The 55897-nt window shown below is 51.6% G+C and carries 61 protein-coding genes (1 of these 61 cut by a window edge); 23 read left to right on the forward strand and 38 right to left on the reverse strand.

The features are described 5' to 3' along the window. Positions 1–113: 113 nt before the first annotated feature. The 5 genes from purB to rluE form a co-directional block, all read right to left on the reverse strand. On the reverse strand, positions 114–1484 hold the full coding sequence (gene purB, locus HGO41_RS20610; protein WP_013576215.1) for an adenylosuccinate lyase: 1371 nt from the start codon (positions 1482–1484) through the stop codon (positions 114–116). A gap of 23 nt (positions 1485–1507) precedes the next feature. Beyond that, positions 1508–2134 (reverse strand): high frequency lysogenization protein HflD, encoded by a 627-nt coding sequence (gene hflD / locus HGO41_RS20615; RefSeq protein WP_013576214.1) that lies wholly within the window; start codon positions 2132–2134, stop codon positions 1508–1510. Between the two features lie 190 nt (positions 2135–2324). Continuing rightward, entirely contained in the window at positions 2325–3434 is a 1110-nt protein-coding gene (gene mnmA / locus HGO41_RS20620) for a tRNA 2-thiouridine(34) synthase MnmA (RefSeq protein WP_013576213.1), read from the reverse strand. 236 nt (positions 3435–3670) lie between these two features. After that, positions 3671–4117 carry an NUDIX hydrolase gene (locus HGO41_RS20625; protein WP_013576212.1) on the reverse strand — a complete coding sequence of 149 codons (447 nt, stop codon included), beginning with the start codon at positions 4115–4117 and terminating at the stop codon, positions 3671–3673. Then, positions 4110–4736 (reverse strand): 23S rRNA pseudouridine(2457) synthase RluE, encoded by a 627-nt coding sequence (rluE, locus tag HGO41_RS20630; RefSeq protein WP_037037377.1) that lies wholly within the window; start codon positions 4734–4736, stop codon positions 4110–4112. The genes HGO41_RS20625 and rluE overlap by 8 nt, the downstream gene beginning before the upstream one ends. A gap of 132 nt (positions 4737–4868) precedes the next feature. On the opposite strand from rluE, the gene icd reads away from it, so the two are divergent. Continuing rightward, positions 4869–6122, forward strand: coding sequence for an NADP-dependent isocitrate dehydrogenase (icd, locus tag HGO41_RS20635; RefSeq protein ID WP_013576210.1), 1254 nt, complete (start codon positions 4869–4871; stop codon positions 6120–6122). Between the two features lie 341 nt (positions 6123–6463). Continuing rightward, on the forward strand, positions 6464–6973 hold the full coding sequence (locus HGO41_RS20640) for an anti-virulence regulator CigR family protein (RefSeq protein ID WP_250981347.1): 510 nt from the start codon (positions 6464–6466) through the stop codon (positions 6971–6973). A 152-nt stretch (positions 6974–7125) separates the two neighbouring features. Here the strand turns inward: HGO41_RS20640 and HGO41_RS20645 are convergent, their stop codons facing one another. Beyond that, positions 7126–7323 carry a hypothetical protein gene (locus tag HGO41_RS20645; protein ID WP_250981364.1) on the reverse strand — a complete coding sequence of 66 codons (198 nt, stop codon included), beginning with the start codon at positions 7321–7323 and terminating at the stop codon, positions 7126–7128. 333 nt (positions 7324–7656) lie between these two features. Between HGO41_RS20645 and HGO41_RS20650 the strand changes: the two genes are divergently transcribed. Further along, entirely contained in the window at positions 7657–7944 is a 288-nt protein-coding gene (locus HGO41_RS20650) for a hypothetical protein (RefSeq protein ID WP_013576208.1), read from the forward strand. Positions 7945–8012: 68 nt separating this feature from the next. On the opposite strand, the gene HGO41_RS20655 is transcribed toward HGO41_RS20650, so the two are convergent. The 3 genes from HGO41_RS20655 to HGO41_RS20665 all read right to left on the reverse strand — a co-directional run bounded on the left by HGO41_RS20655 (position 8013) and on the right by HGO41_RS20665 (position 10327). Next, positions 8013–8228 (reverse strand): hypothetical protein, encoded by a 216-nt coding sequence (locus tag HGO41_RS20655; RefSeq protein ID WP_013576207.1) that lies wholly within the window; start codon positions 8226–8228, stop codon positions 8013–8015. Between the two features lie 139 nt (positions 8229–8367). Continuing rightward, complete coding sequence (locus HGO41_RS20660) at positions 8368–10008, reverse strand: ABC transporter substrate-binding protein (RefSeq protein ID WP_447868835.1); 1641 nt, start codon at positions 10006–10008, stop codon at positions 8368–8370. A gap of 127 nt (positions 10009–10135) precedes the next feature. Further along, the gene (locus HGO41_RS20665; protein WP_013576205.1) at positions 10136–10327 is read right to left on the reverse strand and encodes a YdfD/YebW family protein; all 192 of its coding nucleotides are present in this window, start codon (positions 10325–10327) and stop codon (positions 10136–10138) included. 201 nt (positions 10328–10528) lie between these two features. On the opposite strand from HGO41_RS20665, the gene HGO41_RS20670 reads away from it, so the two are divergent. Continuing rightward, the gene (locus HGO41_RS20670) at positions 10529–10774 is read left to right on the forward strand and encodes a DUF2766 family protein (protein WP_013576204.1); all 246 of its coding nucleotides are present in this window, start codon (positions 10529–10531) and stop codon (positions 10772–10774) included. 63 nt (positions 10775–10837) lie between these two features. On the opposite strand, the gene HGO41_RS20675 is transcribed toward HGO41_RS20670, so the two are convergent. Continuing rightward, entirely contained in the window at positions 10838–11074 is a 237-nt protein-coding gene (locus HGO41_RS20675) for a YobH family protein (RefSeq protein WP_013576203.1), read from the reverse strand. A gap of 183 nt (positions 11075–11257) precedes the next feature. Next, positions 11258–13951 (reverse strand): autotransporter YaiT-related protein, encoded by a 2694-nt coding sequence (locus HGO41_RS20680; RefSeq protein ID WP_013576202.1) that lies wholly within the window; start codon positions 13949–13951, stop codon positions 11258–11260. 788 nt (positions 13952–14739) lie between these two features. On the opposite strand from HGO41_RS20680, the gene mgrB reads away from it, so the two are divergent. The 4 genes from mgrB to HGO41_RS20700 all read left to right on the forward strand — a co-directional run bounded on the left by mgrB (position 14740) and on the right by HGO41_RS20700 (position 16106). After that, positions 14740–14865, forward strand: coding sequence for a PhoP/PhoQ regulatory lipoprotein MgrB (mgrB, locus tag HGO41_RS25955; RefSeq protein ID WP_462139293.1), 126 nt, complete (start codon positions 14740–14742; stop codon positions 14863–14865). Positions 14866–15009: 144 nt separating this feature from the next. After that, a complete protein-coding gene (locus HGO41_RS20690; RefSeq protein WP_013576201.1) occupies positions 15010–15282 on the forward strand; it encodes a YebO family protein in 273 nt (90 codons plus the stop codon). Positions 15283–15431: 149 nt separating this feature from the next. Next, positions 15432–15734: a phage protein NinX family protein gene (locus HGO41_RS20695; protein ID WP_013576200.1), complete on the forward strand. Its 303-nt coding sequence runs from the start codon at positions 15432–15434 to the stop codon at positions 15732–15734. A gap of 135 nt (positions 15735–15869) precedes the next feature. Next, on the forward strand, positions 15870–16106 hold the full coding sequence (locus tag HGO41_RS20700; protein WP_013576199.1) for a DUF4060 family protein: 237 nt from the start codon (positions 15870–15872) through the stop codon (positions 16104–16106). Positions 16107–16166: 60 nt separating this feature from the next. Here HGO41_RS20700 and HGO41_RS20705 read toward each other — a convergent pair whose 3' ends face one another. Then, positions 16167–16457, reverse strand: a complete 291-nt coding sequence (locus HGO41_RS20705) for a hypothetical protein (RefSeq protein ID WP_250981349.1) — start codon at positions 16455–16457, stop codon at positions 16167–16169. A gap of 187 nt (positions 16458–16644) precedes the next feature. Here HGO41_RS20705 and HGO41_RS20710 point away from each other — a divergent pair, with 187 nt between their 5' ends. From HGO41_RS20710 to cspE, 3 genes are all read left to right on the forward strand, one after another. Beyond that, positions 16645–17634 carry an MBL fold metallo-hydrolase gene (locus HGO41_RS20710; protein WP_013576197.1) on the forward strand — a complete coding sequence of 330 codons (990 nt, stop codon included), beginning with the start codon at positions 16645–16647 and terminating at the stop codon, positions 17632–17634. 1123 nt (positions 17635–18757) lie between these two features. Next, positions 18758–18874: a DUF2627 domain-containing protein gene (locus HGO41_RS20715; RefSeq protein WP_071823629.1), complete on the forward strand. Its 117-nt coding sequence runs from the start codon at positions 18758–18760 to the stop codon at positions 18872–18874. Positions 18875–18915: 41 nt separating this feature from the next. Continuing rightward, on the forward strand, positions 18916–19125 hold the full coding sequence (gene cspE / locus HGO41_RS20720; protein ID WP_002221949.1) for a transcription antiterminator/RNA stability regulator CspE: 210 nt from the start codon (positions 18916–18918) through the stop codon (positions 19123–19125). Positions 19126–19184: 59 nt separating this feature from the next. Here cspE and pgeF read toward each other — a convergent pair whose 3' ends face one another. Continuing rightward, a complete protein-coding gene (pgeF, locus tag HGO41_RS20725; protein WP_013576196.1) occupies positions 19185–19886 on the reverse strand; it encodes a peptidoglycan editing factor PgeF in 702 nt (233 codons plus the stop codon). A gap of 146 nt (positions 19887–20032) precedes the next feature. Here pgeF and rlmA point away from each other — a divergent pair, with 146 nt between their 5' ends. After that, positions 20033–20854: a 23S rRNA (guanine(745)-N(1))-methyltransferase gene (gene rlmA, locus HGO41_RS20730; protein ID WP_112152148.1), complete on the forward strand. Its 822-nt coding sequence runs from the start codon at positions 20033–20035 to the stop codon at positions 20852–20854. On the opposite strand, the gene mntP is transcribed toward rlmA, so the two are convergent. The 5 genes from mntP to manX form a co-directional block, all read right to left on the reverse strand. Beyond that, on the reverse strand, positions 20846–21418 hold the full coding sequence (mntP, locus tag HGO41_RS20735; RefSeq protein ID WP_250981350.1) for a manganese efflux pump MntP: 573 nt from the start codon (positions 21416–21418) through the stop codon (positions 20846–20848). The genes rlmA and mntP overlap by 9 nt on opposite strands. Positions 21419–21628: 210 nt before the next feature. Beyond that, complete coding sequence (locus tag HGO41_RS20740) at positions 21629–22087, reverse strand: DUF986 family protein (protein ID WP_013576193.1); 459 nt, start codon at positions 22085–22087, stop codon at positions 21629–21631. Positions 22088–22193: 106 nt separating this feature from the next. Then, the gene (locus tag HGO41_RS20745) at positions 22194–23036 is read right to left on the reverse strand and encodes a PTS mannose transporter subunit IID (protein ID WP_013576192.1); all 843 of its coding nucleotides are present in this window, start codon (positions 23034–23036) and stop codon (positions 22194–22196) included. Positions 23037–23047: 11 nt separating this feature from the next. Further along, positions 23048–23845: a PTS mannose/fructose/sorbose transporter subunit IIC gene (locus HGO41_RS20750; protein ID WP_013576191.1), complete on the reverse strand. Its 798-nt coding sequence runs from the start codon at positions 23843–23845 to the stop codon at positions 23048–23050. Between the two features lie 90 nt (positions 23846–23935). Beyond that, positions 23936–24898, reverse strand: coding sequence for a PTS mannose transporter subunit IIAB (gene manX / locus HGO41_RS20755; protein ID WP_112152149.1), 963 nt, complete (start codon positions 24896–24898; stop codon positions 23936–23938). A gap of 591 nt (positions 24899–25489) precedes the next feature. On the opposite strand from manX, the gene HGO41_RS20760 reads away from it, so the two are divergent. Further along, the gene (locus tag HGO41_RS20760) at positions 25490–27049 is read left to right on the forward strand and encodes a TerC family protein (protein WP_013576189.1); all 1560 of its coding nucleotides are present in this window, start codon (positions 25490–25492) and stop codon (positions 27047–27049) included. A gap of 76 nt (positions 27050–27125) precedes the next feature. Here the strand turns inward: HGO41_RS20760 and HGO41_RS20765 are convergent, their stop codons facing one another. The 4 genes from HGO41_RS20765 to pabB form a co-directional block, all read right to left on the reverse strand. Beyond that, the gene (locus HGO41_RS20765) at positions 27126–28718 is read right to left on the reverse strand and encodes an EAL domain-containing protein (RefSeq protein WP_013576188.1); all 1593 of its coding nucleotides are present in this window, start codon (positions 28716–28718) and stop codon (positions 27126–27128) included. A 456-nt stretch (positions 28719–29174) separates the two neighbouring features. Then, positions 29175–30539 carry an L-serine ammonia-lyase gene (locus HGO41_RS20770; RefSeq protein ID WP_013576187.1) on the reverse strand — a complete coding sequence of 455 codons (1365 nt, stop codon included), beginning with the start codon at positions 30537–30539 and terminating at the stop codon, positions 29175–29177. Between the two features lie 207 nt (positions 30540–30746). Beyond that, positions 30747–31349: a CoA pyrophosphatase gene (locus HGO41_RS20775; protein WP_013576186.1), complete on the reverse strand. Its 603-nt coding sequence runs from the start codon at positions 31347–31349 to the stop codon at positions 30747–30749. Beyond that, positions 31346–32722 (reverse strand): aminodeoxychorismate synthase component 1, encoded by a 1377-nt coding sequence (gene pabB / locus HGO41_RS20780; protein WP_131638022.1) that lies wholly within the window; start codon positions 32720–32722, stop codon positions 31346–31348. Before pabB ends, HGO41_RS20775 begins: the two co-directional genes overlap by 4 nt. Positions 32723–32883: 161 nt before the next feature. Here pabB and HGO41_RS20785 point away from each other — a divergent pair, with 161 nt between their 5' ends. Beyond that, on the forward strand, positions 32884–33066 hold the full coding sequence (locus HGO41_RS20785) for a YoaH family protein (RefSeq protein ID WP_013576184.1): 183 nt from the start codon (positions 32884–32886) through the stop codon (positions 33064–33066). 90 nt (positions 33067–33156) lie between these two features. Here HGO41_RS20785 and purT read toward each other — a convergent pair whose 3' ends face one another. Next, positions 33157–34335: a formate-dependent phosphoribosylglycinamide formyltransferase gene (gene purT, locus HGO41_RS20790; protein WP_250981351.1), complete on the reverse strand. Its 1179-nt coding sequence runs from the start codon at positions 34333–34335 to the stop codon at positions 33157–33159. A gap of 250 nt (positions 34336–34585) precedes the next feature. Between purT and dbpA the strand changes: the two genes are divergently transcribed. The 4 genes from dbpA to pip all read left to right on the forward strand — a co-directional run bounded on the left by dbpA (position 34586) and on the right by pip (position 40119). Next, positions 34586–35968 (forward strand): ATP-dependent RNA helicase DbpA, encoded by a 1383-nt coding sequence (gene dbpA, locus HGO41_RS20795; protein ID WP_013576182.1) that lies wholly within the window; start codon positions 34586–34588, stop codon positions 35966–35968. A gap of 161 nt (positions 35969–36129) precedes the next feature. Then, on the forward strand, positions 36130–36495 hold the full coding sequence (yebF, locus tag HGO41_RS20800) for a protein YebF (protein WP_013576181.1): 366 nt from the start codon (positions 36130–36132) through the stop codon (positions 36493–36495). A gap of 131 nt (positions 36496–36626) precedes the next feature. After that, on the forward strand, positions 36627–38666 hold the full coding sequence (locus HGO41_RS20805; RefSeq protein ID WP_250981352.1) for a S9 family peptidase: 2040 nt from the start codon (positions 36627–36629) through the stop codon (positions 38664–38666). Between the two features lie 496 nt (positions 38667–39162). Further along, positions 39163–40119: a prolyl aminopeptidase gene (gene pip / locus HGO41_RS20810; protein WP_013576178.1), complete on the forward strand. Its 957-nt coding sequence runs from the start codon at positions 39163–39165 to the stop codon at positions 40117–40119. A gap of 19 nt (positions 40120–40138) precedes the next feature. Here pip and HGO41_RS20815 read toward each other — a convergent pair whose 3' ends face one another. Then, complete coding sequence (locus HGO41_RS20815; RefSeq protein WP_112152155.1) at positions 40139–40369, reverse strand: DNA polymerase III subunit theta; 231 nt, start codon at positions 40367–40369, stop codon at positions 40139–40141. 406 nt (positions 40370–40775) lie between these two features. Between HGO41_RS20815 and ftnA the strand changes: the two genes are divergently transcribed. The 4 genes from ftnA (at position 40776) to HGO41_RS20835 (ending at position 43081) form a co-directional block, all read left to right on the forward strand. Then, on the forward strand, positions 40776–41282 hold the full coding sequence (gene ftnA, locus HGO41_RS20820; protein WP_013576176.1) for a non-heme ferritin: 507 nt from the start codon (positions 40776–40778) through the stop codon (positions 41280–41282). Positions 41283–41420: 138 nt separating this feature from the next. Then, positions 41421–41807, forward strand: coding sequence for a copper homeostasis periplasmic binding protein CopC (gene copC / locus HGO41_RS20825; RefSeq protein WP_502947395.1), 387 nt, complete (start codon positions 41421–41423; stop codon positions 41805–41807). A gap of 3 nt (positions 41808–41810) precedes the next feature. Continuing rightward, positions 41811–42695 carry a copper homeostasis membrane protein CopD gene (gene copD, locus HGO41_RS20830; protein ID WP_153376238.1) on the forward strand — a complete coding sequence of 295 codons (885 nt, stop codon included), beginning with the start codon at positions 41811–41813 and terminating at the stop codon, positions 42693–42695. A gap of 50 nt (positions 42696–42745) precedes the next feature. Next, on the forward strand, positions 42746–43081 hold the full coding sequence (locus HGO41_RS20835) for a YebY family protein (RefSeq protein WP_013576173.1): 336 nt from the start codon (positions 42746–42748) through the stop codon (positions 43079–43081). A 314-nt stretch (positions 43082–43395) separates the two neighbouring features. Here HGO41_RS20835 and HGO41_RS20840 read toward each other — a convergent pair whose 3' ends face one another. Further along, positions 43396–44451 carry a phage integrase gene (locus tag HGO41_RS20840; protein ID WP_250981353.1) on the reverse strand — a complete coding sequence of 352 codons (1056 nt, stop codon included), beginning with the start codon at positions 44449–44451 and terminating at the stop codon, positions 43396–43398. Between the two features lie 206 nt (positions 44452–44657). On the opposite strand from HGO41_RS20840, the gene HGO41_RS20845 reads away from it, so the two are divergent. Continuing rightward, complete coding sequence (locus tag HGO41_RS20845) at positions 44658–45026, forward strand: hypothetical protein (RefSeq protein ID WP_223510347.1); 369 nt, start codon at positions 44658–44660, stop codon at positions 45024–45026. A 40-nt stretch (positions 45027–45066) separates the two neighbouring features. Here HGO41_RS20845 and HGO41_RS20850 read toward each other — a convergent pair whose 3' ends face one another. From HGO41_RS20850 to HGO41_RS20910, 13 genes are all read right to left on the reverse strand, one after another. Then, complete coding sequence (locus tag HGO41_RS20850; RefSeq protein WP_013573939.1) at positions 45067–45288, reverse strand: DNA-binding transcriptional regulator; 222 nt, start codon at positions 45286–45288, stop codon at positions 45067–45069. Between the two features lie 318 nt (positions 45289–45606). Continuing rightward, a complete protein-coding gene (locus HGO41_RS20855; protein WP_250981354.1) occupies positions 45607–46767 on the reverse strand; it encodes a phage late control D family protein in 1161 nt (386 codons plus the stop codon). Continuing rightward, the gene (locus HGO41_RS20860; RefSeq protein WP_112150976.1) at positions 46764–47234 is read right to left on the reverse strand and encodes a phage tail protein; all 471 of its coding nucleotides are present in this window, start codon (positions 47232–47234) and stop codon (positions 46764–46766) included. The genes HGO41_RS20855 and HGO41_RS20860 overlap by 4 nt, the downstream gene beginning before the upstream one ends. Positions 47235–47246: 12 nt before the next feature. Continuing rightward, a complete protein-coding gene (locus tag HGO41_RS20865) occupies positions 47247–49721 on the reverse strand; it encodes a phage tail tape measure protein (protein ID WP_250981355.1) in 2475 nt (824 codons plus the stop codon). Continuing rightward, positions 49714–49836 (reverse strand): GpE family phage tail protein, encoded by a 123-nt coding sequence (locus HGO41_RS20870; protein WP_112150974.1) that lies wholly within the window; start codon positions 49834–49836, stop codon positions 49714–49716. Before HGO41_RS20870 ends, HGO41_RS20865 begins: the two co-directional genes overlap by 8 nt. 32 nt (positions 49837–49868) lie before the next feature. Further along, the gene (locus tag HGO41_RS20875; protein WP_131694612.1) at positions 49869–50150 is read right to left on the reverse strand and encodes a phage tail assembly protein; all 282 of its coding nucleotides are present in this window, start codon (positions 50148–50150) and stop codon (positions 49869–49871) included. 58 nt (positions 50151–50208) lie between these two features. After that, positions 50209–50718 (reverse strand): phage major tail tube protein, encoded by a 510-nt coding sequence (locus tag HGO41_RS20880; RefSeq protein WP_217192229.1) that lies wholly within the window; start codon positions 50716–50718, stop codon positions 50209–50211. Between the two features lie 13 nt (positions 50719–50731). Next, positions 50732–51901 (reverse strand): phage tail sheath protein, encoded by a 1170-nt coding sequence (locus HGO41_RS20885; RefSeq protein ID WP_250981356.1) that lies wholly within the window; start codon positions 51899–51901, stop codon positions 50732–50734. Positions 51902–52059: 158 nt separating this feature from the next. Then, positions 52060–52200, reverse strand: a complete 141-nt coding sequence (locus HGO41_RS20890; protein ID WP_250981357.1) for a hypothetical protein — start codon at positions 52198–52200, stop codon at positions 52060–52062. Positions 52201–52305: 105 nt separating this feature from the next. After that, entirely contained in the window at positions 52306–52824 is a 519-nt protein-coding gene (locus tag HGO41_RS20895) for a tail fiber assembly protein (protein WP_250981358.1), read from the reverse strand. A 1-nt stretch (position 52825) separates the two neighbouring features. Beyond that, positions 52826–55138: a phage tail-collar fiber domain-containing protein gene (locus HGO41_RS20900; RefSeq protein WP_250981359.1), complete on the reverse strand. Its 2313-nt coding sequence runs from the start codon at positions 55136–55138 to the stop codon at positions 52826–52828. 9 nt (positions 55139–55147) lie between these two features. Then, entirely contained in the window at positions 55148–55675 is a 528-nt protein-coding gene (locus HGO41_RS20905) for a phage tail protein I (protein WP_217156722.1), read from the reverse strand. After that, positions 55668–55897: the 3' portion of a baseplate assembly protein gene (locus HGO41_RS20910; RefSeq protein WP_250981360.1), read on the reverse strand. It continues 679 nt past the right edge of the window; only the last 230 of its 909 coding nucleotides appear in the window; the start codon falls outside the window, past its right edge — the gene reads right to left on this strand; the stop codon is at positions 55668–55670. The genes HGO41_RS20905 and HGO41_RS20910 overlap by 8 nt, the downstream gene beginning before the upstream one ends.

Genomic DNA, 55897 nt, shown 5'->3' on the forward strand with positions numbered 1-55897 from the left:
ATGCGAGGGAAGTGAGAGAAAAAAGGTCGAAATATCCCTTAAAAAACAATGCCGGTCACCTTAAGTGACCGGCATTAACCCGAAGGTCGCCTTTTGACGTGCAGAGCAAAAACTTACTTCAGTTCGTCAACCATGGTGGTGGCGCGGCCGATGTAGTTGCCCGGTGTCATGGCTTTCAGACGCACTTTCTCGTCTTCGGGTAATTCAAGCGAATCGATAAATGCCTGCATACCGGCAGCATCAACACGCTTGCCGCGTGTCAGCTCTTTCAGCTTCTCGTAAGGCTTTTCAATACCGTAACGACGCATCACGGTCTGGATAGGTTCAGCCAGTACTTCCCAGTTGTGATCCAGTTCGTTCGCCAGATTCGCTTCGTTCACTTCCAGCTTGCTGACGCCTTTCATGGTTGCCTGATAAGCAATCAGTGCGTAGCCCAGACCCACGCCGAGGTTGCGCAGTACAGTAGAATCCGTCAGGTCGCGCTGCCAGCGTGAAACCGGCAATTTGCTGGCCAGATGCTGCAATACCGCATTTGACAGACCGAGGTTGCCTTCGGAGTTTTCGAAGTCGATCGGGTTCACTTTGTGCGGCATGGTAGAAGAACCGATTTCGCCTGCAATAGTGCGCTGCTTGAAGTGGTTCAGGGCAATGTAACCCCAGATGTCGCGGTCGAAGTCGATCAGGATGGTATTGAAACGCGCCACGCAGTCAAACAGTTCGGCGATGTAGTCATGTGGCTCGATCTGGGTAGTGTACGGATTCCAGGTAATGCCCAGAGAGGTAACGAACTCTTCACTGAACTGGTGCCAGTTCACTTCCGGATACGCCACGATGTGAGCATTGTAGTTGCCGACAGCACCGTTGATTTTACCCAGGATTTCGACGTTTTGCAGTTGCTTAAACTGACGATCCATACGGTAAGCGACGTTAGCCAGTTCTTTACCGATGGTGGATGGCGTAGCAGGCTGGCCGTGGGTACGGGACAGCAGCGGAATGTCGCGGTATTTGTGTGCCAGGTCTTTCACGGCATCAATAATCTGTTTCCAGTACGGCAGCACGACATCCTGACGTGCAGTTTGCAGCATCAGTGCGTGAGACAGGTTATTGATGTCTTCAGAAGTACAGGCGAAGTGAATGAATTCAGACACCGCATGCAGGGCAGGGAGCGTAGCCACTTTTTCTTTCAGGAAATACTCAACGGCTTTGACATCATGATTGGTGGTTTTTTCGATATCTTTAATGCGCTGTGCGTCATTAACATCAAAATTTGCCACAATCTGGTCGAGGAAAGCGTTTGCGTCGGCATCAAAAGCAGGAACTTCCTTGATTTCTGCACAGGCTGCCAGTTTTTGCAGCCAACGTACTTCAACCTGCACACGGAATTTCAGCAGGCCAAATTCGCTGAAAATAGTACGCAGCGCGCTGACTTTATCACCGTAGCGTCCATCAACGGGGGAAACGGCGGTCAGTGAGGATAATTCCATCGGTAGCAACTCCTGGGATCTTATTAACAATGAGCGAGAATATTCTTCGCCTGTTCAAACAAGCGATTACGGGAAAACATCAGTTGCAGGCGGCCACCGCCGACCTGGTGCCACAGCACCGCGGAGCGGATCCCGGCCAGTAAAATGGCGCGGACCTTTGCCTGCACTTGCGAATTTTGCAAAATTGCCGGTGAACCGGTCACCTGAATACGCGGACCGGCCGGGCTGACTACGTCGACATAAATCGAGGCCAGAGAGCTGATCATCGTTTCAGATTCCAGTTCGAAATGCGCGAGTTGACGGTCGAGCTGGTCGATACGTTCACCGAGCTGATTCATGGCGGCTTTGTTGGCGTACAGCTTGCGCTCCAGCACCATCAGGCTTAACGCATAACGCGTTAACTCAGCGCCCGGTCCCTGGCGGTTCGCGTTCAGCACGCCCAGCAGCGTCTCAAGCCCCATCTTCAAATTGGCTTCATTATTACCGTAAACTGCCAGCGTCGAGGCCGGATTCATCTCCAGCAGGCTGCGCAGTGACACTGACATTTCTTGCTGTGAGCATTGGCCTTCATGTGCCAGTTGCTGAACCAGGCGTGCTGCCTGACAGATCCCCGCCAAAGCCAGCGTAATGTCGTAATAATTTTTAGCCACGTTTACTCCTGTAAGCGTTTTGAAACGATGAGACGCAGTGACAATGAAATAGCCCAAATTCATGGCGACAGATCATGCCATAAAACTGCCCCTAAACACAGTTCGGAATCAGTGCAGGGCGTCACAGTCGGGCAGAAATAAAGCGGGACGCCCGAAAGCGTCCCTTATTCAATCACATATTGACCCGATATCAGGCCTGAAGCGGCAGACGCTGTTCAATTACGCCCCCGCCGAGGCACACTTCCCCGAGATAAAACACCGCTGACTGACCCGGCGTGACGGCGGCAACGGGTGCATCGAAACGCACCTCGATGCGGTCGTCACCGAGCGGTGTCACTACGCACGGGATATCTTCCTGGCGGTAACGGGTTTTCACGGTACAGGTGAGCGGGCCGGTCAGCGTTTTGCGATCCACCCAGTGCAACTGTTGAGCAATCAGACCGACATTCATCAGGCGCGGATGCTCGTGGCCCTGTGCGACGTAAAGAATGTTGTTTTCCACATCCTTCTCGACGGTGTACCACGGTTCTTCGCTGCCGTCTTTCTGCCCGCCGATGCCCAGACCTTTACGCTGACCGAGTGTGTGATACATCAGACCCTGATGTTGTCCCATCACCTGACCGTCAACGCTTTTGATCACGCCCGGTTGCGCCGGTAAATAGCGGCCCAGGAAATCACGGAATTTACGCTCACCAATAAAGCAGATGCCGGTAGAGTCTTTTTTCTTCGCGGTGATCAAATCCAGTTCTTCGGCGATGCGGCGAACTTCCGGTTTTTCCAGCTCACCGACCGGGAACAGGCTTTGTGCGACCTGTTCGTGACCGAGCGTGTAGAGGAAATAGCTCTGGTCTTTATTGCCATCAATGCCCCGCAGCAAATGGCTGACGCCATTGATATCCTGGCGGCGAACGTAGTGACCGGTCGCGATATAATCCGCGCCCAGGTCTTCAGCCGCAAATTCCAGGAAGGCTTTGAATTTGATCTCTTTGTTGCACAGGATATCCGGGTTTGGCGTGCGTCCGGCTTTGTATTCCTCAAGGAATAATTCGAACACGTTGTCCCAATATTCCGCCGCGAAATTCACGGTGTGCAGTTCGATACCCAGCTTGTCACACACGGCTTGCGCATCCGCAAGGTCGGTGGCTGCTGTGCAATATTCTTCGTCATCATCCTCTTCCCAATTTTTCATGAAGAGGCCCTCGACCTGGTAACCCTGCTGTTGCAAAAGGTACGCAGAGACAGAGGAATCGACACCGCCGGACATCCCGACGATCACTTTTTTCTGGCTGTTGTCAGACATAATAGTCCCGAAACGCATGAATTAATTGCCCGGTACTGACGGTGTTTTTCTGAAGCTTGTCCCACGAGGATGAAGGCCGCGCGCAACTCATAGTTCACAGAAAACCCGAACACCACAGAAACCCGAACAGAGAGGTACTGCTTTACACGAGGTAAATCGTGAAGCGCAAAATTTTATCACGTCGGGCCGGTTGCTGCATCGCTGATTCACCGCGTGGCAACAACCGGGGGAGGGTGTTATTCCGGCAGGTTGAAATTATGCAGGATTTCCAGAGGATAGCGCGGCGATTGCTGATAACAGCGAATGCTTTCGGCCACCAGCGGCGAGCGCAATTGCGCAGAGCCGATAATTTCTTCGGCGCTGACCCAACGGCACTGGTCGATATCATCGTCCTGCGGCGCAGTTTCCAGCATTTCAGGCAAATCAATCACGAAAGCGAAACGCAGGAACGGCGTATCGTCCGGCGCCTGCCACTGATGTAAACCCAGGAAAAACTGCGGCTCGGCGTGGATGCCGGTTTCCTCATACAGCTCGCGTTTTGCGGCGCTGACTAAGGTCTCATTGGCTTCAAGATGTCCGGCAGGTTGATTCCAGGTGACTTTGCCGTGAATGGTTTCTTCGACAACCAGAAACTTTCCCTGTGCCTGAACGATGCAGGCGACAGTAACGTGCGGTTTAAACATGTGGAATTTCCTTCCATTGGCCGGGTTGTAAATCGCCGAGAGTAAACTCGCCCATGCTGTAACGGATCAGACGCAATGTCGGGAAACCGACATGAGCCGTCATGCGGCGCACCTGACGGTTTCTTCCCTCGTATAACGTGATTTTTAACCACGCTGTCGGGATAGATTTACGTTCGCGGATCGGCGGATTGCGCGCCCACAGCCATTCCGGCTCTGGCACAATCTCTGCACCTGCGGGCAGCGTCGGGCCGTCTTTCAACGTGATGCCTTCACGCAATGATTTCACTGCGGCGTCATCCGGTTCGCCCTCGACCTGGACATAGTAAATCTTACCGGTGCGCTTGCCGGGTTGGGTCAGCGCAGCCTGCAGTTTGCCATCGTTGGTCAACACCAGTAAACCTTCACTGTCCCGATCCAGACGGCCAGCGGCATAAATATCTGTTAATGGAATGTAATCTTTAAGTGTCGCGCGACCCGCCTCATCAGTGAATTGTGGCAGCACATCAAACGGTTTATTGAAAAGAATCACCTTTACTGGCCCTTTTGGGGCAGATTGTGCTTTAGACGGCCTTTTGCTGAAACGTTTAACGTTGTGATTTTTAAAAGATAGCGGGTTCATAGGCATTGAAGTTAGAGAGAATTAGCGCATTATACTTGAAAAATGTTTCGGATTGGCTAGCGAGAAATATTCGAGTAATATCGACCGGCATCTTACAAATTTTTAACAAAAATGCGCTCGAAGGAGAGGTTAATGGAAAGCAAAGTAGTTGTTCCGGCTGAAGGTAAAAAGATTACAGTAGACGCTCAGGGTAAACTGGTCATTCCTAATAATCCTGTTATCCCATTTATCGAAGGTGATGGCATCGGTGTTGATGTGACGCCTGCCATGATCAAAGTCGTTGATGCGGCTGTTCAGAAAGCCTACAAAGGTGAGCGTAAAATCTCCTGGATGGAAATCTACACCGGCGAAAAATCCGTAGAACTGTACGGCAAAGATGTCTGGTTGCCAGAAGAAACCCTCGATCTGATCCGTGATTACCGTGTTGCTATCAAAGGCCCACTGACAACTCCAGTTGGCGGCGGCATTCGCTCCCTGAACGTGGCACTTCGCCAGCAACTCGACCTGTACATCTGTCTGCGTCCGGTACGTTATTACACCGGCACACCAAGCCCGGTGAAACGTCCTGAAGATACCGACATGGTGATCTTCCGCGAGAACTCTGAAGATATCTACGCAGGTATCGAGTGGAAAGCCGGTTCTGCTGAAGCTGATAAAGTGATCAAGTTCCTGCAAGAAGAAATGGGCGTGAAGAAAATCCGTTTCCCACAAGAATGCGGTATTGGTATCAAACCTTGCTCCGAAGAAGGCACCAAACGTCTGGTTCGTGCGGCGATTGAATACACCATCACCAATGACCGTGATTCACTGACGCTGGTTCATAAAGGCAACATCATGAAGTTCACCGAAGGTGCCTTCAAGGATTGGGGCTACCAACTGGCGCGCGAAGAGTTCGGCGGTGAGCTGATCGACGGCGGCCCGTGGGTGAAAATCAAGAACCCGAATAACGGCAAAGACATCATCATTAAAGACGTGATTGCGGATGCATTCCTGCAACAAATCCTGCTGCGTCCTGCTGAATACGACGTTATCGCCTGTATGAACCTCAACGGTGACTACATTTCTGACGCTCTGGCGGCGCAGGTTGGCGGCATTGGTATCGCACCGGGCGCAAACATCGGTTCTGATTGTGCACTGTTCGAGGCCACTCACGGCACTGCACCGAAATATGCCGGTCAGGACAAAGTGAACCCGGGTTCAATCATTCTGTCCGCAGAAATGATGCTGCGTCATATGGAATGGTTCGAAGCCGCAGACCTGATCGTCAAAGGCATGGAAGGCGCAATCGCTGCCAAAACTGTGACTTACGATTTCGAACGTCTGATGGAAGGCGCTAAGCTGCGCAAATGTAGCGAGTTTGCCGACGACATGATCGCAAATATGTAATTGCGAAATTGTTGAAATCGACATCGGGGGCATCGCGCCCCCTTTGTTTTTCATCCCTTCAAAAATTCTTCTGCAAAACCCCTGTAAAATCTTCTGCAAACCCAGACTGAAAACACCTGATTTAAATAGTCAGAACCACAAACCTTTCCTGCAGTCTTTGTCCGTGAAAACATGAGAGCTATTTGATTAATAATTTGGGCGATGATCCTGATAAATAATGAGAACAGCGTTATTAAGCTTTACATCGTCTTAAAAATATAAAATAGGAATACATGAGATTGTGAAAGAGCGTTTTCTCACATAGATTTAAAAAGTGTCATTCACCTCAAGGAACAACCATCATGTTTAAGCGTCGCACACTCCAGATTGCTCTGGCGGCGGTTATTTCTCTGACAGTGCTGTCAGCGCCCGTTTTTGCTAATCCCGGGAATGGGAATGGGAATAGTAATGGTAACGGCAATAGCAACGGTAATAGCAATGGCAATGGCAACGGCAATGGCCACGCCAATAAAGGTCAGGGAAATGGTAAATCATCTGAGCACTCCGGGAATCGCAAAAATTATGGTAAGCCAGACCATGTCTCGTCAGATATAAGCTTCTCACGTGCCCGTTCACTCGCAGTTAACTATGGATTAACCGGATATCAGGCTCTACCACCAGGAATCGCAAAAAATTTAATGCGTGGCAAACCATTGCCTCCGGGCATTGCCAGGAAAGCTGTTCCGGCCTCAATGCTGAACGAGTTGCCGTATTATCCTGGTTATGAATGGCGAGCTGTGGGGGATGATTTAGTTCTCATTGCCCTGAGTACTGCAATTGTCACTACGATTATCAATGGCGTATTTGATTAAAAATGACATAGCATTCTTTTAAGCCTCGCATTAGCGAGGCTTTTTATTTGAACTAATATGAAGATGACGATTAATGGTATCCCGAAAAAGGTCGCTGCTCAGGAATAACCAGAAACTTATTTCATCAGGGGATTCTGCGGCCCTGATGCTGTTTATTTAGCGGTCGCGACCTGCTGTTTTATAGCTTGTGCTGCGAGATGATGCCCAATAGCGCATCCTGCCACCGCGCCGAGAACAGCGTGATGTTTCAGATGACCGACTACACCCCCCGCCACAGCCCCTTTGAGACATCCTTCTGCCTGAGCAAATGAACTCACTAACATCATGCTGAAAATGGCTGCACTCAACATCGTTTTTTTCAACTGAATTCTCCCAAATGAACACATAGTGCTGTGGCAGAAAATGTCATAACAGCCCCGGTTTGTCATTTTGCTATCTGTAAGCAGGTACTGCTGCTGTTACTTCTCAGATAAGAGAAACTGGTTGCCGACGGCCATGAGTGGCTTATCCCGGTTACATCTGCCGAGGCAGTTAACGGCTCATTGACCAAAGGTTTACTTTATATATAGAAGGCGAGGGACTGCACTTTTTTTAAGTCTGCTAAACTTATATTCAGTAACCGGCGGAGGTCTGCTTTCTCCGCTGTCTCCGGTTATTTTCCACCCGTGAAGAAGGATGCTGCTATGACGCATCAAGAGCAATTGCAGGCCCTGATGGTTCGCATTGACGCGCTGGAACAACGTGAAAGACAACTGACTTATGCTTCAAATGCTTATCAGGCGATTTTAACAACATTACTGGGAATACTGGATAAACCAACCCGTGACCGGGTGATCAGCATGGTCGATCAGGCTCATGATGTGGCATATGCCAGAGCTAATCTGGAGCAGAAAGGGAATATTCTGGGCGCTGATGATATCACCCAGCGCATTTTCTTATTTGCGCAGGGACGTGCGGCACAATCTAAGTAGCGACTGACGGATCATTGATAAGTAACTCGTTGCCTGAAAAGGCTGCGAGGTTTTGTTGTGTCGAACAATCAGCAACGCCGGTCGGCTTTGAGCATATTAATCGCTGCACCCAGCATAATACGGCGCTGGACCCCCGTCGCGCAGGCCAGTTGCTCGTCGAGATAATTAATCAGCGCATCGGCACTCAGAGGTTCTCCTCTGTGGCGCATCTTAATGACACCATCACCGATAATACGCGCGACTTCATCCCAGAGCGGTTGGATCTCACTTTCCGAGAATTTCATAACGGCTCCCGTTTGTGTGATTTACGTACAATCTATCATCTGGGCGGCGCGTGGCAAGTGGGTTAGAGGAAGAAGGGCGGTGCGTAGCATTTGAAAAGCCTCTCCTCAGGCAGTCACGCCGCAAGGAGAGGAAGGCAGCTTAATGCTTAATTACATACAAATCTTTGGTATAAATGTAATTGAGCAGGCTGTCGTTGAAACCACCCACATACGGTTTGACCAGACGGGCGCTGACGTAGTGATACAAAGGAATGACCGGCGACTGCTCGGTTAACACCTGTTCTGCCTGCTGATAGGCTTTGCCCACATCCGCTTTGTCCGTGGCTTTTAACGCATCATCCAGTGCCTTATCGTAGGCGGTATTGCTGAATTTTGGCGTGTTCTCGCTGTTACCCGTGCGCAGGGTATTCAGAAAAGTGGACGGCTCGTTATAGTCTGCAATCCACGCATAACGCACCACTTCATATGTGCCCTGATGCATGGTGTCCAGCATGGTTTTCCATTCCTGATTCTGTAAAACAGCATCGACGCCCAGATTCTTTTTCCACATTGATGCGGCGGCAATCGCAATGCGCTGATGCGCTTCAGAAGTGTTATACAGCAGGTTGAATTTCAGCGGATGGTTCGGACCGAAACCTGCTTCTGTCAGCAACTTTTTAGCTTCTTCGTTACGCTGTTCCTGTGTCAGGCTGGCCTCTTTAGGTTTGGCGAAAGTAAAACCGCCGGTGTTATCCGGAGAAAGATGCCAGGCTGGCGTTTGTCCCTGACCCATGACTTTATCGGCAATGATTGACTTATCAATCGCCAGATTCAGCGCTTTACGCACGCGAACATCGTTAAACGGTGGCTTCTGCGTGTTCATTGCATAGTAATAAACGGCCAGATAAGGGCTGACATGGACTTGCGAACCCAGCTCTTTTTTCAGCGATGCAAACAGCGGGGAAGGGACGGTATAAGTAATGTCGATTTCACCGGCTTTATAGCGGTTAACGTCCGCAGTCCCCGAAGCGATCGGTAAATAAGTGACTTTGTTGATGACAGTATGTGCGTTATCCCAATAATTCGGGTTGCGGACAGCCGTGATGCGTTCGTTAACCGTCCATGTATCAAGCTTAAACGGACCGCTGCTGATCAGATTGCCTGGCTGAGTCCACTTATCGCCGTATTTCTCTACCTCTGCCTGACTGATCGGGGAGAGAGAAGGGTGTGCCAGCATACCAAGGAAATAGGAAAGCGGTTGATCCAGGGTAATTTCCAGCGTCTGCTTATCCAGCGCTTTGATACCCAGTTGGTCAGCAGGCTTCTTGCCGCTGATGATGTCGCCGGCGTTCAGTACATGCATACTGCTAAGATAGGTTTCATAAGGTGAAGCCGTTTTCGGGTCTATAAGGCGTTGCCAGCTGAAAACGACATCCTGCGCGGTGATGGGCGAACCATCAGACCAGACGATTCCAGGGCGCAGATGGAAAACCCAGGTTTTGTTATCTTTAGTTTCCCAGCTCTCCGCCAGAGAAGGTTGCGCATTGCCTTTGTTATCTACCGTGACCAGTCCGGCAAAAAGATCGCTGAGGATATTGAATTCAACGTCGCTCTCCACTTTGTGCGGATCAAGTGACGCGGGTTCGCTACCGTTGTTGCGGACAATTTCCTGTTTGGCTGCCAGTTCAACACCTGCGGGAACGGTCGCAGCGTAGGTAGCAAAAGAAGCCATGAAAGAGCCGGAGAAAAGGAGTGCGAGAGGAAGTTTTTTGAAGCACCCATAAGTTTTACGTATCGTCATTGCCATTTCCTGCCCTGTCAATATGGTTAAATATCAATGAGTAACAGGGTATTCATACCGTTCTTCGAACACTTTGGCAATCGTTATGGCATTTTTTGTCGCGCTGTGTGAATGCTGACACAAATGTTCAGTAGTCAGCGTTCTCATGTGCAGGGATCCAGTAGCCGTCGATAAAATCTTCGATTGGGTAACAGCCAGCCTGGCGTAAACCTTGCTGATGCATCGCGACCATGCATTGTTTCTGAGTATTAAAGGCATCAACGACTAAGTCTTCACATCCTCCGCCCAGATAACAAATAGTCAAAACAAGTGCGAACATAGCGCATCTCCATTTTTGTCATCCTGTTAAGCATAGAACCATTATGCCCCTGGCAACATCCGACGCGGTGCGTTTGCTGCTTATTTGTCCGTCTTTATCGGACGAAAAAATGTGAAGTGGCAGAAAAGAGAATTTCAGGAAAGGGCGTGATATCCTCGCGGCCATAATTTTTATGAATGACCATTATGGAAGGAGCAGCTCATGTCTGAGTCTTTGAACAGAGAACAGGAAATCGAATCCGATCTGGTTGCATGCCAGCTGGTAATTAAACAAATTCTGGATGTGATTGAAATTATTGCGCCAGCAGAAGTGCGCGAGAAGATGTCTCATCAGTTGAAAAGCATTGATTTCAGCAAGCATCCTGCCGGTGCAGATCCTGTGACGAAGCGCGCTATCGAGAAAGCAATCTCACTGATCGAGCTGAAATTTACCAGGCACGACAGCTGATAAATAATTGTCATGCCTGCATCCGCGGGCATGACAATAATGTAGTGCGGTAAAATATTTGTTTTATTTGTTGTCGACCACTTCATCCACCCGCTTGAAAATCGGGCAGTTTGCAACACCGATGACGCCACTGTCAGAGTGAATATATTGCGAACTTACAATTCCTCTGGCGGTTAAGTACTGGCATTTCAGTCCCAGTCCTGCGGCATTCTCACTGCTGCCTACCGTCACGCCATAACCCGAAAAAAGAAAAATCGCGTAAATGACGGCCAGCAGGATAACGGTTTTAATTATTCCCATTCTGTAACTCCCTAAACATCTCGTCCTGAACGATTCAGGATATTGATAAGTATAGTAGAAGTTATTTTTCAGAAAATGTCACTGCAGCAGAATCCTAATCAGCAAAGTCGTGAAGATGCCAAAAAAATTGGCCCCTGAAAAGGGGCCAAAAAATTACTGAAGAGTGTTATTCAGACCGGCAAGTTACCAGCGGTATTTCATACCCAGGTTTGCTGCCCAAGGCTGGTCAACATCGCTGCCGCCAAGGTAGTTAGCCCCTGCGTAAACGGTGAAGTTTTTGCTCATGTCGAACTGACCGCCTAAACCAACGCGGACAGCAGAACCATCAACGCCGTTGTCGATACGGTCGCCATTGATGTTTGCATCGTTGTTAGCATCTTCATACACATACGCCAGTGTGCCGTACGGGCTAATTGCCTGATCTGCACCCAGGTCGAAGGTATAACCCAGATTACCACCCAGCTCATAACGCATGCTGTCATAAGCCTGATCGCTGACATGCATGTTGTTGCTCATGCTGTAATCGTCATCGCCGATAAACACGCCAGTAATGCTTGCGTATGGTGTCAAATAAGCCTGAGGAGCGAATTTCCAGTCATAACCCAGTTTCAGACCAAAGCCCCATGCATCAGTCGAGTTATCACCTGATACTTGCTGACCGTTGCTCATGGTGCTTTCTGTTGAGTTGCTGAAGTGGCTGTAGCTCAGAGAAGTATCGAAGAATGCGCCATTATTGAAGTCCAGGCTTGAGTAAACGCGTGCTGACTGGCTGTCAGTATCCGCATCGGCATCATCCATAGACAGGCTGGATTTTGCGAAACTTGCCGCCATACCGACCAGCCACTGGCGTTCACCGCCACCTTCGGTCACTTTATCCAAACCCACCATGATGCCATTAACGTCCTGATCGTAATCAATCACGCCGTTGTCACCGTTTTGCTGACCGCCGAAGTAGTTAACCCACACACCGCCTTTATCATTGCCCTGGGTGTGACGCGAACTATTCATGCGGTTTTCTAAGGTGTCTTGTTCCATATGCCATGTTGCCGCATTGGAAGAAGGCAGGCTCAGGGCCGCATTTGCAGTAGAGGTAATGCCTTGTTTTGCCAGCACGACAGTATCGCCGTACTGCTCAGCCTGATATTTATAAGCACCCAGATCAGCGGTGTTAGCATGGTTAAAGGTCGCATTGCCGCCGTAGATGCGGATCAGCTCTTTATTTTGATAATCAGCAACCTGGCCTTCACCTGTCGCGTTATCGATGCGTACCTGATAATTACCGTTGGTCACGCCATTAACGGCCAGATGACCGTCTGAGTTAATGCCGATAGTGCCCTGATCATAAACATAGTCAGCGGCAGTTTTGTCGCGTGCGTTGTTCAAATCAGAGTTGAGAACATATTCACGGCTACCGATATCGAAAGTACCGTTATCGGTCAGAACCATGTTATGTGTATCAACCTGACCTAAACCTAAGTTCAGCTCAGAACCGCTGCCCACAATGATGGTGTTGGCGTAGAGAGACGCAGTTTCTTCGGTCAATGATGCCTGGCTGCCTGAGTTCAGGTTCAACACATCGGTTTTAACGCCGCCGTGCGCGGCAATTTTCAGGGTTGATGCATTGGTGAGGGAGATGTGATCTGCCAGCAGGGCAGATTCAACAACATTCACCTGAGACCGGTTGTTAACAGTCAGATCGTCAATGTTGGATGATTTGGTGGTGTCCCACTCGGAACCGTTGTTTAGCGCGACATTAAACAATCCGCTTTGATAAACGTCATCGCCAACCAGATAGCCATTGGTACTGCTGAAGACAGAGTAAGGCCAGATGCTGTTGGTGCTGCGGTTATAGAGGGCTGAATCCATCTGAACATTTGAGATAGCTGCGCCAACCCATTTGCTGCCATTATCCAGCGTCAGATTCAGTTCGTCTGTATCATCCCAGCCATTGGTATCCAGCACGCCATCCGCATTGCTGTCATGACCGCCGACGTAATAGTTCTCGTCGAAGGTGCTGACAAAAGCGACGTCACCGGTAATGGTTGAATTATTGAATACGGCATGGGTTTTCATTGCGTTATCTGCGGTGGCACTGGCAACAACAGATAACGCGATATCGTCAGCCTGAGTACCGGCAGCGCTGATATTACCGTAATCGCTTGGCTTATCAGACTGGCCGTAGAAACCGCTGGTCTGCAATTCTGTATAAGAACCTGAAGTCAGCACGGAATCATTAACTGTCAGGGTATTATCAAAAGTATTGCCATTATTTACGTCAGTATCAACCCATTCGTAGCCTTGCGTCAGCGCAATGCCCGCGACGTGAGAGTTATTTTTAATAACGATGTCACTTTCCTGATCCAATGTCACCGCAACGCCCTTGTCAAAGGTGTTCAGGGTTTCATGATCCCGAACGTTGTTAGCATCAGTAACGTCGTAATCGAAGTGTTCGTAAGTATCGTTAATGGTGGAGTTATCAATAGTCAGCTGCAAAGGTGACTGATCATATTCATTACGGGTTGTACCGCAATCGCTCGTCATGCACTCAGAAGTGATCATGCCGTTGACAGTAGTATTGGTGATATTCAGCGTGTTGCTGTTATTGCTATCAAAACCGAGATAATGAGTGGAAATAACGCCGTTAACCACAGCGTTATTGATTGAAGAGTAGATGTCTCCGCCAACGTAACCGTTATCTGCGCCGTCGTTATCCACATATCCACGATAGCCGATATGACCCGCCAGAGTGGAGTCATGATAGAACGTATCGTATACGGTGCCAGAAATATCAGCTGATATTGCGGCAGGTGCTGTTACTGCAACAGCGCAGGCCAGCGCTATTTTAGAAACGAAGAACTTTTTATTCCATGCATGCATTTATTAATCCCTCAACAAAAAATAGTCAGCATGAATCAGCTGAAATTAATTCAGCCACTATGCTTTCATTTATATAACCGAAGAGACAGAAGAACTGTTCGACGGCGGGATGATATTTTAATGGGTGGTATAATTCAACAAAGAAGTTCCTGAGAATACTCACTAAAATTAAATTATTTTAACGGCGGGAGTAATATTATTGGATTTATTTGGCAACCATAATGAAAGTAATTTCTTTAACGGTTTCTGAATAATACTTATAAAGTCATTATATAATTTTACTGCTATTAGGCTTGCGTTCCTCCGGCCTTGTGGATATAACGCAAGGCGTAATCCCGCTTATCTTGTCAGCACCCGAAACAGGAGTCAGGTTTCTGTCATGAGCCTTGCGAGAATTAATGCATTATTTCACGTTCTGTTCCTTTCTTAATAAACAGGGTTATGGTTTTTATTAAAATGTCTATTTTATAGAAATTATTGTATGAGAGTTATCAGAAATGCAGCGGAGTAAACATTACTTTGCTTGACCAGGATCAAACAAGCATTACCTGCTATTTATAGATAAAGTTTATACATTTTATTGTTTGATTTACGTAGGTGATTATTACACGTTGTATCACGTGTAAAAGCCGTACTTTCGTTATATCGTTGTTTAGGATATTCGTCGTACTATGTCCTTCTGTTCAGTCAAATGCCGGACGTCGCCTTTGAGCCCTGATAGACGCTTTTTAAACCAAAAGAGACCTGCCATTAAATTGAAAAAGCCTGTTTTCAATGTCCGAAGGATCATTACGTTCGTTCTTTTTCTGCTCATCTGCATCGGCCTGTATCTGCTGGCGTTAAACAGTTACTGTGATCAGGGGGGCAACTTTGATCTGGGCGTATGTGCCATCACCTCATTCATTCCTTTTTAGCGGATGCCTGCCTGAATGTCTTTTTGCTCAATGCTTGCGCTGATTGCGGGGGAGTAAGAAAACCCTGTTTTTTTGCGAATAGCTTCCCTGGCCTGTCGGGGATGGTAAGATGAACGCTCTGAACATTCAGTGGTAGGGTAGTCAATGTTTGATTTCGCAATGGGCCAAAACAGCCTGGCCTCATTGGTGCTGTGTGCACTTTCAGCACTGTTATTTCTGTTGGTATGGTTTTTCGTTAGCCGTGCCAGTGTCAGGGCAAATGAACAGATTGCTCTGTTACAGGAGATCGCTGAGCAGCAACGCCAGCAGACCGAATTACTTAAAATTCTGGCTGCACAGGCAAAGGGCAATGTGTCTTCTGTTGAGGCAGACGATGACTCTGCGCTCAGCCTGCGTGGTTTTATTCCTGAAAGATAATGTTGTTTTGTTAACCCGCCTTCCGGCGGGTTTTTCGTTGATACGCGGCGTGCATATCTTTCCTTCTCTTCCTCTCTGATCTTCCTTCATAAAACTGTCTTATTCCTCCGGTAGTCTCCACGCATGTGCCCTGCAGGATGGAATAACTGATGATCAAATGGTCTGAAGAAAACGACAGTGAAGTGAACCACAACATAGCCTTACTGACCGGAGAGGAACCTGAGAAGTGGTATCCCTATGGCGGAATGAAAGGCAAAGATTATTGCAACAACCCCTCCGATGCGTGGCCGATCATTTGCGCCAACAAAATCAGCATTAATTTTAAAGAGTTGCAAAGCAATCCTCTCTGGCTTGCTGAAATCAGCAGTCCTCAAGGCCAATGGCAGGCGCAAAGCAAACGTCCCCTTCGTGCCGCTATGGTATGTTTCCTGCTTAGTAAGACTTGCGTATAAACAAAAGCGCAGAGATACTCAGATAGTGACAAAGTTTTGCAAAGAAGTGATTCGAATAAGCGTCGCATAAAGCGATGCGTATCAAGTGATTAATGTTTCCTCATTTTGACAGTTGTGTCTAAGGCGGAGTCCATTATGAAGCGCATCATTAAAGGTGATAAAACTCTCTCCCATCTGGTGGTTGCTCATGCAGCTATCGACAGTCATGAAAAAGCCTACGGCAAACGCCGGCAGGGCTGGCCTTCCACCTATCTCATCAAATATAAAGATGCGCGTGTTGCGGTCGAAGTTGTGACCCGCAGACAATCCTATGTTGCCACCCTCATGATCGGTGCCAGAAATCTCACCAAACTTTGTGGTATGCCTGCCTGATAATCGGAAAGCATTTCTGTAACTTCAAACCGTGCCGGAGATATCCGCCACGGTTTTTCGTTATACAGGCTTTCTCATCAGATAACGCTGCCGGAGGTTACCCCGCTGAAAAGGCCGTTTCATAACAGATAGCATCAGTGCGATGACATCGAGGGTCAACAGCAATGTTCCGGTGATGGCTAACGCCGTCAGCCCCAGCAGGGCGAGAAGGAAAATCTTTACTGAGGTCGGAACGGTCATCCGGCGAAAGCGGGAACGCAGCCATAAACGTCCATATTGCGCCTGGATCTGCATAATATGGGTCAGCCTTGACGCAAAGGTTTTGCGGTCTTTTGTTGTGTTCCTGGTCATAAATAATCTCCTTTTTGAACATCATCAGTTAAACATGAAGTTATTAAGATTTCCTTAACCCCACGTAGTGGCTGAACTGCCACATAATTTTTCACTTTCGATCTGTAGTGCGCTCAATAAGTATGCTAATTAATCTGCCTCATGGCTTTACGCTGCCGCCGATAAAATAGTGATCTCATGGAGCCTTATGTCAGGTAAAAATCCCTTTTACGACCCGTCAAAAACACATCACACACCGGATGGTTTTACCAATGCCGAACCCCATGACCGGCAGGAGGGTGATCTCAAGCGCTGGAGGAAAGAGCGCAAGGAACTTCGCCTGCCTGCGCCTCCGGCGAAAGGTTACGAACATTTTGTCAGCCAGTGGTGGCAGGCTGCCGACTTCAGCGGGTCTGATGATCGTTTATGGTTTTTAGGACATGCCTGTTTATTGCTGCGTGTTGCCGGGCGCTATATCCTGATGGATCCTGCATTGTCTCATCGTGCTTCGCCATTCAGTTTCTATGGGCCTGAGCGAAAAACGCCGGTTGCTGTGACGGTAGAAGAACTTCCACCGATTGATGTTGTTCTGTTATCCCACAATCATTATGACCATCTCGACAGCGCGACGGTCCGCAAGCTATTGCGACGTTTCCCGGAAGTGCAATTTATGGTGCCTTTGGGCATAAAGCGTTGGCTGGAGCGGCGCGGGGCACGATACATCGAGGAACTCGACTGGTGGGATGAGCAGCAGTTTGGTGAGCTGAAGTTTTCAGCTGTGCCGGCGCGCCACTGGAGTATGCGGACATTATGGGATCGAAACCGGTCTCTCTGGTGTGGATGGGTGGTCAGCCATCCCGGTTTGCGGTTCTTTTTTTCCGGCGACAGCGGGTACAGCAATCAGTTTGAAATAATTGGACAACGTCTGGGACCTTTCGATTTAGCCGCAATTCCTGTCGGCGCCTATGCACCAAGATGGTTCATGCGTGCGCAACATATGGACCCGCAACAGGCAGTGGCTGTGTTTACTGAGCTGTGTTGTAAAAAGGCGGTTCCCATTCATTGGGGGGTTTTTGAATTAGCCGATGAATCACTGGATCAGCCATTGATTGAATTAGCGGAAGCCATAAGTCAAAGTGAATCGCCTGAAATGGAATTTAAACCATTAAAAATTGGCGCAAGCATTTCTAAAGATTGAATATCATTTCCACCGGTATTGGGAATATATAAGTAGCTACTTCACCTATGAAATGAGAAGTATTATCAGTTGGGTGACATTTTTTATAACACTTACACTTCGTGTGTGTTATGTGAATGTTAATTATTAGGTCAGATAGATTAATTACCTGCTCAATTCATCTTTATCAAAACAGAATGTTTTTTGTAAGCGCGGAGAGACTTCTTTTTGTCAGAAAAAATGGATTTTTTTGTTGCTAAACAGGGCATTGAACTGCGCTTCGCCTGCCTGCAACGCAGACGGGTTGTCTGTCAGACTATCGTGGTTGGCTTCTGGCAGGTAATGAGACGATTTTAGCGTGATCTGAGTATGAATAGAAAGCTGATATGGGATTTTGATCACGGTAATTAATATTAGTTTTTCATATGGATATTTAGTATTTGAATAAGGCGGCCGGGAGTATTGGCAAACTGTTATGTTGTTTTAACCAACTCGCAAACTTTAATTCATTATATTGTCAAAATCACCACGATAAAAAATAGTCATTACCGGGTGTCGTAATTTGGAATTCATTTTGCCTGAAGCCGGTTGGGTTTGGGCTATTATCAGGCAGGAAGTACAGGCGCACAGTTAAGGTGCATTTATTGATTTTCACTGTTTGTTTTGCACCATTTTATCCGTCTATGGCGTAATTGATTATTGCATAACCAGTCATATTGGGAGGCACTGACGTTGTGCATATACCCGTTCTGTTGCACAAGTGCCGCAAACGCCGTGTGATGCGCTGTCACGGGACCTGATCTCACGCTGTAAGGCCTGTAAAGCGGTGCCGAATGGGCACAGAAGCGGAGAGTTTTAGCTGGCTCCCGCAATAAAAATTCAAATAAAGGTGTGTTTTACGCTTACGGTTCTGCATTAAATGATCAATAATCGAAACAGGTCGTTATTGTTTTGTTTGATATGCAGGTAAAACTGCAAAGCAGAAAAAAGCATGTCTATCAACATATTTCAGCTTAACTGAACACGAAGTGCCTTTAACCGGCTCAAATATGTGCGACATGTCCATCACTGATTAAAAATGGCTTGCCATCGAATTCAGAGTATGTGATAACGCATCTGGGTAAAACGAGGTACAGTTCTGTATATGTGTGGCATTTTCAGTATAGAAGTTCTGAGTAAAGACGTTCACGTTGAATACCGCTTCTCTGCCGATTCTAATCTTAGTGCCTCAAGCAGTAACGACTCTAGTTTGTCTATGTAACGCCGCTGGGCGGTTTAAACAATCCAAAGGAAATACTCAAGATGGCAAAGATCAAAGGTCAAGTTAAGTGGTTCAACGAGTCTAAAGGTTTCGGTTTCATTACTCCTGCTGACGGCAGCAAAGATGTGTTCGTACACTTCTCTGCAATCCAGGGTAACGGCTTCAAAACTCTGGCTGAAGGCCAGAACGTAGAGTTCGAAATCCAAGACGGCCAGAAAGGCCCGTCAGCAGTTAACGTAACTGCAATCTAAGCAGCGTTAGCTGTAAAAAAACCCGCCAAGGCGGGTTTTTTTGTGTCAGCCGTTCAGGCTCAGAGGATCATGATCCCTGATTGCTGGTTACGTCCGCTGATACCCGGGTGTGTCGGGTCCTGCGCCCGCTGATGGCTGTTACGGCGAAAACTCGTGTACCTGAATCCGGTTCCGGCTGCATCGGGCGAGCAAATCGTGCAACGGCCTGCGCGATCAACGCCTGCAAATCCTAACGCCCGCAATTTGGCTTCAGCAATGGCAACCAGATCAAGATGGCGGTGGCTTGGTGAGATGAGTGCAGGGGGTAAATCGAGACGTTGCAGAAAAGTATCAATCAGTTCCTGACTGACTTCATAACAGCAGGCTCCTGCGGACGGGCCGACAGACACAAACCAGTCAGAAGTATCACCCGACTGATTAATCCGCTGTGCCATTTGCTCCAGAATGCCGTCAATCAGCCCGCGCCAGCCTGCGTGCACTGCCGCAACTTCTCTGCCATCTTTGCGACAGAAAATTACCGGTAAGCAGTCTGCAGTGAAAACGGCAAGAAGAATGCCCGGCATAGCGGTGATGAAGCCATCCGCCTCACCGCATTCCTGGCCTGCGACTGTCACATCGACAATCCGTGTGCCGTGTACCTGTTTTTTTCCGGGACAGGTCGCTTCATAGCTTTGCAGATGTTCAGGCAGCAACGCCTGTTTATCGCCGAAGCCATGCACAATACCGGGGATTTGACTGAGTAAAGCTGAGTGGTCACTCATCTTGTGTCTCGTTAGAAAATGTGATGCAACCAGTGTAGCCGCCTTTGAGCGGGATTTTCCAGCAGTTGCAACCCCTGAGCACCTTCTTTAGACTTAACACTATTGCGAATTTTCGCCCCCTCAGACTTTTCTTGCAGGTTTTCCGCATGACTTATCAGTGCCCGCTTTGTTTCCAGCCGCTTACGCTGGCCGGTCAGCAATGGTGTTGTCCCGCCAACCATCAGTTTGATAACGCGAAAGAGGGGTATGTCAATCTGATGCCCGTACAGCACAAACGCTCAAAGCAGCCGGGTGACAGCCCGGAAATGATGATATCGCGTCGTGCTTTTCTTGATGCAGGCCATTACCAGCCTTTGCGTGACCGTCTGACAGATATTCTGGACGACGTCATCGCGCAAACGGCGGACACATTGCTGGATATTGGCTGCGGGGAAGGGTACTACACCGCCGCATTCGCTGAGAGGCTCACACAAAAACGTGCGCTGAAAGTGTTTGGGCTGGATGTCTCGAAAGTGGCCATCCGTTATGCATCCAAACGTTATCGCGATGTGTCATTTTGTGTGGCTTCCAGCCATCGCTTACCTTTTGCTGAGGGTTCACTGGATGCGGTCATTCGTATTTATGCACCCTGTAAGGCGCAGGAATTGTACCGGGCGATAAAACCGGGCGGCCTGGTGGTTACGGTGGCACCGGGACCACGTCATTTATATCAGCTGAAAGGGTTGATATACCAGGATGTACAACTGCATGCTGATCTCGATGAGCAGCTGGAAGGTTTTGACCGGATAAGTACGGAAGCGCTCGCCTATGACATGATGCTTTCCGGAGAGCAGGCGTTTGATTTATTGCAGATGACGCCATTTGCATGGCGGGCGACAGAAGAAGTGATGGCCAACTTAAAGGCTCAGACAGCCTTTGAATGCGAGACAGACTTCCTCATCAGGATACATCAGCGTGCGTCAGCGTAAATAACCCAGATGCTCCAGCAGGATGCTCGACCCAATTCCTATCAGAACCGTACCTCCTAAAACTTCGGCCCATTTGCCTAACAGCGGGCCGATAAAACGCCCGACCATTATCCCGAGCGTTGACATCACCATGGTCGCCATACCGATGAGCAGCGCGGTAAGGATGATGTTCACTTCAAGAAAAGCTAAACCGACGCCGATCGCCAGAGCATCAAGGCTGGTGCCGATAGCCGTTGCAGCCAGGATCCAGAACCCGTGACGGGTTGCCCTTGTCAGGTTATCTTCCGGCTTATTTTTTAGCCCTTCGATGATCATGCGCGCGCCCAGAATAAACAGCAGGGTAAACGCGACCCACTGGCTCCACTGCATGATGTACTGGCTGGCAAATAAGCCCAGATACCAGCCAATCAGTGGCGTTATGGCTTCTATGACGCCGAAAATAAAACCCGTGCGGAAGGCCTCGCGAAAGCAAGGACGATGAAGGCTGGCGCCTTTGCCAATTGATGCGGCGAAGGCGTCCATGGACATGCCAAATGCAAGAATAAGCGTAGCGGATAAGTTCACGAGAATAGCCCCCAAATGACGGCGCAACCTTACCACACTATTTTTATTCGGGACAACACCAAATAAAATGGGGTTTTAAATAATGCCGTATATTGGGGAGTAACAATATTGTTGACAAAGTATTTATCAACATTGTTATTTGTAAGGTTAAGTTAAATTCTGGGGAATATGCACCATGCTATAACTGATAACTCATGGTCTAAATTCAACTTATTGATTATTAACCATAATTTTATATATTCTTTCAAGATCATCCAGTTCGTTTACGCGAATTAATAACTTTTTCTGTTCTAATTCAAATACCAGAATACCGTCTTCAGAAAGATTCATACTGCGGATCCGATCGTAGGTGATGAAAGTGTTGGCGAAATAAAAACCCTCCTCTTTGAAGAGCATTTTTGGCCAGCGGATAAAAGAGAGATAAAAAGCAATCAGCCCCAGGCCGATCAGTAAATAATTGGTAATAACGGTGCCATTCGCATGGATATTATTATAAAGAAGAATAGCCAGAAGACCGATAAAGATAATCGAATCGAGTCTGTTACGGCGGCGCAGGTTGACCCGCAGGCGAGTTTTACCCTTGCGTGTACCCATGATGAATTCGTCATAGATGGCGTAGGCAAGCAACAGGAGAGTGAAAAGGGCGAGGACGATATCGGTTACAGACATGAAAACTCCAGCTAACAGCCATCAGGCAAAGCAAAGTAAAAATGACAAAGAGATCAATAGCAGAAACAAAAAAGCCGGGGAAAGATTTCCCCGGCTTTGAAGGTTATCAGAGACCTAGCAGGCCAATCCAGTAACCGAAGATACCGATGGCGAAGAAGCCAACGATGATCCACAACGCATTCACTTTCTTCCGCAACAGCCACATACAACCGAAGGTCAGCAGTAATGGCACCAGACCCGGCATCAGCTGGTCCAGAATAGTCTGGACAGTCGTGACGGTGGTATGGCCCGTCTGGTCGGTGATTTTCGACACGACTAGCGGAATGTTAACGTGTGTCCATTTGTTAACCAGGGCCCCCATGACAAAGAGGCCGAGAATTGACGCCCCCTCGGTCAGTTTTTGCAGGAAGCCGCCGCCCATATCGTTAACGATATCGACACCTTTTTTGTAGCCATAAGACACGCCGTAGTAGCGGGTCAGCAGGCGTACAAGGTTAAACAGAACAAAGAACAGCAACGGACCCAGCAAGCTGCCGGTCATCGCAATACCCGCACCCAATGCAGCAAACACCGGACGCACAGTACCCCAGAAGATCGGGTCACCCACACCGGCCAGAGGTCCCATCAGACCGACTTTCAGGCCGTTGATGGCCGCGTCGTCGATAGGTGCGCCATTGGCACGCTGTTCTTCCATCGCCAGCGTCACACCCAGAACCGGAGCCGCAACGTAAGGATGGGTATTAAAGAATTCCAGGTGGCGTTTGATAGCCGCTTTGCGATCGTCGTTATTTTCAGGGTAGAGACGACGGATTGCAGGCACCATACAGAAGCAGAAGCCCAGAGCCTGCATACGTTCGAAGTTCCATGACCCCTGGAAAAGGTTGGAGCGTATAAACACACCGCGAATATCGCTGGCCGTGAGTTTTTTAACTGCAGTTTGATCAACCATGTCCTTCACCCTTAATCCAATTCGTTGTCGAGATCGTTAACACCCGGTGCAGCCGCCGCTTGCGCAGACTTGTTGTATTTCGGGCTCAACTGGATGTAAAGAACAGCCATCACCACACCAATCACACCCAGTGCAACCAGGTTGAAGTTGGTGAATGCAGCAGTAACGAAACCGAGGTAGAAGAACGGCATCAGATAGCCAGCACGCATCATGTTGATGACCATGGCGTAACCCACGACGACGATCATACCACCAGCGATGTTCAGACCGTTGGTAACCACTTCAGGGATTGAAGCCAGTAAGTCATGAACAATAGCAGTACCCACAGACACAGCAACAATCACAGCAGGGATGGCAATACGCATTGCCTGCAGGATCAACGCTGAAACGTGGATCCAGCTAATCGCGCTCAGATTCCCTTTTTCAGCCGCTTTATCCGCTGCGTGCTGGAAGGCGACGGTGATGGTACGAACGATGATGGTTAATACCTGACCTGCTGCTGCCAGCGGTATCGCCAGTGCGATACCGGCACCGACAGACTGACCGCCTGCGATAACCAGAATGGTAGAAATGATAGAGGCGAGGGCAGCATCTGGCGCAACAGCAGCACCGATGTTCATCCAGCCAAGCGCGATCATTTCCAGAGTACCCCCGATGATGATCCCGGTTTTTACATCACCAAGAACAAAACCGATCAAAGTACAGGCGACTAACGGACGGTGAAACTGAAATTCATCCAGGATCGAACCCATCCCGGCAATACATGCGACAATAAATATCAGCACAATTTGTAGTGTGGTGATCTCCATTGCACTTCTCCTATGACCAAAGGACGCTGAGTATAAACAGGCACACCAGACAGATAACGTTGAGGGAATCTGCCAACAACGGGGCGCTTATTAATTCATTTTATTAATGAGATCCATCATCTTGAGGCGGGAGTCAGTAGAGACTTTACGCACTTCAAGTTCGATACCTTTTTCATTCAGTTTCCTGAATGCTTCGATATCTTTTTCATCGACAGACACGGCGTTATTCACCTGAGTTTTACCCTGGCGGAAAGCCATACCACCAATGTTTACGGAGGTAATTTTCACGCCACCCTCAACCAGACGCAGAACGTCAGTCGGGTTAGTGAACAGGAACATGACGCGATCGCCCGCGTATTTTGGGTTATCCCAGACACGAATGGCTTTCGCAACGTCAACAACGTGTGCGGTAACACCAGGAGGAGCAACCTGAGTCAGCAACGTTTTACGCACGGTATCGGCAGCCACTTCGTCGCTGACAACAATAATGCGTGTCACGTTGGTTTCTTTGGTCCAGCGGGTCGCGACCTGGCCATGGATCAAACGGTCATCGATTCGGGCAAGGCCGATCTTCATATGGTCGTTCGGACCGGCAGGTTTCGCCGGGGCGGCTGCTTTTGGCGCAGGGGCGGCGGCAGGGGCTTGAGCGGCAGGTTCAGGGGTTTTCAGCGCTTTTACGCCGATACGACCCGTCTCCACTGCAATGGCAACCAGTTCTGCGAAAGCAGGATTGTCATCACGTGCCATGAAAGTCTCTGCCAGCATCGGGATGTTAACACCGGTGACAACTTCGTAATTTTCCTTATCGACAACAATACGGCTGGCGGCATTGAACGGGCTGCCACCCCAGGTGTCGACCAGGAAAAGGACGCCGCTGCTGGTGTCTAAACCACCCAACTTAGCCGTGTACTTTTCGATCAGGGTTTCGGCGTTTTCGCCGGGAACGAAATCAATAAAGGCGACATTATCCTGTTCACCTAAAATCATTTCCGCTGTTTTCAGCAATTGCTCAGCTGCTGACCCGTGCGTGCCGATGATAATAGCAATACTCACTCGCTACCTCCTCTGTTAACTCTGGGAAAGAGTTATGCACATAAGTAATGGTGCTGATGATATCCGCCCGTTTTTATTCCTGAGGCGGACGGGGCATTCCGTGCGTCCTGACTGTCCTTAATTTCTGATAAGACTGCAAAACTATAAATTGCAGAACCTCAACGGGTTGTGCGACGTGATTTATTTTAGTGTGCGAAAAAATAATTTTTGTGACGACTGTCCGTTATTGAACGACGTATTGTGAATACGGTTTCACATCGCACATTAAAACAGCATAGATGTTACAAACTGATGCTGAAGGTAAAAGATCACTCTTTCTTCAAATAATCATTCCTGATAAAGTGATTTTCCGAATAATTGAACAGGAGTACCGGGCCTCAGCCCTCCCTATGGACTGTCACCGACGTCACTATTCTTCGCTTTTTCACCTCATTCTTACCGGCAAATCTGCCCCGATGGGCCTGATTTCAGCCGCACTGAAACCGCTTTCATCTGCTATTTCTGCAGCCAATACTTCCGGACGGTCATCTGACAGCCTGGGGTGTGGTGTTTTTGTGCGTCTTTTTTCTTTAACTCATTGCGGAGTCTGACATGGAATTTTTGATGGACCCTTCAATTTGGGTCGGTTTGCTGACGCTTGTCGTGCTTGAAATTGTTCTGGGTATCGACAACCTTGTTTTTATTGCCATTCTTGCCGATAAACTGCCACCGAAGCAGCGTGATAAAGCCCGTATCATCGGCCTCTCGCTGGCGCTGATCATGCGTTTAGGTTTGCTGTCACTGATTTCGTGGATGGTGAAACTGACCACGCCGCTGTTCAGTATTGCGCAGTTCAGTTTCTCCGGCCGTGATCTGATTTTGTTAGTCGGGGGGATATTCCTGCTATTCAAAGCCACCACAGAGCTGCATGAGCGGCTGGAAGGGCATGACGAGCATGGAACAACGAATCGCGGCTATGCCAGCTTCTGGGCTGTGGTGGCGCAGATTGTTGTGCTGGACGCGGTCTTCTCGCTGGATGCGGTGATAACCGCCGTCGGTATGGTGAATAACCTGGCCGTCATGATGACTGCAGTGATTATTGCCATGGGCGTGATGCTGCTGGCATCGAAATCGCTGACCCGTTTCGTAAACAATCATCCAACCGTCGTGGTGCTATGCCTCAGCTTCCTGCTAATGATTGGTCTGAGTCTGATTGCTGAAGGCTTCGGGTTCCACATTCCGAAAGGTTACCTGTACGCCGCGATTGGTTTCTCTATCCTGATTGAATTGTTCAATCAGATTGCGCGCCGCAACTTCCTGAAAAGCCAGTCCAGCCGTCCGATGCGTGAACGTACAGCGGAAGCTATTCAGCGACTGATGGGCGGGAAACGCCAGAATGAGCATGAAGATGAGCCCGCTGGCGATGTATTGCCAGCCGGTGAAACCTTTGCGGAAGAAGAACGTCACATGATCACCGGCGTGCTGACGCTGGCGTCACGCTCCCTGCGCAGCATCATGACGCCACGCACCGAGATTTCCTGGGTAGACTGTGAAAAGTCACCGGATGAAATCCGCAGTCAGCTTCTCGATACGCCGCACAGCCTGTTCCCGATTTGCCGTTATTCACTGGATGATGTTATCGGTGTGGTGCGTGCGAAAGATCTGCTGGTGGCGCTGGAAAACGGTGAAAGCATTGTCGCGTTCGCGGAAAAAACGCCGCCGATTGTGGTGCCGGAAACCATGGACGTCATCAACTTGTTAGCCGTTCTGCGTAAAGCCAAAGGTCGTCTGGTGATGGTCAGCAATGAGTTTGGTGTGATTCAGGGGCTGGTGACGCCGCTGGATGTGCTGGAGGCCATCGCGGGTGAATTCCCGGACGAAGATGAAACGCCGGACGTCGTGACTGACGGTGATAGCTGGATTGCTAAAGGCGGAACCGATTTGCATCTGTTGCAGCAAATTCTGGACGTCAAAACGCTGGTGAATGCTGACGACGATTTTGCTTCTCTTGCCGGGCTGCTGCTGTCGAAATCAGGACAAATGCCGGTCGTGGGTGAAGTGATCGAAATGGCGTCGCTGCACTTTGAAATTCTTGACGTGTCGGAATACCGTATCGAACGCGTGCGTATTACGCGGCTGAAATCAGAAGACAAATGGGATGAAGACCAGTAACGGGGCTTTATTTCGGGATGTAAAACGGCGACTCAGGTCGCCGTTTTTTATGGTCGGGGAAAACGGGTTCTCACCTTCAGACCGGATCTGTATTATCCTGCAATTCCATGTTCTGCGTAGTTTTTTTATAACGTTCCAGCCAGATTGGGAATACTTCTATAGGCATCGGGCGGGCAAAGTAGTAGCCCTGCAATGAATCGACCCTGCGTTCGCGCAGATAATCTACCTGCTCACGGGTTTCCACCCCTTCAGCAATCAGCTTTAGATTGAGACGCTGCGCCAGTGTGATGATGGTATCCGTGACGGTGGCGTTAATCGCATCGGTGCCAATTGAGGCCGTAAACGCCTGATCGATTTTCAGCACATCGGGATTAAGGGTTTTGAGATAGCTCAGGGAACTGTGACCCGTCCCGAAATCATCAATGGCCAGCAGAATACCCATTTCTTTCAACTGTGAAATCTCAGCAGCACGTAACTCCTGTAACCGCGTCCGTTCCGTCAGCTCCAGCATGAGAGAAACTGACGGCTGCGCCGGAAGCCACAGCTTTCGGATGTCATCAACAATTTCCATATTATTAAAGTGTTGTGCCGCAACATTAATACTGACGTAAAAACCCGGCGTTGCCGGAAATACGGACAGATTTTCAGCGACTGTCTGAATGAGATAGCGTGTCAGCGCAATGATTAAACCGTGCTGTTCAGCCAGAGGAATAAACACATCGGGCGAAACCCATTCCTGCCGGCGGTTTTTCCAGCGCATCAGTGTTTCCACGCCAATACAACGGCCATCCGTACTGTTAATAATGGGCTGACAATAAACTTTAAACTCGCGGTGGGAAATGCCGTGGCTGATCGGATAAGCCAGACTGATGCGACTGCCGGAGAACAGATAAATGGCTGTTGCTGTCAGCAGGCTGATCAGAACCGACAGCGGCAGATGTGAAAACAGCTCCTCCCAGGCCAGTGTGCTGGCTTCTTCACCATAAATAGAGACCGCAAAATCATATTTTTCCGATCGGGCGCTCAGCAAAGGGGCGCGCGGCAGGGCACTGGTGTTGATGATTGAATTTTTGCCGTATTCGAGATTTTGTTGTCCGACGTTGAGAACGATGTGGCTGGCATAAGGCGGTTGGGGCTCGAGCAGGAAATTCGACAAGATCCCGATGTTATAGACAAACAGTTCACCGTTAAGATTATCCGGTGTGGTCGGATGCCATAAAACCAGCGTCGGTGTATTGACACGGCTCCATTTCGAGGCGCGCAACTCAAGTTGGGTTTTACCCTGTGCGAAGGAAGGCAAGGTTTGATTGAAATTCAGATCCAGCGTGCCTACCAGGCTTGAACAAACAATGGTGCCGTTGCTGACGAGACTGATTGAACGTAATGTTTGCATGCGGGCGACGGTTTGTTGCAACAGAGGTTGCTGTGCCTTACAGGCGAGTGTCTGGTCGAAAGGAATAATTTTGCCGGCCGGAGAAGCGGGTTCAAGCAATTTTTCCAGTTTTTCAACGGTGTGAACAGCCACCCGTTTTTGATCTTCGGCGATAACCTGGGCTTGTTCGTAGATACGAATGCCCAGCGTCAGAAGCAGCGTACATATCCCCATTGCACTGGCGAGGGCAATGCGATAGTAGCGATACTTCGCGAGTCCGGTCTGGGAGAACAGCATCGTTCTAATCCTTTTATCCCGAGTTAAAGGCAGGCTCAAAATTATTATTTTAAAGGGTTACCGATGCGTAACAGCCATTTCGTTTTTATAGAGAGTAGCTGTAAATCGTCGGGCGCTCAGTTTGAGTAGCGGCAAACTCCCTATATTTCTCTGTTCAAATCGAAAAAAAAACATACAGGTGACAGTGTCACTGAGGTTTTTCCTGTCCATTTCCGACATTTACGCAGACGTAATAAGGGGGACCCGGACAGGGGAAATCAGGCGGAAATCAGCATGCCGCACCTGCAGGGTATAATGCAAGTCTCACTACCATTATGTATTGATAATACAACAGGTTGTTGTTAGCGAAGGTTTTATTGCTGCCGGCTACCGGCCAGGTGGTATTTCCTGCGGTAAATTGGTTGAAATTAATACAACCTGAAAATACCGCAGGAAGAGGTCATCTTTTCGACCGGATCAGTCGCACTGAACCTTAATCGCCAGACCGCCACGCGAGGTTTCCCGATATTTGGAATTCATATCTTTACCGGTTTCGTACATTGTCTCAATGACTTTATCCAGTGAAACTCTCGGCTCACTGGTGCGGCGTAATGCCATACGGGCGGCATTAATGGCTTTCACTGACGCGATGGCATTACGTTCGATGCACGGTACCTGAACCTGTCCGGCAACAGGGTCACAGGTTAATCCCAGATTGTGTTCCATGCCAATTTCGGCCGCAACGCACACCTGTTCCGGGCTGCCGCCAAGCAATTCCGTCAAGCCTGCCGCCGCCATTGAACAGGCTACGCCAACTTCACCCTGACAGCCCACTTCAGCGCCTGAAATCGACGCATTCATTTTATACAGAATACCGATAGCACCGGAACTCAGGAAATAACGCAGATAAATGTCCGGGCTGACCGACTGAATGAACTGGTCATAATACGCCAGCACCGCAGGCACAATGCCGCATGCGCCGTTGGTGGGTGCCGTCACGACACGTCCGCCTGCCGCGTTTTCTTCGTTAACCGCGAGGGCAAACATATTCACCCAGTCGATCACGTTCATCGGGTCACTGGAAAGTTTGTCGTTAGACACCAGCATCCGGCGCAGGGCAGAAGCACGACGCGGCACCCGCAACGGGCCAGGCAGAACGCCTTCGGTATTCAGGCCGCGATCGATACAGGCCTGCATGGTGTGCCAGATTTTCTCGAAATACTGCTCGATGTCCTGCTTACTGTGCTGCGCCAGCTCGTTTTTCATCACCAGGCCGGATAATGACAGCCCGGTTTCCTTACATTTTGCCAGCATTTCACTGGCCGAATTAAAGCTGTACGGCACCGCCACTTCATCCAGCACAGGCTGACCGAAATGCTCGTCATCAACGATAAAGCCGCCGCCGACCGAGTAATAGGTTTTGCTGTAAATCATCTTGTCGCCAGCAAAAGCGTGAATTTGCATGGCGTTTTCGTGACGCGGTAAATTCTCCCCGCGGAACACCATACCGGTATCACGTGGGAAATCGACTTCATGCTGGGTTCCGCCCAGCGGCAGACGCTCACGTTGCTCAACGTCGCGGATAAAATGCGGAATGCCGTCGATGTCGACGGTATCTGGCTGATTGCCCGCCAGACCTAAAATAATGGCGATATCTGTGTGGTGGCCTTTACCTGTCAGAGACAAAGAACCAAAAACGTCCACGGCGACACGCGTAACGGCAGGCATCATGCCCTTTTCCAGCAGGTCATCAGCGAACTGTTTGCCTGCTTTCATCGGGCCCAAAGTATGGGAACTGGAAGGGCCAATCCCGACCTTGAACATGTCGAAAACGCTAATCACGTCGAATACTCCTGTAATAGATTGCGGCAGGGAACGGGATCCCTGGCTTCCATAAATGAACCAACACCAGAGACAGCCCTTATGGACGGGTCTCTTGTTCTTATGGATAGACTTATAGTTTAAAAGGGCTGAGAGGCAAAAGTTTCATTTTTCGCATGAAATAAACTTATTTGATGCAAAAGTGTGATCGTAATGTAATCACTGAGCTCAGACTTCAACCTGCCGGGCCAACTGACGGATGATTCCCGCCGTCAGCCCCCAGACAAATTGTTGCTGATACCAGGACAGATAAACCCGGTGATGAGTGCCTCTGCGGTGAATATCCAGGGGGTGATAACGTGCGAGATCAAAGGCTTCCCGCAGCGGCATTTCAAACAACTCGGCGACTTCATCTTCCGCGGGATGCAGTGGTACATCAACAGGCAACAGCCCGATAACCGGCGTGACCTGAAAACCGCTGCTGCTGTCCTGCGGCGACAGTGTGCCTAATATATGAACCTGTTCAGGGGGGATCGCGACCTCTTCATGCGCTTCGCGTAATGCGGTGGCAATAATCGAGGCATCGGAAGCATCTGCTGCACCACCGGGAAAGGCGACCTGGCCGGCGTGTTTACGCAACTGATCGGAGCGGCGCGTCAGTAAAAGGGTCGGTTCCGGACGGCAGATAATCGGGATCAACACAGCGGCGTGGCGGGTTCCGCGCAACGCCGCAGCAGGCAGGCGCGGCTGCTGCAATTGAAAACGCAGGATGAAATCTTCCACGGCAGGTGAAAACGTCTGTAAGGGCGCGTGTTGTTCCAGCAGCGTCACGGCTGTATTTCTCCTAATTCAGGCAGAATACGGGCAATCTTATCAAAAGTTTCCTGATATTCCGCCTGTTCCTGACTGTCAGCGACGATCCCGCCACCCGCCCAGCAGTAAATTTTGCCCTGTGCGGTGAGCAATGTGCGGATGGTGATATTGCTGTCCATCGTGCCGCAGCAACTCAGATATGCAATGCTGCCGCAATAGCCGTTGCGCCGGTGCGGTTCAAGTTCTTCGATAATTTCCATGGCACGCACTTTGGGCGCACCGGTAATGGAGCCGCCGGGGAAACAGGCACGCAGTAAGGCGCTGGCGTGACAGGTTTCGGGTAACCGGGCGGTGATCGTGCTGACCAGATGATGGACGGCGGGGAAGGGCTCCACAACGAACAGCTCCGGCACCCGCACACTGCCGGGTGTCGCCACGCGGCCGATATCGTTACGCAGCAAATCGACAATCATCAGGTTTTCGGCGCGATCCTTTTCCGATGCCGCCAGTCGTTCTGCCTGCTGCATATCCTCAGTCGGATCTTCGCAGCGCGGCAGCGTTCCCTTAATCGGACGGGTCTGGATCTCAGCGTCTTTCAGCCAGATGAAACGCTCGGGTGAAAGACAGACAACGGCATTTTCCGGCAGACGCAGAAACGCGGAGAAAGGGGCGCGATTAGCCTGATTGAGGCGCAGGAAAGCCTGCCATTCATCGCCGCTGTATTCTGTCGAAAACCGCTGCGCCAGATTGATCTGATAGCAATCACCACTGTGAATATATTCCTGAATCTTACGGAATTTCTCACCGTATTCTTCGCGGCTCATATTTGCCCGCCACGGCGCATGTAAACGGAAAGGCGCAGGAGAAGGAACAGGTTGGTACTGGGCCAGCCAGCGTAAACGTTCAGAAACGTCACCATGGCAAATCAGCGTCAGGCGCTGTAAATGGTGATCGGCAATCAGCGCCCAGTCATAAATCCCTGCCGCCATATCCGGCAGGTCGATATCCCGTTCCGCAGTTTCAGGCAATGTTTCTATCCTGCGCCCCAGGTCATAACCGAACAAACCCAGTGCGCCGCCCAGAAAAGGAAAATCCGCTGAACTTTCTGCCTGTAAACCGGCCACTGCCATTTGCTCTTCCAGTAAAGCAAACGGATCTTCTGCCCGGGTTTCGGCCGTGCCGTTGTGCTCAATCTGCGTTAGCTTGCCACGTGTGGTCAGCGTGATCAGCGGATCGGCCACCAGAATATCGAAACGATTATGCTGGTGCTGTGCCGAACCTGAATGCAGTAACATCGCCCACGGCAAAGCAGAAAGCGGCGCGAACCGTTCAGTTATTGCATCGGGCTGATAAGGTAATGAATGGAAAACAACGGGTTGGGCGAATGGCATGACGGGTATGAGTTTCTCTGGCGCAGTGACTATTTTTCAGGATCCTAACACAGATCGGGCTGCCTGAAAGCAGCGCAGGCGATTTGCGTGAATAAGGCGTATACTGTGCAACCCCGCACTGCGCGGGCTTTTTATTATCACCCGTACAACAGGACACTCCCATGCTGACAGGTATGCCTTCATTATCACATCACGAACAAGAACAGGCCGCCGATCGTATCCGCCAGTTAATGGAAAACGGCATGAGCAGCGGCGAAGCCATTGCGACCGTTGCAGAAGAAATCCGCGAAACGCATAAAGGTGACCGTGTGACCGTCATTTTTGATGACGAAGACGACGAATAAAACGTTGCTCCGCAGTTTCCCTTTGCTGCAAAGAAAAACCGGACTCTTTTCAGGCGTCCGGTTTTTTTTCATCTCAGCGTCAGGAATGGATTAGCCTTTAACCACCACTGCAGCCGCTGCCTGTTTGGCCTGTTCCACGGCGTCTTCAACGTTGTCCGCCGTCGCCAGCGCTACGCCAAGGCGGCGCTTACCACTGATTTCCGGCTTACCGAACAGACGGATCTGGTTGTAACCGGTCAGTGCGTTTTCCAGGCCGGTAAACGTCACGTTGCTGCTGGTCAGTTCCGGCAGGATTACGGCAGAAGCGGAAGGGCCGAACTGGCGGATATTGCCCACCGGCAGACCGAGGAATGCGCGCACATGCAGGGCGAACTCTGATAAATCCTGAGAAATCAGCGTTACCATCCCGGTGTCGTGCGGGCGAGGTGACACTTCGCTGAAGATTACTTCATCACCACAAACAAACAGTTCAACGCCAAACAGGCCTTTACCGCCCAACGCTTTCACCACTTTCTCTGCGATGTCTTTGGCGCGCTGCAATGCAAGGTCTGTCATCTGCTGTGGCTGCCAGGATTCGCGGTAATCACCGTCTTCCTGACGGTGTCCGATTGGCGCACAGAAATGAATACCATCAACGCCGCTGATCGTCAGCAGGGTGATTTCAAAATCAAACTTCACCAGACCTTCAACGATGACACGTCCGCCGCCAGCACGGCCACCTTGCTGGGCATAATCCCATGCCGCCTGTAACTGATCGGCACTGCGGATCAGGCTCTGACCTTTACCGGAAGAGCTCATCACCGGTTTGATAATGCACGGATAGCCGATGGCGTCGATCGCCTCACGGAAAGCCGCTTCATCATCGGCAAACTGATAAGTGGAAGTAGGCAGCTTCAGCGTTTCGGCAGCCAGACGACGGATGCCTTCGCGGTTCATGGTCAGGCGTGTCGCTTCAGCACAAGGCACGACGTTGTGACCCTGTTTTTCCAGCTCGACCAGCATGCTGGTGGCAATCGCTTCGATTTCCGGCACGATAAAATCAGGGTGTTCGCTTTCGATAACCTGTTTCAGTGCATCGCCATCCAGCATGTTAATGACATGGCTGCGATGGGCGACCTGCATCGCGGGTGCATCGGCATAGCGATCAACGGCGATCACTTCCAGACCCAGTCGCTGGCATTCAATCGCCACTTCTTTGCCCAGTTCGCCGGAGCCTAATAACATGACGCGGGTGGCGCCAGTGCGCAGTGCAGTACCAATGGTTAACATAGCTTCGTACCCAGATCTGTGTGAAGGAAAATAGGAATTTCGGCGCGCAGTATATCTGAAATTATTGTCGACGAAAACGATTGCGCAGTGCTGTTGATAAATTTAAGCGGGAATAAAAGCAGGATTTTTTCAGCCTGTTTTCTGCCGTTTAAGGCAGTCTGCGGGCGTCTCTGTTATCATTTACTCAAACCATGGCGTCAGGCTTCCTGCCGCTGTCCCGATTTTTGCCTCACATAAAGAGTTATCGCCCTTGAGCACGCATTCCTTTTCTGCCCTGACATTACCCGTTGAGCAACTTTCTAACCTGAATGAACTGGGTTACACCGAAATGACCCCGATTCAGGAAGCGTCGTTGCCTGCCATCCTGCTGGGTCAGGACGTCCGCGCCAAAGCCAAAACCGGCAGCGGTAAAACAGCCGCTTTCGGTATCGGTTTACTGAACAGCATTACCGTTTCACAGTTCGTCGCTCAGGCGCTGGTATTGTGTCCGACCCGCGAACTGGCCGATCAGGTCAGCAAAGAATTACGCCGTCTGGCGCGTTTTACCCAAAACATCAAAATTCTGACCCTGTGCGGTGGCCAGGCAATCGGACCACAGCTTGAATCGCTGGTCCATCCGCCGCACATTGTGGTGGGTACGCCGGGCCGTATTCAGGAGCATTTGCGTAAAGGCACGCTGAAACTGGACGAACTGAAAGTACTGGTGCTGGATGAAGCGGACCGCATGCTGGATATGGGCTTTAGCGAAGATATCGAAGATGTTGTCAGTTATACGCCGCAGGATCGCCAGACGCTGCTGTTCTCCGCGACGTATCCGGACGGCATTGAGCGCATCAGTTCTAAATTTCAGCGTCAGCCGCTGAAGGTAGAAATCGAAGGCGAAGATGACATTGCTGATATCAGGCAGATTTTCATCGAAGCCGACAAACATCAGCGCTTATCGCTGCTGGCCGCGGTGCTGTATCAGTATCAGCCGACTTCCTGTGTGGTGTTCTGTAACACCAAACGTGACTGTCAGGATGTTTGTGATGACCTGAAGGCGAAAGGCATCAGTGCGCTGGCGCTGAACGGCGACCTCGAGCAGCGTGACCGCGACCGCGTACTGGTGCGTTTCTCCAACGGCAGTTGCCGCGTACTGGTGGCGACAGATGTTGCGGCACGCGGGCTGGACATTAAACAGCTCGGCCTGGTCATTAATTACGAGCTGTCTTTCGACCCGGAAGTTCACGTTCACCGCGTGGGCCGTACCGGTCGTGCGGGCACCAGTGGCCTGGCCGTCAGTCTCGTGACACCGCAGGAAATGCCGCGTGTAACGGCGCTGGAAGATTACACCCGCCAGCGGTTTACCTGGCAGCCCGCAGCGCAGGCACTGGCCGCCGCCCCGGTGGCGCTTGATCCTGAAATGGCAACGTTATGCATCGATGGCGGCCGTAAAGCCAAAATCCGTCCCGGCGATATTCTGGGCGCGCTGACCGGTGACGCCGGGCTGACCGCAGCTGAAGTTGGTAAAATCGATATGTTCCCGGTTCATGCTTATGTGGCGATTCGTCAGAAGAGCGCTAAGAAAGCGCTGCAACGTTTGCAGGAAGGGAAAATTAAAGGCAAGAATTGCAAAGCCATTATCTTGCGTTAACCGGGTTTATTATCGCTTTGCATTGGCCGTCTTATTGTTAATGTTGTGTTATTGCCTTGTTGAGGATTATATTATCTAACGCAAGCGATGACCTTGCCTTATGTAGGGATATTGTCCGGCAAGGTCAACTGAATGAACGACAAAGACTGGGAAGACGAACGATGAAAAAGATAATCTTGGGCGTTGTGATGGCCGTTGCAGGAATGAGCGGTCTGAGCCAGGTTGCACAGGCCGATGAGCCTGAAGTGAGAACGGCAACGGTAACACCCTGTTCCACGGCCACAAAAGATGAAGTGGCAGCACTGGTTAAACGTGATTTCCTGCAAAACCGTATTCCGCGCTGGGATGCAGATAAAAAAGTGCTCGGCACTTCTACACCGGTGGCCTGGGTGGTGACTGACAGCATCAGCGGCAATAACGCCAGATGGAATATCCCGCTAAAAGTGCGCGGTGATCACACTGATAAAACCTATCAGGTGACCCTCAACTGCCAGATCGGCGAAATCAGCTACAGCACGCCGGTATAGCCTTTCTGCACTTCCGGTTGCGTCCGTTATTTCTTAGCGGACGCATTATTTCCCTGCATTGACGTCTCTTGGTTTCCCTGCCTAAACCTGTCACTCTTGTCACACCGCAAAGAGGACAAAGAGATCCCGAGATGATGACACCTCCAAAGGCTGAAAAACGCCCGCAAACCCTGAGCGTACACGGCGATGACCGCGTCGATAACTATTACTGGCTGCGTGATGATGACCGCGCCGATCCTCAGGTTCTGGCGTATCTGAGCGCTGAAAACCAATATACCGAACAGGCCATGCAACCGCATCAGGCGCTGCGTGAAACCCTGTATGGCGAAATGGTTGCGCGTATTGCGCAACAGGATCATTCCGTTCCCTACGTGAAACATGGCTATCGTTATCAGACCCGCTATGAACCGGGCAACGAATACGCCCTTTATCTGCGTCAGCCCGCAGCGGAACATGAAAACTGGAGCACGCTGATTGATGGCAATGAACGTGCCAGAGACAGCGAATTTTACACGCTGGGCGGTCTGGATATCAGCCCTGATAACAAACTGATGGCCGTGGCGGAAGACTTTCTTTCGCGCCGTCAGTACGACATCCGCATCAAAAAACTTGATGACGAAACCTGGACTGACGATCTGCTGAAAAACACCTCCGGCAGCAGCGAATGGGCGAACGATTCTCAGACACTGTATTACGTGCGCAAACACAAGAAAACGTTGCTGCCGTATCAGGTTTATCGCCACGTGGTCGGCACTGATCCTAAGACCGACACGCTGGTGTATGAAGAGAAAGACGACACGTTTTACGTCGGGCTGGATAAAACCACGTCTGAAAAATACATTCTGATCCACCTCGACAGCACCACGACTTCCGAGATCCTGCTGCTGGATGCCGATGATCCGCAGGCAAAACCGCAGGTGTTTCTCTCACGCCGTAAAGATCATGAATACGCTCTCGATCATTACCTCGGGCATTTCTACATCCGCTCCAATAAAGATGGCAAAAACTTCGGACTTTATAAGAGTGAAGATGGCGTGGAAGCAAACTGGCAGACGCTGATTGCGCCGCGTATTGAAGTGATGCTTGAAGGCTTCAGCCTGTTCCGTGACTGGCTGGTGGTGGAAGAACGTCATCAGGGGCTGACGCAATTGCGTCAGATCCACTGGAAAACCGGCGAGGAAAAATCGCTGGCGTTTGACGATCCGACCTATACCACCTGGCTGGCGTACAACCCGGAGCCGGACACCTCATTGCTGCGTTATGGTTATTCTTCCATGACCATGCCGAGCTCGCTGTTTGAACTCGATCTGGATACGCATGACCGTACACTGCTCAAGCAGCAGGAAGTGAAAGACTTTGATGCGGCAAATTATCGCAGCGAACGTGTCTGGGTCACGGCACGTGACGGCGTGAAAGTCCCGGTGTCACTGGTGTATCGCCGCGAACTGTTTAAGCCGAATGAAAATCCGTTACTGGTTTACGGTTACGGTTCCTATGGCAGCAGTATGGATCCGGCGTTCAGTGGCAGCCGTCTGAGTTTACTCGACAGAGGATTTGTTTTCGTACTGGCGCACATCCGCGGTGGCGCTGAGTTGGGCCAGCAATGGTATGACGATGGCAAACTGTTCAACAAACTCAACACTTTTCATGACTTCATTGATGTGACCAAAGAACTGGTTGCTGAAGGCTACGGTGACGCCGGGCAGGTTTACGCCATGGGCGGCAGTGCAGGCGGTTTGCTGATGGGCGCAATTATTAATCAGGCGCCAGAATTGTATCGCGGCATTGTGGCACAGGTGCCGTTCGTTGACGTGGTGACCACTATGCTTGATGAATCCATTCCACTGACCACCGGTGAATATGACGAGTGGGGCAACCCGAACGACAAAGCGTATTATGACTATATGCTGCAATACAGCCCATATGATCAGGTTCGCGCGCAGGCATATCCGCATATGCTGGTCACCACCGGACTGCATGATTCGCAGGTGCAATACTGGGAGCCGGCAAAATGGGTGGCGAAATTACGCGAGCTTAAAACCGATGATAACCAGTTGCTGATGCATACCGATATGGATTCCGGGCACGGCGGTAAATCCGGACGCTTCAAAGCCTACGAAGATATCGCGCTGGAATATGCCTTTGTGCTGGCGCTGGCAGCGAAGCACTAAATATCACACCTTTCCCCTAAATAATTCGGGTTGCAGCCAACGCCACTGCAGCGCGAAGTAGGACGGGGAGAATAAAAAAACCCGCTCTCGGCGGGTTTATTCTACGAAGTCCATTGTCAGGCAGAAGCTTTCTTGGCTTTTTTCTCAGCCTTTTTTTCGGCCGGGGTTTTCAGTGGTTTTTTCTTCGCATTCTTTTTGCTATCCATTCCTTTACTCATATTTGCCTCTCTTAAAGCTGGTGGATTGGGTTGCTCTGCTATTTACTGCTTAATTCGCTCCGGTTGCAAGTGTCTTCGCAGGTTTTTCTTCACTCTTTGCGCAGCCGCTTTAAGGCGGGGCCGGGCGTGCCTGAAAGTGAAATTGCGCGATAAGTATGCGAACGGCATGCAAAATAACGATTTTTGCTTATAACACCTTGTGGCGAGCTAGCCGATGCGCTGTTATGAAGATGTAAGCACATTAATCAATACACTGGCCGAATAGAACAGGAAATGTCATGCCAAAATTTAAAGGGTTATATCCGCCACGGGAAGCCTATGCCAGCGGCATGCTTGATACCGGCGATGGTCACCAAATTTACTGGGAACGCAGCGGAAACCCGGCAGGCAAGCCAGCAGTATTTCTCCACGGCGGACCCGGCGGCGGCTGCTCATCGGTACACCGTCAGTTGTTTGATCCCAATGATTATGACGTCATGCTGTTTGACCAGCGTGGCTGCGGACGCTCAAAACCTCACGCCAGTCTCGAAAACAATACAACCTGGCATCTGGTCGAGGATATCGAGCGTTTGCGCAAAATGGCCGGTGTCGACAAATGGCTGGTGTTCGGCGGCTCGTGGGGTTCAACACTGGCGCTGGCGTATGCCGAGACGCATCCTGAACATGTCAGCGAGATGGTGCTGCGCGGAATCTTCACGCTGCGTAAGCAGGAACTGTCCTGGTATTATCAGGACGGCGCGTCCCGCTTCTTCCCGGAAAAGTGGCAACGTATTTTGTCGATTCTGTCGGATGAAGAGCGTAAAGACGTGATTGCTTCTTACCGGGCCCGTCTGACTTCCGGCGATCGCGCTGTGCAGCTTGAGGCTGCTAAAATCTGGAGCCTGTGGGAAGGGGAGACCGTGACACTGTTGCCTGCGGAAGGTTCGGCATCCTTTGGTGAGGACAATTTTGCGCTGGCGTTTGCCCGTATAGAAAACCACTATTTTACACATCTGGGTTTTCTGGAAAGTGACGACCAGTTGTTGAAAAATGTCACACGTATTCGCCACATTCCGGCCGTCATTGTGCATGGCCGTTATGATATGGCCTGCCAGGTGCAAAATGCCTGGGATCTGGCGCAGGCATGGCCGGAAGCGGAGTTGCACATCATTGAAGGGGCAGGGCATTCGTTCGACGAGCCTGGCATTCTCGATCAACTGATCCGCACTAACCAGCGTTTCGCCGCCCGGCGCTAATGTTGCCTGCTACTCCCGTTTACTTTTGCTTCGGCTCATAAGGTAAGCGGGAGAACTTATGTGATTCCCCGCGATAGAACATCACCCGCTCACGAAAATAGATGCGCAGATGCGCAGGCTGTTCGCGTTCCGCCATCTCAGCGACAACCGGCATGTTGTAGCGTTCTTTAAAGGCCACCGCTGAGGCCGCAAGATCGACATTGATACGATCCATTTCTTCTTTGCTGATTTCAGCCAGATTGATGCTCATAACTGCTTCCCGATGATCCGTTTTACCACATTGTACCCGAGGCAGGCGCCAGCGTGAATGTTGCGATTTGGCTTTTATGTTCCTGTGCCCGGCAAAAAATGCGGATAATTATCAGGAGTAAATAAGAACCATTCACAAAGCAGAAGTGATAATTATATTCAACAAGGCGGTGTTAATTAATATCGTAAATAAGAATGATTCCTTTTAATAGGGAATTGCATGTTAATGATTATCATTGTTGAATATTTATTGATTTATAAAATGATTTAAAATCAATTGGTTAAAATTAATTGTTATTGCTGTGCATATTAATGTGAATAAGGTGTATTTATTTTGTGTTGATGCGGGCATAATGCAGATAAATAAATCAGCCCACCTGACTTAATTCAATTTATGGAGCCGTATCGTGCTTAAAAAAGAAATGATTGATCAGCTTAATGAACAGCTGAACCTCGAGTTTTATTCTGCCAATTTATATTTGCAGATGAGTGCATGGTGCAGCGACAAAGGCTACGAAGGTGCCGCCGCTTTCCTTAAACAGCATTCAATGGAAGAAATGGACCATATGCATCGCCTGTTCAAATACGTCAGCGATACGGGTGCTCTGCCTTTGCTGGGCGCAATTGCCGCTCCGCCGGTGGCTTTTGAATCCCTGACTGATCTGTTCAAACAGACTTACGAGCATGAACAGCTGATCACCCAGAAAATCAACGAACTGGCTGATCTGTCTATGACGCTGAAAGATTACTCTTCCTTCAACTTCCTGCAGTGGTACGTTTCTGAACAGCATGAAGAAGAGACGTTGTTCAAATCAGTCCTTGATAAACTGGCGCTGGTCAGCAACACCGGTAACGGCCTGTTCTTCGTGGATAAAGATCTCAAAAATATGGTGACGCAAACTCCGGCAGGCTAATTTCCCGCCAGAGGTGTTCACAAAAACGCAGAGTGCTTCCGCCTCTGCGTTTTTTTATGCCTTTTTGGCAAACGTTTTGTGGCGGTTTGCGCTAAAGTGACGGCGTTATAAATTCATCGTTAAGCAAGCCAAGGAATTATCGTGTTCAAAAAAACCACTTCTCTTTGCCGTGCCCTGGCAGTCTCAGCCGTTCTGCTGAGCGGATTTATCTCACAGCACGCTTCTGCTCACGCCCATCTGAAAACAGAAACCCCGGCGGCGGATTCGGTGTTAACCGTCAGCCCGACTGAACTGTCTCTCGGCTTCAGTGAAGGGATCGAGCCTGATTTCAGTAAAATTACCCTGACGGATGCCAGCCAGAAAACAGTGAAAACCGGCAAAATGACGCTGGCAGCGAATGACAACACTCAGGCCGTTCTGCCACTTTCCGATGCGTTGAGCGCGGGGAAATACATTGTTTCGTGGAACGTTGTCTCCGTTGATGGTCACAAAACGCACGGTCAGTACAGTTTCACCGTTAAATAAGCGATGAGTCTGACTGCACTGTTTGTTCTGTGCCGCTTCATGCATTTTGCTTCGCTGATGCAAATCTTCGGTCTGAGCGTTTTCTGCTCGTTGCTGACGCCTGCAGGTTTCTCGGCCGTGTTGTTGCGCAAAAACCAGACCCTGATGATCTGCTCCGCCCTGGTTGCGGCGGTCACTTCGGTCGGTATGCTGGCGATTCAGGCTGCGCTGATGGGCAACGGCTGGAGTGATGCGCTGAATCTGAATGTCTGGCTGCTGGTTTTAACCACTGCATTTGGTGAAGTCTGGCGCTGGCATTTATTACTGACGGCCGCGCTGTTGCTGGTGCTTTTGATGGACTGGCTGCCCGCGCGGAATATGCTGGTCTTCCTGTGCTCATGCGGTTTACTGATGAGTCAGGCGTTGGTCGGCCATGCTGCGATGCATGAAGGTCTGCCCGGGCTGGTACAGCGGACGAATCATGTGGTGCACCTGCTCAGCGCGGCCTACTGGTTCGGGTGTTTGCTGCCATTGCTGATCTGTATGGGATATACCCGACAACCTTCGGCAAGACCTTATGCTATTGCCACGCTTATCCGTTTTTCGCTCTGGGGACATGCCGCCGTCGCGCTGGTGATCCTCACCGGTATCATCAACACGGCCATTATTTTACAGCGCTGGCCAACGGATATGACGTCGCTTTACCAGTGTCTTCTGGTGGTCAAAGTGCTCATGGTAGGAATGATGGTGGCTGTCGCTGTGTTTAACCGCTACCGGCTGGTGCCCTTAATGGGTAAAGATCCCGACAGGGCACAACACTATTTTATCATGATGACCTGGCTCGAATGGGGGCTGGCGCTGGGCGTATTGCTGCTGGTGAGTGTGTTTGCCACACTGGCACCGCGCTGAACGGGTTATCTGAATAAGTACCAGGAATTTAATATCACCGAGGAAAAATTATGAGGAAAACACTGCTAGCTTGTGTGCTGCTGACCTTATCTGCCAGCAGCTTTGCGGCACCCCAGTTGGAAACGATCAGCCGTCTGCAATACGGCAAAGCCTGGGCCTTTACCCGTGAAGAAGTCATGCTGCAATGCCGTCCCGGTAATGCGCTGTATGTGATTAACGACAGCACGCTGGCGCAATATCCTCTCAATGACGTGGCGAAAGAGCAGGTAAAAAACCATCAGGTTCAGGCTGTGCCACTGGAGAAAATCTGGCTGGACGACCCGCAGAACCCAGGGCAAAAAATGAGTCTGGCCCCTTTTATTGCCAAAGCTCAGTCGCTTTGCTGAACAGCCGTGCCGACGATAACTGACTGATGTAAATCCCATGTTTTGCGTATGTTGTCACACAATGAAAATAATACATCATTGTTATTATCACTATGTTTCAAACTGGGTGGAAAATAGTCATCTGTCGTCTACTCTTTAAGTTGTACGGCTTAACCGCCTGCATTAATGCCAACTTTTAGCGCACGGCTCTCTCCCAAGAGCCATTTCCCTAGACCGAATATAGGAATCGTATTCGGTCTTTTTTTTGAACATTTCTTAAATCAATAACTTATCGTTAAAACAATCACTTACATCACTTCCTGTTACCTTCAATGCTACTCATTTGGACTTTCTGTCGCCACTTTGTCGCCACCCATTTGAGCCAGCGGATTCAGGTGAATAGCGTCTTCCAGGTGATCCGGAGCGAAGTGCGCATAGCGCATCGTGACGCGGATATCTGAGTGCCCGAGGATACGTTGCAGCACGATAATATTGCCACCAGCCATCATGAAATGGCTGGCGAACGTATGCCGCAGAACGTGCGTCATCTGTCCTTCTGGCAGCTCAATACCGGCCAGCCTGATCACCCGATAGAACTGTTTATAGCAGGGCGAGAAGGGCGCACCTTTACGGGCGATCAGTTCGTCATACAAATGGCGGGAAAGGGGAACGGTACGGTTCTTTTTACCTTTGGTGTTAATGAAGGTGAGTTTGTAGGGCGAAATCTGCGAGCTTTTGATTTTGGCAGCCTCGTTCCAGCGTGCGCCGGTCGAAAGACAGATTTTAACAATAAGCGTTAATTCGTCATTTCCATGTTGTTCACATGCCGCCATAAGCAGCAGAATTTGTTCCTGAGTCAGCCATGCCATTTCACGTTCCGGCTGATCAAACTCGCGGATATTTTCCAGCGGGTTAGGCAGCGACCATTCCCCCAGTCGTTTCAGTTCATTGAACACCGCCCGCAGAAAAGCATGCTCACAGTTCACTGTGCCGGTGGAAACTTTACGGGTCGCCAGACTGGTACTGTAGCCATTATCAATCTCGCCGCGCAGCCGCTGATCACGATAGTGCGCCCAGTCCTTCGGTGTGATCGTGCTGGCAATCGGATCACCCATTCCCGCGCTGATAATCTTCAGTTTTCCCAACCGTCCCTTTTTATCATTCAGAGAGCAGCCGTGCAGGCTGTACCAGAGATCCACCAGTTCGCTCAGCTTCCGCCGGTCCTCCTTTTCTCCCAACCAGGGTTTGTTCTTCGCCTGTTCCATGGTGTAAGTTTCAAAAGAAACGGCTTCACCCTTGGAATCAAACTGCCTGCGGCATCGCTTTCCCTCGCGCCCATTCGGGTAGCACTCACATAACCATTTGCCGGTAGACAGCTTTCTTACACTCATCACATCCTCCTTTTTGAGAATGTGAATTTTACTGTATATAAAAACAGTGTAAATGTTTGATTTAGTCAGTCGTATACATGCAAGGGTAGCAACCGATTGGTTTGTCTAAGCAAATATCTTTGGAAAGGTTTCGGCGGAAACGGTGAAATTTTAATGTCAGGTTGTTAAGATTAGTCTTAACAGTTTGCTTTCACTATAAGGACTTAATGATGAAGTTTGTTCTGGGATTTGCTGCTTTAGTGCTTCCGTTTGCCGTGAGTGCTGCATTTGTCAACCCTATGGAATTTGATGGTTCCGAAGCGCAAAAACAAGAAGTAATTGAATACATCAAGGCGAGGGTGAAGGCTGATTACTGTGATGGTGCCGTTAATATGTGCCAACCAACAACGCTTCGTATGATGGAAAAGCAAAATCTGACCGCTTTTAAAAATCTGACCAAAGCCAAAAATAAAGAAATATTAGATAAGGTTATCGGGGATTATTGTGAAGGTGCGGTTAATATGTGCACTTACGCGACCCTGGATATGATGTACAAACAAAATCTGAAAGCCAGCGGTGAGCAACTTAGTTGGTGATCCTGAATGTTAAAAAACCCGCCATCGGCGGGTTTTTTGTTTAATGCATCTGCAAAGATTGTTGCTGATGTTTATCCGGGTGCAACTGAACGGCATGAACTGTACCTGGCTCGACGATGATGTCCGCAATCGACTCATGCGTTTTGAACGTGCAACTGCAATTAATGTTCTGACACTGGTGATAACGTTCTTTGGTGTTAATGCTCAGATAGCGGCTGGAACGGGCGTGTGCTGCGTGCTGGCATTTGGGGCAATGCATCATTTTAATCACCATGTAATCATTATAATCAGATGCAGTCATTGTATGTTATTGCTGAAAACATACATCCGGGATTACAGTGTTTTACATAACAGGTGACAAAACCCCCAAGGCAGACGAGATGACAAATCAGGACGATATACAAAGCGCGATCCGTGACGCTAACGAAAGGGAACGCTATATCTGGCGTCGTGCCCGTTGGTTTATGAAGGCCGTGTGTGTTTGCCTTCTTGTATACGCACTCTTCCCAGTGGTGTTTTGGATATACTACTGTATTTAGGCATGTTTTATGCGCTAATCATGAAGCTTGGCATCAATCATTCACAAGCTATCGTCCCCGCTCGCCTCATAACTCACATCCGACAGCAATACCTCCAGATTCAACGTCGTCACAAATCCACTGCCGCCCAGGCTGTGTGTCACCTTGCTGATTATCCACGGCTGCGCGTCGATCACGGATTTAAATCCCGACACGGCCACCGGCGTCTCAGGAAATAAATCCGCCCGCCCGCGAGCCAGGGAGATCGAGAACTCCGCGACACCGCGCTGGAGTTTGTCCCACTTCGCCTGGGCTGCCCGCATGGCGGCCTTTTGCGTGGCGTAAATGGTGGTGAGCGCAAACACGTTTTCATCACTGCCCGCCAGGTAATCCCCTTCCTTTGCCTCCGGCGTTTTCTGCACCTTCGCGCTGGTCTTCTTTGCCTTCGGATGTTGCAGGGCGCGCAGATACTGCACTTTCGGTTTCCGCTGCACCTTCACCTTTTTCGGCTTCGGGTCTTTGGTATGCAGCCAGCTTGCCGATACGCCGGTATAAGCGCCACGGTCAGCAATATTGAACGTATGCCCGTCGCCGTCGCTGCGCACAATCGTCATCTGGGGGATGGGCTTCCCGCTCGCCGTCTTTGCCGCACCAGGTTTGATAAACAACAAATTACCGGCCTTGATGGCGACAACCGCGCCGTTCAGCTCCGCCAGGCGCGTGATAAATTTCGCGTCTGTCTCCTGGGTCTGGTCAATGTGTAAGACCTTTATGCCCCTGAAAGGCTCGGCAACGGCGGGCCTGAGTTTATTACGTGCCGCCACGGCGGACACCACCGCCTCCAGCGTCGTGTCGTGATAAGAGTTATCGCGGCGGGCATTCAGGCTGCCGCGATAGTCCGCACTGCGGGCGCGGATAGTCAGCGTGTCCGGCGTGCCGCGATGCTCCACCTCATCCACGGTAAAATCGCCTTTGTTCGTCAGCGCCTGGCCTTTCCAGCCCAGCGCGATATTCATCACCGCACCGCGTGGCGGCATCTCCAGCAGGCCGTCGGTGTCGCTCAGCGTGATATCGAGCTGGTCAGCCTCAAAGCCACGGTTATCCGTGAGTGCCAGCGAAATCAGCCGGTTACTCACATCCTGAGTGATGTCCTTACCGCCGACGGTCACCGTAAAGTCCGGCGCAAACTGCGCACCGGCACCGATGGTCATATCCGTAATCACAACAGACCTCCCAGTTGGCCGGTTAAACCTCCGGCCTGGTTGAGCAGTCCGTCGGCCTGGGCTTTCATATCGCCGAACATGGCCGCCAGGGATTCATCCACGCGGGTCAGCGTCAGCGTGAATTCAATCCGGCGGGCGGCACCGTTGGAAAAATGTTCCGTGTGGGTTTCGCTGACGCTGTTGACCACGAACATCCCGTAAATGGTGCCGCTGCCTTCCAGCAGCGGCCACGCCTTACCCTCGTCGGCCATCAGGTTCAGTGCCATCAGTGACAACTTTCCGCCGGTGATTTCCGGCATCAGCACGCCGGACAGGGTAATTTTCTCCTCATTCACGCCGAGGAACTGGGGCAGCGGACGCAGGCCGACGCGGTTATTCGCAGGCCAGCGGTAATCAACGTCGCGCTGCAAGCTTTGATAGGGGACGGTCTGCAACTGAAACACAAACAGTCCGAGGGTTAACATCATGCGGACATCTCCTTAATCGTTATCCATGCGGGAACGTTGCTGGGCGGCGCGGGCGCGGTCACGGGCTTCCAGCTCGGCGCGGATTTGGCGGCTGGTATCCTGGACGCCTAAACCGGCACCGGCGGCAATGGTGTAATGGTGCGTGCTGCGGTCGATATAGCTGCGCCCGCCGCCGACGGACACCGGCGTATAACCGCCACCCAGCAGGCCACCCGGCGGCGGGGTGAGGGGGGCGGGATTATCCAGCGGATGCGTTTGCGGATCCCCGTTGCCGGATTGCTTCGAACGCCGGTCAGCCATGTCTGCCGTTTTATCCATGTCTGCGGATTCTTCCTTGATAACGCCGAGCTTCTCCAGCAGCCAGACCACGCCGCTGCGCAACTTATTGGCCACCTGCAGCGGTGCGGTCAGTGCGTTAGCGACCAGGCGGCCAAACGTCACCCCCGCATCTTTACAACTGTTCAGCGTTTCCTGCGTGGATTTCACCGGTTGGATCAGGTCTTTGAACCACTGCCACAAGACTTTGAGCCTGTCCCCAAGCCACTCAAACACCGGCTTAAGCGGCGCAAACATCTCTTTTACCGGCTCGAATGCCACCCCCAGCCCTTCAATGACGCCCGCAAAGAAGGCGCTGATCGGCTCCCAGTATTTACGGATAAGCAGCGCACCGGCGACAATGGCGACACCGACGGCAACAATCGGCCATGTCAGGCCGCCGATCACCGTCGCAATCGCGCCGCCCACCGTGCCGAGAAGGGTCCAGAGCATCCCCGCAGCGGCGACAATCAGATTAATCCCGCTGATAACCGGACCGGCCACCAGGCCAAACACGCCCAGCGCACCGATAATCAGCAGCGCACCGCCCGCAATTTTGCCGAGCGTGGCCGCCAGGGCTTTATTGTTCACCACCCACTTATCCAGTTTGAGCACGTAGCCGGTGGCGGTTTGTACCAGTTTGCGCAGTGACGAATCCTGCTGATCGAACAGGTCTGTGCCGACCGCCTCATAGGCGGACTGAAATTCCTTAAAGTCGCCGCCGAGGTTGTTCTGCATGATCGCCACCAGCGCCTCGGTTTTGCCGTCCGAGGTTTTGAACGCCTGGGTAAGCTTGTCGAGCTTGCCCGACGTTGCGCCGTCCATCAGCACCATCGCCGACGAGCTGGCCTCTTCACCAAAGATGGCCTTCATGTACTGCGCACGCTGCGCATCGCCGAGCTTGTTTTTCGCAAAGCTCTTTTGCATCTCTTTCAGGATGACAAACAGCGGGCGCATGTTGCCTTTGCTGTCCGCCGTTTTCACCTTCAGCTCACCGAGCGCGGCAGCGGCGGTGCCCGTCGGTGCCTGCAGGCGGGTAATGACCGCACGCGCACCGGTGCCCGCCATCGAGCCGGTGATTTTGGCGTCCGCCAGGGCAGCGGCCATGGCCGCCGTTTCTTCGACGCTGATACCGGCCTGCTTTGCCACCGGCGCTGCATAGGTCATGGTGTCAGACAGCCCCTCAAAGGTGGCGGCAGACTTATTCATGGCCGATGAAAGCACGTCGCCGATGTGTGACACGGTGTCATTGGTCATGCCAAACGCGGACTTCACGCCCATCAGCAGCGTGGCGTTTTCCTCCATGGTGCGCTTGTTTGCCAGGGACAGATTCAGTATGGTCGGCGTCGCCGCCAGAATCCCATCTTTGTCCGCGCCGGATTTCGCCACGATGATTTGCGCGGCGGCGGCATCATCGGCAGAGGCGGCGGTGTTGTCGCCGAGCTGCCGCGCCTGGGTGCGCAGGGCGGTCATATCGGCGGAGTCTTTTTCTAACCCCAGCGTTGCCTGCAATTCTGAGTTTTTCTGCGCAAAGTTAAATCCGGGCATCAGCAGCCCGACACCCGCCGCCGTGCCCGCCGTCGCAATCCCGACACCGGCCGCACCCGCACCGGTCACGCTGCCGGCCAGTTGTTTACCGGCCTGATACCGGCCTTTCACCGCGTTGAGTTTGGCCTGCTGCGCGCTCACCCGTGCCAGGGATTCGCGCTGCCGGTTGAGCTGCGCGGTGGTTTCACTGATGGAGGTTTTCAGGCGGCGCTCAGAGTCAGACAGCGTGCGCGTGCTGATGCCCGCCTGGGTAAGTTCGGTGCGCTGACGCTGCACCGACTGGCGCAGCCCGTTGAACTGGGTCTGCAACTGCGCGGCGGTACGCTTCGCCGATTCCATGGCCTGCGCCTGTGCGCGGGTCGGGCTGGCGGTGTTTTTAAACTGAATCGCCAGCGCCGCCGCTTCCGCTTTGGCGTCTTTCAGTTTCTGACCGGTGACGGCGAGCTGCGCGCTGGATTTGCGGAAGCCATCAATCTTTCCGGCCTGAGCGTTCAGGTCTTTGAGGGTGGTCTGCGAATTTTTAATCTCTCCTGCCAGCGCCTTACTGGCGTTCTGCACCGCTTTAAACGGGCGGGTCGCCTGGTCAACCGCCTTTAACAACACCTCTAACTTTAAGTTACTCACTGTCGGTGGCTCCGCTGCGCTGCATGGCCTTATGACGCCACACCAGCAGCTCGGTCAGCGTCATCGGGTTCAGTTCTGACGGCGGCCAGTGAAAAATCACCGCCACGTCCGCCATCAGGTCATCAACGGTCAGGGTAGGGGGAAGTTTTACTGTTCCGACTTCGGCGATAAAAAACCGATCACCTTGCCCGCCATGGCAATCAGGTCGGGCAGGTTCAGGCTTTTACAGTCCTGGGCGGTCAGGTTCGGTACGGTAATGCGCGGCAGAATGACGGTCAGCGCGTCAACGTCGGCATTCGCCAGCGCCGCCAGGCCAATCCCGCGCAGGTGTCCGGCGTTCGGCTTGATGATTTCAATCTGAGTGATCAGGGTGTCGCCACGTTTGATCGGTTCTTCAAGGATTACGATGTTTTCATTGTGTTCTGACATAGCGGTGTCTCTTCTTCAAAGGTGAGGTTTCGCGCCGGTGTCCGGCGCGGGTTACAGGTTACAGGCCGATGTTTTTGCGGTGCTGTGCCACGCGGTCAACACCGCCGACGATTTCCACCATGTTCACGGTATCGACTTCAATCATGTCTTTGCCGTCGATCGTGAGTTTGAAATAGGTGCACTGGGTGGTGATTTTGGTTTCGGTGTCTTCGCCCTGTTTGTACTCGCCGAAATCCATCTCCTTATGACGTCCGCGCATCGTGACTTCCACGGCGGAGGTGTTGCCGGTGTCGTCGCGCTGGAAGGAACCGGCAAAGCGCAGCGGCACGGCATCGACCGCGCCCCACTGCTGCAACACCAATTCATCCAGTCCGCCCACCGTCCATTCAAAGCTCAGCGCATCGTCGTCCAGACCGAAATCAATGGCGGCGGAACCGGTCATGCCGCCGCCGCGATAGTTCTCCAGCTTGCGGGTCAGCTTCGGCAGCGTCAGTGCGCTGACCGTGCCGAGGTAGCTGTTCCCATCGTTAAACAGGTTCAGGTATTTCAGTTTCTTAGGCAGTGCCATGTTTTAGCGCCTCTTAGCTGTTGATGGCCGTGGCGAACGTCGCCAGGTATTGGTCGGTGATGCGCTGACGCAGGGTTAAATCTTCCAGCGGCGGCACCGGCGTATAGTCGTAATCAATGAACAGCTTGCCCGCCTTAAGGGTCTCAACGGTGTTCGCTTCCGCGTCATACCAGCAGGTGCCGTCAATGATCAGACCGGCGGTTTTCATTTCGCGCAGTTTGGCGTTAATGCCCGCAATCATGTCCTTGATAAGCGTCGGGGTCATTGGCCGGTCCATCGCCCACAGGTGCGCTTCCGCCATCGTGTCCGCCAGCACCTGCGCGGTGCGGGTGTAGTTCTCAAACAGGAACAGCGGATCGTCAGAGCAGGTGCGCTGCCCCCAGAACTTAAAGCCGTCTTTGCGGATAAGGGTGGTGACGCACGCCTGGTTCAGCAGGTCGGCATCGGTGCCGGGGGTCTGCAAATCCCAGTACACGCTGGCGGACAGGCCGGTGACGCCGTTGATCCCGACGTTGGAAAGCGTTTTATGCCAGCCGGTTTCTGCGTCGATTTTGGCACGCAGGCCGAGGGCGTAAGCGGTGGCGGGCGCGATGTCGCTGGCGTTGGTGGTGGTGTTCCAGGCCACGAAATCCGGCCAGATCACCATCAGCTCACGCTGGCTGAAATTGTCGCGGTACTTAATGGCATCGGACACGGTTTTACAGCCGTATGCACTGACGTAGCCAAAGGCGCGGAGCTGCTGACAGACGGCGGCGAGTGCCGTGGCGACCTCCTGATTATCCAGTCCCGGCACGCCGAGAATGCGCGGCTTTACGCCGAGTTCAGTCTGGGCAGACAACAGGGCTTTCATGCCGGTATACATGCCGGTGTCGTCTGTGCCGCCGATGATGTTGGAGGTGGTTTCCGCTTCGGTTTCGCCTTGGGCGACGCGTACCACGACCACAACCGGCTTAGCCTGGTTGGCAATCGCCATCAGGGAGGCGCGCAGCGTGCCGGTTTTACCGGCCTTACCGGCGGCGGTGAGTACGTTAGTAATGAGCACCGGCGTATCCAGCGGGAAGGTCGCCGCGTCCGCATCCTCTGCAGTACAGACCATCCCGATGATGGCGGTGGAAACGGTGGAGATAACGCGGGTGCCGTCATTGATTTCAACAACGCGCACACCGTGATGATAATCAGCCATGGTGTTTTTCCTGTGATTGGGGTGAGGTCAATCATCGCGTGTTGTGTACGCGTAGGCACGGCGGGCGCGGAGTGTGGGGAATGGCACAACGTGGTAAAGGTCAGATACAAAAAAGCCCCTCTAGGGGGCAGTCGTCAATGGATTTGAAAAGTGGGGCGCTAGTTTTCCAGCCCCAACTTTTCAGCCAGCCGGTGAAGGGCGCAGATGCCCATCACTTCCTCGGCCACCTGTGAAAAGGCTGACCAGTTGGCAGCCAAAAATCCCGCAATAATCTCCGCTTCCTCTTTATTTAATTCCATTTCATCCTCCTGAATAGTCTGGGGATATCCTTGGGCATCGGCGGGACATGTTCAAATAGTTACTACTGATCAATTCTCCGTCATTGATCGTTTTCAGCGATCAATTTATTCAGGTACAGCAGGCCAGTCGATATCCGGCGCAGCGGATAAATCCAGGCGATTCAGCGCCACGCGGAATGTCTTCCAGGCTTTCAGGCGTTCCCGTTCCGCATCAGTCACGTCATCGATATCAACGGCATCCTGCAAAGGCGCAATGGCGACGGCGGCCTGACTGAGCAGTGCGCTTTTGCGCTGCTCTGCCACTTCAGCCGCGGGCTGCACGAACGGAATAAACTGGCCGTCCTGATAGCGGTACGCCAGCGTACTGATATCCTCCGGCAACGCGGCGGTATCCATTTCGTAAATGCTGACGCCTTCGGACAGCGTTAAAAAGTTGGGATTTTCCGCCCAGGTGGAAACAAAACCGTCAGCGCTGACGGCGATAAAACAGTTTTCTCCCTGCCATTCCCGATCGCGTAGTTCGTACCAGTCCGTGCCGTTCTCATCTTCAAAATAGAGCACCGGCAGCGGCAGACCTTCTTCTAAAACCTGTCGGGTCATATTGATATTTTTAAACGTAATCATATTAGTTACCCACCTGTCGCCAGCTTCCGCTGGCCGTTCGCACCATTAACGCGCGGTAATATTTCCCCAGCGTGCGGGCGTCCCCCAAATCCGGCCTGACACTTAAGCCCGTCATAAAGCAACCGGTCGGGGCTTCCCAGCCTGTTTGTGTTGTCCAGCCCGCATTCTCCAGCGCCTGACTACCGCGCTGGACGTCATAAATAAAACGTGAGTCCGACCAGTCGCGGGTTGCCAAAGAAACGACCGCATTGCTGCTCAGATGACGCATATAGGGATTTGTCACATCGCCAGCCGCAAATCCAGCATACGTTGCCCCATCACGCATCAAAAACCTGTCATTGGTCTCCGTTTTCGAATAGGAATCGCGCTGCGGCGGCGGGAAATTGGTGGTGTAAACCTCCCCCATATCCGACGCGTCTACCTGAATTTTTACCTTTGACCCCGTCCAGCCGATATAGACTTTATTGGACTGCATACCGGCACCGCCGCCTTGCTGCACGGCGGCAAAGTTCCCGACATTCCCCAGCCCGACATTCGCGTTGTTGAGATTGATATCCGCAGTGCCATCAAACGCCACACCGGCAATCTTGCGGGCAGTGGCGAGTTTGGTCGCCGCGACGGCTGTCCCACCGGCCGGTAACGCGCCGACGTCTGCCGGTGTCGGTTTGTTCGCCTGGCAGTAAATTTCATTCCAGGCCGTCCACGGACCATCGGCACCGTTCCACGCCCCCGACGCGCCCCGGGTAAACTGTCGTCCGTTATTGTTAAAGGCGATTTGCTGTGTCGCATTCGGTCCCCAGGTCACGAAAATCACGCCGACGAAACCGTTCATCGGGTAGCCTTTGTCTGTGGTCGCGGCAGCGGCACCGGGCACACCGTAATGCCCGAACATGGCCGTGCCATGCAGCGCGTTGGGGGAGTCTGTCGCGGTTAAATTGGCGCGGATTTTAAACGCCGTCGCAATTTCATCAGACAGCGCCTTTTCACTGGCGGCGCTTTGCGCGGCCGTCCACGCGCCCACGTCGGCAGCGGTGGGTTTGTTATTCGCGCTGTACGTCGGAACCCACTCTTTCCAGGGACCATCCACGCCGTTCCAGTCAGCGGACAATCCGCGATTCCAGATATTGCCGGTGAACGTGACGTACATCTGCTGACAGCCGTAGGCGCTTGGCGTGACGTACAGCGTGCCTGCGATGCCTTGCGGATAGTGCAACGCCGTCGTGGCGTTGGCATTTTTAGGCTGCGCGTACAGGGCGGCACTTCCGGTTCCGCTGGCAAAGCCCAGGGTATTAATATCCGTGGTTGTCAGGATGGCCGACGGCACCGTGACGGAATTCACCGCGCTGACCTGCACCCAGTCACGCCAGGGGCCGTCCGCGCCATTCCAGGACGCATTCAGCGCACGCGTCCACACCATGCCGGTGTTTTGCACGGTGTAACGCTGCAGCACGCCGCCCGTCCAGGACGCGGGGATAACCTCCAGCACGCCCGCCGCCTGTGAACCGGCCGGATAGCCATTGGCGACCGTGGCATTCGCGCCGGTGCTCTGCACGTAAACCCCGATTTTTGCCAGATTAAACGTATTGATATTCACGGTGCCGAGCACGGCGGACGCGACAGGCAGCGCACCCACGTCTGCCGCCGTCAGGGTAATGTCAGCGCTCAGCGCTTTACTGTTCACCTTGCGGGTGGACGGCACGCGGCTATTGGCATTGTCGTTGGCGGCCTTCACCGCTTTGGGCGTGGCGGCCAGCGCTTCGCTGGTACTGCTGACCGCGCTGCTGAGCTGGACAAACCCTTTTGCCGTCAGCGTGCTGTCGGGGTGGTTGCGGGATTTTTCATGTGCGGCCAGCAGGTCATTCACATACTGTTCCGTTGCCATAATCACCGAGTCGTCGATCAGCAGGCTGATGGCCTCGGTGTTGCTGACCGCAATCACCATACGTAAAGTTTGCGTGCGCCCTGAACCTTCCGCCAGGGTCGGTTTGTAGGTGTCCGCCATGTTGCAGACGGCAATCAGCGTACCGTCGTCGGCAAACAGCCCCATTTCACGCATCCAGAAACCGCCGACGCTCGCAGAGAGTACCGCCTCGGCAATGACCCAGTTGCCATGAGTCGGGTCGAGCTTTAAAGAGTTGAGCGGCGTGCGGTACACCTCTTTAACCAGTTTGGTCTGCGTGGCAACCGGCGTGGTCGGCTTGCCGTTGCCGTCACCGACGGCAAGCTGCGTGATGTTGATGTCAGTCCCCGCCGCAATGGCCGCCGCAATGCGCGACTGGCCGAGCGTGGTGACAACGGATTTAAATGTGCTCATAACGTCCTCTTATGCGGGGTAAACGGTCAGCAGTTCGCCCAGGTAGTGCGCCGCACCGGTGTAAACGTCGCCTTTAATATCCTGGGTGATGGTCAGGCCAATCAGATGGCGGCTGGCCGGTTTGGCGTCGGCAATCAGCCGCTCCATCTCCAAATACATGTCTTCGGTGATGCCGGTTTCCAGCACGCCGATATCCAGGCGAAACGTGCCCGGTTCGTCATTGGTTTCCCACCACTCGGTCACGTTAATCAGGTAGCCGAGCGGCTCCACCACGCGCCGGATGGCACCGATAGTTCCCTTATGGCAGTGAATGAACCAGGCGGATTGAATGACGCGGCGCTTAGTGGCAACCGGCCAGTTTTCATCCCAGCGGTCAACCGACAGCGCCCACGCCAGGTAAGGCAAAAACTTCGCCGGACAGGTCAGCGGATCCCAAAGCTGCCGCAGCGGCACCGGCACGTTTTCAAGCGCGGCGCAGGCCTCGGCGGCGGCAACCTCAAGAGCCGAGGAACCGACGGGCAGCAGGCGATCACTCATCGTAGCCGCCCACTTTCAGGGTGTACGCGGTGCAGAATGACGCCTGCGTTTTATCCAGCTCGATGTCAGCGGCGGGGCTTTTCAGCTCCACCCGTTGCACGCCCTCAACGTGCAGCGCGGCATAAATCGCCGACAGCCGGATGTCGCGGCCTAACCGGTGCTGCGCGGTGGTGTAAGCGATAAGCCTGGCTTCGGCAGCTTCGCGGATGGGTTCGGCTTCCG

Source organism: Rahnella sp. CG8 (assembly GCF_023701875.1).
Classification (GTDB): domain Bacteria; phylum Pseudomonadota; class Gammaproteobacteria; order Enterobacterales; family Enterobacteriaceae; genus Rahnella; species Rahnella aceris.

What these genes read in the sequence shown, in the direction of transcription:
- purB (WP_013576215.1), bottom strand. Translation starts at nt 1,484, where the DNA reads ATGGAATTATCCTCACTGACCGCCGTTTCCCCCGTTGATGGACGCTAC.
- mnmA (WP_013576213.1), bottom strand. Translation starts at nt 3,434, where the DNA reads ATGTCTGACAACAGCCAGAAAAAAGTGATCGTCGGGATGTCCGGCGGT.
- HGO41_RS20625 (WP_013576212.1), bottom strand. Translation starts at nt 4,117, where the DNA reads ATGTTTAAACCGCACGTTACTGTCGCCTGCATCGTTCAGGCACAGGGA.
- rluE (WP_037037377.1), bottom strand. Translation starts at nt 4,736, where the DNA reads ATGAACCCGCTATCTTTTAAAAATCACAACGTTAAACGTTTCAGCAAA.
- icd (WP_013576210.1), top strand. Translation starts at nt 4,869, where the DNA reads ATGGAAAGCAAAGTAGTTGTTCCGGCTGAAGGTAAAAAGATTACAGTA.
- HGO41_RS20640 (WP_250981347.1), top strand. Translation starts at nt 6,464, where the DNA reads ATGTTTAAGCGTCGCACACTCCAGATTGCTCTGGCGGCGGTTATTTCT.
- HGO41_RS20645 (WP_250981364.1), bottom strand. Translation starts at nt 7,323, where the DNA reads ATGTTGAGTGCAGCCATTTTCAGCATGATGTTAGTGAGTTCATTTGCT.
- HGO41_RS20650 (WP_013576208.1), top strand. Translation starts at nt 7,657, where the DNA reads ATGACGCATCAAGAGCAATTGCAGGCCCTGATGGTTCGCATTGACGCG.
- HGO41_RS20655 (WP_013576207.1), bottom strand. Translation starts at nt 8,228, where the DNA reads ATGAAATTCTCGGAAAGTGAGATCCAACCGCTCTGGGATGAAGTCGCG.
- HGO41_RS20660 (WP_447868835.1), bottom strand. Translation starts at nt 10,008, where the DNA reads ATGACGATACGTAAAACTTATGGGTGCTTCAAAAAACTTCCTCTCGCA.
- HGO41_RS20665 (WP_013576205.1), bottom strand. Translation starts at nt 10,327, where the DNA reads ATGTTCGCACTTGTTTTGACTATTTGTTATCTGGGCGGAGGATGTGAA.
- HGO41_RS20670 (WP_013576204.1), top strand. Translation starts at nt 10,529, where the DNA reads ATGTCTGAGTCTTTGAACAGAGAACAGGAAATCGAATCCGATCTGGTT.
- HGO41_RS20675 (WP_013576203.1), bottom strand. Translation starts at nt 11,074, where the DNA reads ATGGGAATAATTAAAACCGTTATCCTGCTGGCCGTCATTTACGCGATT.
- HGO41_RS20680 (WP_013576202.1), bottom strand. Translation starts at nt 13,951, where the DNA reads ATGCATGCATGGAATAAAAAGTTCTTCGTTTCTAAAATAGCGCTGGCC.
- HGO41_RS20690 (WP_013576201.1), top strand. Translation starts at nt 15,010, where the DNA reads ATGTTTGATTTCGCAATGGGCCAAAACAGCCTGGCCTCATTGGTGCTG.
- HGO41_RS20695 (WP_013576200.1), top strand. Translation starts at nt 15,432, where the DNA reads ATGATCAAATGGTCTGAAGAAAACGACAGTGAAGTGAACCACAACATA.
- HGO41_RS20700 (WP_013576199.1), top strand. Translation starts at nt 15,870, where the DNA reads ATGAAGCGCATCATTAAAGGTGATAAAACTCTCTCCCATCTGGTGGTT.
- HGO41_RS20705 (WP_250981349.1), bottom strand. Translation starts at nt 16,457, where the DNA reads ATGACCAGGAACACAACAAAAGACCGCAAAACCTTTGCGTCAAGGCTG.
- HGO41_RS20710 (WP_013576197.1), top strand. Translation starts at nt 16,645, where the DNA reads ATGTCAGGTAAAAATCCCTTTTACGACCCGTCAAAAACACATCACACA.
- HGO41_RS20715 (WP_071823629.1), top strand. Translation starts at nt 18,758, where the DNA reads ATGTGTGGCATTTTCAGTATAGAAGTTCTGAGTAAAGACGTTCACGTT.
- cspE (WP_002221949.1), top strand. Translation starts at nt 18,916, where the DNA reads ATGGCAAAGATCAAAGGTCAAGTTAAGTGGTTCAACGAGTCTAAAGGT.
- pgeF (WP_013576196.1), bottom strand. Translation starts at nt 19,886, where the DNA reads ATGAGTGACCACTCAGCTTTACTCAGTCAAATCCCCGGTATTGTGCAT.
- rlmA (WP_112152148.1), top strand. Translation starts at nt 20,033, where the DNA reads ATGACTTATCAGTGCCCGCTTTGTTTCCAGCCGCTTACGCTGGCCGGT.
- HGO41_RS20740 (WP_013576193.1), bottom strand. Translation starts at nt 22,087, where the DNA reads ATGTCTGTAACCGATATCGTCCTCGCCCTTTTCACTCTCCTGTTGCTT.
- HGO41_RS20745 (WP_013576192.1), bottom strand. Translation starts at nt 23,036, where the DNA reads ATGGTTGATCAAACTGCAGTTAAAAAACTCACGGCCAGCGATATTCGC.
- HGO41_RS20750 (WP_013576191.1), bottom strand. Translation starts at nt 23,845, where the DNA reads ATGGAGATCACCACACTACAAATTGTGCTGATATTTATTGTCGCATGT.
- HGO41_RS20760 (WP_013576189.1), top strand. Translation starts at nt 25,490, where the DNA reads ATGGAATTTTTGATGGACCCTTCAATTTGGGTCGGTTTGCTGACGCTT.
- HGO41_RS20765 (WP_013576188.1), bottom strand. Translation starts at nt 28,718, where the DNA reads ATGCTGTTCTCCCAGACCGGACTCGCGAAGTATCGCTACTATCGCATT.
- pabB (WP_131638022.1), bottom strand. Translation starts at nt 32,722, where the DNA reads ATGCCATTCGCCCAACCCGTTGTTTTCCATTCATTACCTTATCAGCCC.
- HGO41_RS20785 (WP_013576184.1), top strand. Translation starts at nt 32,884, where the DNA reads ATGCTGACAGGTATGCCTTCATTATCACATCACGAACAAGAACAGGCC.
- purT (WP_250981351.1), bottom strand. Translation starts at nt 34,335, where the DNA reads ATGTTAACCATTGGTACTGCACTGCGCACTGGCGCCACCCGCGTCATG.
- yebF (WP_013576181.1), top strand. Translation starts at nt 36,130, where the DNA reads ATGAAAAAGATAATCTTGGGCGTTGTGATGGCCGTTGCAGGAATGAGC.
- HGO41_RS20805 (WP_250981352.1), top strand. Translation starts at nt 36,627, where the DNA reads ATGATGACACCTCCAAAGGCTGAAAAACGCCCGCAAACCCTGAGCGTA.
- pip (WP_013576178.1), top strand. Translation starts at nt 39,163, where the DNA reads ATGCCAAAATTTAAAGGGTTATATCCGCCACGGGAAGCCTATGCCAGC.
- HGO41_RS20815 (WP_112152155.1), bottom strand. Translation starts at nt 40,369, where the DNA reads ATGAGCATCAATCTGGCTGAAATCAGCAAAGAAGAAATGGATCGTATC.
- copD (WP_153376238.1), top strand. Translation starts at nt 41,811, where the DNA reads ATGAGTCTGACTGCACTGTTTGTTCTGTGCCGCTTCATGCATTTTGCT.
- HGO41_RS20835 (WP_013576173.1), top strand. Translation starts at nt 42,746, where the DNA reads ATGAGGAAAACACTGCTAGCTTGTGTGCTGCTGACCTTATCTGCCAGC.
- HGO41_RS20840 (WP_250981353.1), bottom strand. Translation starts at nt 44,451, where the DNA reads ATGAGTGTAAGAAAGCTGTCTACCGGCAAATGGTTATGTGAGTGCTAC.
- HGO41_RS20845 (WP_223510347.1), top strand. Translation starts at nt 44,658, where the DNA reads ATGATGAAGTTTGTTCTGGGATTTGCTGCTTTAGTGCTTCCGTTTGCC.
- HGO41_RS20850 (WP_013573939.1), bottom strand. Translation starts at nt 45,288, where the DNA reads ATGATGCATTGCCCCAAATGCCAGCACGCAGCACACGCCCGTTCCAGC.
- HGO41_RS20860 (WP_112150976.1), bottom strand. Translation starts at nt 47,234, where the DNA reads ATGATGTTAACCCTCGGACTGTTTGTGTTTCAGTTGCAGACCGTCCCC.
- HGO41_RS20870 (WP_112150974.1), bottom strand. Translation starts at nt 49,836, where the DNA reads ATGGCGGACGTGGCGGTGATTTTTCACTGGCCGCCGTCAGAACTGAAC.
- HGO41_RS20875 (WP_131694612.1), bottom strand. Translation starts at nt 50,150, where the DNA reads ATGTCAGAACACAATGAAAACATCGTAATCCTTGAAGAACCGATCAAA.
- HGO41_RS20880 (WP_217192229.1), bottom strand. Translation starts at nt 50,718, where the DNA reads ATGGCACTGCCTAAGAAACTGAAATACCTGAACCTGTTTAACGATGGG.
- HGO41_RS20885 (WP_250981356.1), bottom strand. Translation starts at nt 51,901, where the DNA reads ATGGCTGATTATCATCACGGTGTGCGCGTTGTTGAAATCAATGACGGC.
- HGO41_RS20890 (WP_250981357.1), bottom strand. Translation starts at nt 52,200, where the DNA reads ATGGAATTAAATAAAGAGGAAGCGGAGATTATTGCGGGATTTTTGGCT.
- HGO41_RS20895 (WP_250981358.1), bottom strand. Translation starts at nt 52,824, where the DNA reads ATGATTACGTTTAAAAATATCAATATGACCCGACAGGTTTTAGAAGAA.
- HGO41_RS20900 (WP_250981359.1), bottom strand. Translation starts at nt 55,138, where the DNA reads ATGAGCACATTTAAATCCGTTGTCACCACGCTCGGCCAGTCGCGCATT.
- HGO41_RS20905 (WP_217156722.1), bottom strand. Translation starts at nt 55,675, where the DNA reads ATGAGTGATCGCCTGCTGCCCGTCGGTTCCTCGGCTCTTGAGGTTGCC.